Raw genomic sequence first — 57671 nt, 5'->3', positions numbered from 1 at the left:
ACCGGTTCTGGGGCCTGATCGAAGGTGACAGGCATTTTGTCTGTCCTGCCGAAAACGGCCAGCTCTTTCTGGCGGGCACTGACAGGCTGGGGCGCGATGTGCTCTCGCGCATCATCTATGGTGCACGCATTTCACTGACAATCGGCCTCGTCGGCATCAGTTTCAGCTTCCTGCTCGGCATTGTCATCGGCGGACTGGCCGGCTATCACGGCGGTATCTTCGACCTGATCGTTCAACGGATAATCGAAGTTCTGCAATCGATCCCCAGCATTCCGCTATGGCTGGCTCTGGCGGCGATCATGCCGATAACCTGGAGTCCGATCCTGATCTATTTCGGCATCACCGTCATCCTCGGGCTGCTCGACTGGACCGGACTGGCGCGGGCCGTGCGTTCAAAGCTTCTAGCCTTGCGCGAGGAGGATTACGTTCTGGCCGCGCAATTGATGGGCGCCAGAAGCAGCCGCATCATCGGGCGGCATCTCATTCCCGGCTTCATGTCGCATCTGATCGCGACGGCGACGATCTCCATACCCGGCATGATCCTGGGCGAGACGGCGCTGAGCTTCCTCGGGCTCGGCCTGAGGGCGCCGATAACCAGCTGGGGCATCCTGCTCACCGAGGCGCGCAGCGTCAGCGTCATCGCGTTCTATCCATGGCTGCTTTTGCCGATGCTCCCCGTCATTCTCGTCATCTTGGCGTTCAACTTCCTCGGCGACGGCTTGCGGGACGCCGCAGACCCCTACAAGTGAGATCGCTATTCCGCCGCGCGCCGTGCCGCCGACTCGACCCGGTATGGTCCTTGTCAGCGGCCTGTTCGCTTGTTGCAATGTTCATCGTTCGCCTCGGCAAGACTCGATCTGGGTTTAACACGTCGTCGTCGGGTTTCAGCCGCGAAACGCTCTGGTCGGGGGCAGTTGATTTCGTGGACTGGTTCAGGACATACAATCGCACATGAGTCGCCTCGACAGTTTCATCCGGAGGATGACCGCACAGCGCGACATACTCGATCATGTCTGCGCCGAGGTGGCGAAAATGGAGGGGCCCGTGCTCGAGCTCGGCCTCGGCAATGGCCGGACGTTCCACCATCTGCGCGAGCGCCTGCCCGGACGCCGGATCGTAGCGTTCGACCGCGCACTTGCCGCACACGCGAGCTCAATTCCCGAAGCTGAAAACCTCGTGCTCGGCGAAATACGCGAGACGGCGAGCAGGTTCATTGGCATCGACGCCGCTCTTGTTCATGCCGACATCGGCACCGGCTATGAAGATCGCGATGCAGTGACCTCTACCTGGCTTCCCGATCTAGCCGCGCGCCTGCTTCGCGTCGGCGGCATCGCGGTCAGCGGCACGCCGCTCGATCGCCCGCAGTTGCAACGCCTCCCGCCGCCGCCTTCGGTGCCCGTCGATCGTTATTTTATCTATAGGCGCGTGTGAGGGGCCGGGACGAGCCAGATTTTCGGGGGCCAAGTCTCCAGGGGCCGAGTCTTCAGGGGATCGTATATACCGCTATCTCCCGGTCAATGCCGCGCAGCGAGACCTCGTGGGGCACGGGCGTCAGCGCCTTCCTGTGCAACAGATCGGCGGTGAGATTGTCGTCGACCACCGCCCGAGTGGCGAAGATCGCCTGTGCGTTGGCAAGGTTCTGGACCCGCGAAGCAATGTTGACCGTCTGGCCGAAATAGTCCTGTCGCTCATTCATAGACACGGCGATGCAGGGGCCGGCGTGGACTCCGATCTTGAGCAGCAGATCCTCGCGCCCGCTCTTGTCGTTGAGCGTACGCATGGCATCGCGCATCCTGAGGGCTGCAGCAATCGCACGATCGGGCGTCGCGAAGGTCGCCATCACCGCATCACCGATCGTCTTCACCACCGCGCCTGCCTCCGCCGTGACGATCTCGTGCAGAACCTGGAAATGCTCGCGCACGAGATCGAAGGCTGAAAGGTCGCCCACCCGCTCGTAAAGCTCGGTCGATCCGCGCAGGTCGGTGAACAGGAACGTCAGGCTGGTGATCTTCAGGCGCTGGTTGATGTCGAGTGTATCCGTGCGATAGAGATCGCGGAATGTCTGGTTGGTGAGCAGGCGCTTGGCGGTCAGGAAGGGCCGGCGTCTACCCAGGAAATCATGCAATGCCTGGCCGGCTATGAAGACCGTCGGCAGCACGCGGGTGTCGGTCCTGTTTTCCAGCGAAATGCGCAACGGGCCGGGTTGCATCTCCAGCGTCTGGCTCTGGACATGGTCGCGGTCGAAGATCAAAGAGAGGCTCCGGCGCTCCTTTGTTGGTTCGCCCTTCCCGTCGATGAACTGCGCTGAGTGGGTGACCGGCTCGAAGACGATGATGAATTCGGACGGAAGCTGTATGGGCAGAACCGCCTTTTCACCGGGCGCAAGCTCGATATCCTCCAGCGAGAAAGCTTCCATCTTTTCCGCGAAATCCTCTTCCGGCAGATCGACGCCGGACGCCCAGTAGATCTGGCGGAAATATTCCGCCACCGGCAGTTCGTGTGGATTGTGGGCGGCAATCCTGCGCACGCGGGGACTGACGGTGAATGTCACCTCGACCATCTCGTCCAGGGTCGGTGAATAGCCCTCGGAGCACAGCGCGCAGGTGTATTCGTCCTTTTGGAGGGTTTTCAGCGTGGCGTTGGTGTCGAGCACGCCGCCACAGCCGGGGCACAGAACATTCCAGGAAATGTCGAAGATGCCCACCCGCGCCGCATGGAGAAAGGCGCTTATGGCGCGCTCCTCGTCGAGGCCATGCTTGCTGGCGAAGGCTGGCGCATTGATGCGGCAAAGTTCGTGGTCCTCACCCTCCGCGATGGTTCGTTTGATCGCGTCGATCGCCTGTGGATCGACATCGGCCGATTGTCGCAGAAGCGAGAACAGATCCTGAGCTTCGTTCATCGTGCAGGTTCCGGAAAATGCGCCCCGAGGCGTTTTGACCGGACCGGTCTTTGGTCCGAGTGCTCCATCTTACTTCGAAACCGACCGTACGGCCATTCGAATGGAGAAGCCTGGTGACCGTTCAATTTCCATTCGGCGGATTTTAACCGGCCGCAAGCAGCACTATGATGGTCCATGGAGCATTCATCTTTGGGATTTTCTCCCATGCCGACATCCAACAACCCGCCATTTCCCGCGGCCCTGCGCCTTTTCTCTGCGGTGGTCATCATCGTCCTGATCGTAGGCGCCGGCCTGTTTTTCGTGCCTGTTCTGGTCAAACCGGGCTGGCCTTGGGCCGTCACGCCGTTCAATGCGCGCTTCCTCGGTGGCTTCTACACCGCCGAAATGGTCGTGATGGCGGCGCTGCTGGTCTGGAATCGCTGGTCGCCCGGCAGGCTCGTGCTCGTCATGGCCTTCATCTTCACCGTCATCGTGTCGGTGGCTTCGTTCATCAATCTCGGTTATTTCAACTTCGAGCGCAAAGCGCCCTGGCTGTGGTTTTTGGTCTATCTTGCTTCGGTCGCGGTATCCGGGCTGTTCCTGTGGCGGGCCAGGGCCCGTCCTTCTGCAAAAGGCGTGACCTTAAATCCCGCATGGCGCGGCTACATGCCGGCGGAATCCGCGATCCTTGGGCTCTATGGCGTCGGCCTGTTGCTGTTTCCCCTGACATTCAGTGGCATCTGGCCATGGCCGATCGATGCCTTCCACGCTCAGGTCTACAGCGCCGTCTTCCTCGCCGGTGCGGGCGGTATATATCTGGTCTGGAGAAGCGCGCCGCGCGAGGAACTGCTGGTGCTCGGCTTGGCGCAGTTTCTGGTTGGCCTGCTTGCCATCCTCGGCGTCGCCATCACCGACGCTGCGGTGCACCGGATCGACTGGACAGCGACCGGGACATTGTGCTGGCTCGTCCTTTTCGGCTGGATCGGCATCAGCGGCGTCTTCAAACTCTACGCCGCCTCCCGGTATTTTAGCTCGCAATCGGCATCATAGGTTGCAGAGACGGCTGGATTTTCAGGTGACGTCCGGTGCATCGTACCGGGCCGATTGCCTTCGCCGGGAACGCCATGACCAGCACGACCTCGCCACCCTCCGAGAAAATCCAGCCGCAGCTCCGGTCCGTCCGGCCAAGCGATGCGGAGGCGCTTTGCGCTATCTTCAACATGCCGGGCTTCCGCTGGGGCACGCTCAGGATGCCTTTCGAGATGGTGGAGCAGGTGGCGCGGCGTATCGCCAAGTCCGGCCAGGAAACCACCTGGATCGTTGCCGAGCTGGACGGCAAGGTCGTCGGCCATGGCAGCCTGGTCGTGCAGGGTTCGCCGCGCCGTTCGCATATCGGCGAGATCAATATCGGCCTTGACGATGCCTTTGTCGGCAAAGGTATCGGCTCCGCCATACTTGGCGCGCTGCTTGACGTAGCCGACAACTGGCGCGCCCTGAAGCGGGTCGAATTGACCGTCTATGCCGACAACGAACCCGCCCTCCGTCTCTACAAAAGCCACGGCTTTGAGGTCGAAGGCCGGCATGTGAAGGCCGGCTTTACCGACGGGCAGTACCACGACCTCCTGAGCATGGCCCGCCTGCGGTTTTAAGATCCGCTGGTTTGGCCTTAACTGTTTAGCCAACCTAACAATTCGTGCCGAGTCGGCGAACAGGCGGTTGCTTATGGAGAACTCCGTAGGAGACGGTCATTTCGGCTCACACCATCTTGATCGAGTTGACGATCTATGTGTGGGCCGGCCGCATCCAGCAAGTCTGGTCTCCCTTGGCGTTTGCACCGCAAGCGGCTAGACGGGACCAATGACCGCCGTCCTTGACCCAACGCCTACGCCTCCGGTGGAAATTCTGGCTGTGCTGTCGCTGCTCTGCCCGGAGGTCGTGCGCGACATCGAGCAGAACTGGAATGCACCGGTTTCCGATTACGCCCGCCATCTGTGGCGGCCGGTGGCAAGGCCTGCATCGGCCCCGGCGATCGCTGCCCGATCGATCCTGCGCGAAGTCTTGCATCAGCGCCTTGGTGTGATGATGCAGCCTGACGAGATCGGCAAGACCCTCGACGAGTTCGAGTACAGACCGGTGATTCAGTCCGGCCTGCACTGCCTGCTTCTGATGGACCGGATCACCTTCGATGCCCTCCTGCTTGCCTGGCTCGGCGCGGTCGAAAACGGGCTGTCGGCCTTCTTCGGCTTCATGGGAACGACGATGACCATGGAGACAATTGGCCGGGAGGGGCCGGGATGGCTCGATGTCGGCGACGACAAGGTCAACCTGTTTGGCATCGGGCGCCACAAACTGTGCCGCAAAAGCGCCTGCGTGGCCGGTCCCGTTTCCCTCAACAAGCGCGCGCTTGAGGCGGTGGGCGATGAAACGGATGCCAGCCGCTGGCTGGGCACACTGCTTGCCAGCCAGGACAAGGTGTTTGGAACCGCCGCCGATGCGCTGACAGCCCTCAACGAGGATCTGGTCGCCAATTGGGATCGTGCCGGCATGGCCCTGCCGGTTTTCATCGATGATCGGCTCGCCGCGGCTGCCATGGCACGGCATCTAGAACATGACGGCAGCCTTCTTTCCAGGCTGCTCATTGAACCCGCAAGACGCCAGCGTCTCGAACATGCCTTGCAAGAGGCCGCATCGAGCCCGTTTGGCAGATTCCTGCCCAATGCCACGGACTATTTCTGGGGCATCCGCGAGGAGCGCGTGCGCAAGCTCGTCCTCGAGAACGGGCACCTGATCGAGCCTGACAGGCCGCATGGTCTTTTAATCCCGTTCGAGCGGCTGCATCTCAAGCAGGGGCTGCTGGACGGCGTGCTGCTGCCGAACTTGTTCCTGACGTTCCTCGTCCTTGCCATATTGCCGCGCGTGCGGGTCGTGGGCGGCCTGAGACAGATTGGCTATGTAGCGCTTTTCCACTCGATCCTTCTGGCCGTGCTAGACGAAAACGCGCCGGAAGAGCGCGATCTGGCCGCTGAGCTGCAGGTTCGGGAAAATGCCTGGGGCATGCGGGTCATCGATGAAAAGATCTCGGTCCGGGAGCAGCTTGCCGGCCTGCCGGAAGGGGCGCTCTTCCCGGACCTGCTCCGACAATACCGTTTGCGGACATTTGCCGAGACGACCGACGACCTGAAACTGGTTCGCGAAAACGCCCGATGGCGCAAGATCGGCCGGGCAGAGATCAAGCCGACCTGAGCCTCACTTCAAGCCTTATTTCAGGTTGATTTTCTGGTGAGCAACCGCAAGCGACGGCGACTATCGGTGAGCCTCTGGCGTCTGGTCCGGCCGCTTTCCTTGACGCTGATGCGTTTTGGGATTTCGACGACGGCTTCCGCCTCGACAGTCATATGGCTTGCCTGAGAGCCGTCTGCAGTTCAAGGCCTGACCTGACATGGCCTCACCTGTCATTGCACGACACCGGCCTTGCGGAACCCGTCCACAGCGAGTTCGAAATCGGCAATGACTGCTCTATCATGCTTTCGGACGTTCGACACTGTCACGCCGAGCGGCCGCTCTGGGTCAAACTTTGCCGTTTAAGGCGGCGCCCCGGAACGGGCAACTTGCGCCATATCCGGACCTTGCCAGTGATGCCGTGAATGTTAAGTCTCGGCTCCGATGCGGACGTTCCGCCCGAGTTCAAAGACTGACCGCGACCGTTCTGTGGCCTTCGCATCGACAGCGCCAATAAGCTGCGTCCCACATCCTACTCCTTGCGTCCATGGAAGGGTCGTTGTGAACCAAGCCCTACTGCCCGGGCTTGTGGGAAAGCCGATCCAGCGCGTCTCGAAGCGCAGTGGCGGCATCGTCACGCTCGTCAGCGGACATCAGCTCCGGTTCAAGTTCCAGCCTGAAGTGCGGCAGCTCGGTTCGAACGGCGTGACAAGCGCCGGCTAGATTGGCCTTCAGATCGATGACGCGGTAGGTGGCGACGGGATAGGCGATCCCCTTGACCTGGACATGCCCCATCTCCTCACAGTCGATCGTGTTCTTCACTTGCGCAAACGTCTCGTAGGAAATGAGGACGGTCCCCGGTGGCGCCTCCTGTTCCAGGCGCGAGGCGAGATTCACGGCGCCGCCGATTATCGTGTAATCCATCCGGTCCTCGCTGCCGAAGTTACCGACCGTGCAGTAGTCGGTATGGATGCCGATGCGGCAGCGCAGCGGTGTCTCAATTCCAATGTCACGCCAGATTTCGGCAAGTTCGCTCATCCGCTTTTGCATGGTGAGAGCCATCTGCACACACGCCAGCGCGTCCTCCTTGACGCCGCGCGTCTCAGGGTCGCCGAAAAACATCAGGATCGCGTCGCCGACATATTTGTCGATCGTCGCGCCGTGATCCGAAGCAATTTTCGACATTTCCGTCAGATAGTGATTGAGGAGCTGGGTGAGATCCTCGGATTCCATTTTGTCAGTGGTCTCGGTAAAGCCGGCGATATCGGAGAAGCATATTGTCAGTTTCTTCCGCTGGCTGGCGATTCTAACGTCTTGGCGGCCGGCGAATATCGAGCTGTACACTTGCGGCGCCAGGTATTTGGCCAGCTTGTTGGAAAGCGCCTCGAGAGCCGTGGATTTCTCTGCGAGGTTCTCCTCTCGTTGCTTCAGCTCAGTGATGTCCGAATAGACCGCGACCGTGCCGCCGGCGGTGATCCGCCGCTCGCTTATCATGATCCATCGCCCGTCGCCTCGCCGCTGCACCCACGGTTCGCCTGGGTTGCGGTGCCGGGAGAGCCGCTCGGCGACCCATTCCTCGAGCCGCCCCTCGGCATCCTTGATGTAGCCGCGCTCAGCGGATCGGCGAATAATGTGCTCGAATGTCGTGCCGGGCATCAGTTCGATCGCAAGGTCGCTGTAGAGCAGTTCGCGGTAGCGGCTATTGCTGAGGACAAGCCGGTCCTCCCCGTCGTACAGCGCGAATCCCTCGGAGATACTCTCGATCGCATCGATGAGCCGTTGGCGCGCCTCAGCGACATCGCGCAGGTTCTTTTCCTCGACCTCGACTGCGGTGTCCCGGAAGAGCCTAAGCGCTTCGGCCATCCGGCCGATCTCGTCGCGGCCCGCGGCAGGCAGCGGCGCACGAAGATCGCCGCCGGCGATTGCGAACATGCTTTGGCTCACCTCTCCCAGACGGGCGAGAAGGCTACGGTCGACATAGAGCCAGACAACCAGAACGGAACTCAAGAGGGTGAGAAAGGCGGAGCCAAGGACAACTCCGGTACCGTAGCGCTGGACCGTCGCGGCTTCGAGACCGGACGCGGTGATCTCGCGGTCTGCCGCGGCGACCAGGCGATCGACGGCAGCGGTGAGACTGCGCGACAGCCGATTGTTTTCGGCCAGAAGCTTTTCGCCCTCTGCGAGCACTGCTAGCTCGTCCTTGCGCGCCTTCGGGATGCTGTTCCCGCCGTCGATCAATGCCTTGAACTCGCCGACCCGCTGTTGGAAACGGGTTCGCAGCCTCTCGTCGATCTCGGTGGAAACCGTGTCGAGAACGGCGAGCGACCGGCGCAGCGGAAACAGGATCAACGTCAGATCGTCTGGCGTTGGCGCGTCCGTCGTCTTGACCAGCACGTCATTGACCGCCGATATCTCCTGCTGCGCTTTCTGCTGCGGAATGTAGGCCGCAATTGCCTGGACCAGGTCGGCCGCCGCCGCCGCACCGCGATCCGGCGCGAGCGACGTGTCGGCTGTAACCGCCTGCCATTGCTGGAGCTTGGAATTCATCACGAGGATACCGGGCGCCACAAGACGCTGGCTTGCATTTGTCGTAGCCGACAAGCGGCGTAACAGTTCTTCTTTGCGCGCCACCACTGTGAGGCGGGCGACAACAAGGTCGTCGAGGGCGTTGAGGTTGCGCCGCAGACCAAGAACTGCAGCCTCGATCTCAGCCACCACCGCCGTGCTAAGCGTGGCACCTTTGAGTGCGGCAAGCAGTTCCTCGAGGCGCGTCATCTCGACCCCGACCGCGGCGGAAACCTCGCCGTGCTGAGCTTTGCTGGTCGAAGTAAGTACGGCGGGCGCAGAGGCGGCTACCCGCTCTGCCTGGCGCGACAGCTGGAGGGACGCGAGCGCCAACGGTACCCGATCCTTGGTGATGCGGTCGACGACCTCTCCTACCTGGAGGAAGGCATAGAGAGCGGCCGCTGTCGCGAGTACGGCGAAGGTGCTGATGCCGAAAAAAGCGAGCAACAGACGGCCACGTATGCCGAAGCGTTCAAGCATAACGGCGACACATAGCTCTGAACGGTCCAGCTAACTCGATCTCCATCAGCTGTCTCAAGCGGCGACGGCATCGGCGGTGCTTATTCGACCGGCACGTACTCTCCACCTCGCCAGACGTACCATACCCAGTTTTGGCTCGTGAGATCGCCCTTGTTGTCAAAGTCGATACGGCCCAACACAGTATCAAATTGATTGCCGCGCAGCGCCGCTATCACGGCTTGGAGCTCTAGTGAGCCGGCCTTGTCCACTGCCTGCGACCAGGCCTGGACGGCGGCGTAACTGAGCAGCGTGTAGCCTGCGGGCTCGAAGTTTTCAGCCCGGAACCGCTCGACGACCGAGGCGGCTTCGGGATTTCGGCGAGCGTCCGCGGGGAACGTGAAGAGGGTACCCTCAGCCGCGGGGCCGGCGATCAAAGCAAATTCCTCGGTCGCCATGCCATCGCCTGAGACTAGCTGAACCGTGTAGCCGCGGTCGCGCGCAGCGCGAACCATGAGTGCGACCTCGGCATGATATCCGCCGACATATGCCACGGCGATGTTCGCAGCCTCTAGCGCAGCGATCTCGGCCGAATAGTCGTTCTTCGCGGGTGTGTATTCCTCGTAGATCGCTTCGACTACGCCGCGCTTGTTCAGCTGTTTTCGAGTCTCGTCAGCAAGACCCTTTCCATAAGTGGTGCCGTCATGAAGGATCGCAATCTTGCTGTTGCTCCAATGCTCGGCCAGGTAGTTGCCGGCCACGATCCCCTGCGTGTCGTCGCGACCAATGACTCGAAAAACGTTGGCGCGGCCTTGTTCAGTCAACAGCGGATTGGTTGATCCTGGTGAAATCTGCAAAACGCCCGCCGCCTCGTACACCTTCGATGCTGGGATCGAGGCTCCAGAGCAGTAGTGCCCGACGACGAGCACCACACCATCACCCACCAATTTCTGGGCTGCGGCGACCGCTTGCTCGGGATCACAGAAGTCGTCGGCCGTGATGAGCCTCATCTGCTGGCCGAGTACGCCACCCGTCGCATTGATGTCGGCCACGGCCATCTCGGCGCCACGCTGCGCCTGCTCGCCGAACCAGGCGAGCCGTCCCGTCATCGCAGATGAAACCCCAATCAGCACCTCCGCCCGCGCGGAGCTGAACGCGGCCGCGAGAACTAAGATCGCCATGGCGATGATGCGGTGCATGTGTGCACCCCCTTAACTGTAGCTTACGCCAATCCCGTCAGAGCCGACAGCCCCTTCGGCAAGCGCGGCTGTCTCGGCGGCGTTCGCGGATCCGACAACTATTGCGCCTTCAACAATGCCTGCCCGCAGCGCCCTGCCACCGGACCCACACTGATCGCTCGATGCCCATTTGCGCTGCCGCTTGCCGGTCGACGACTATCGGTGCATCCTTGCGAATAGCCTGGCCGTGAAGTGCGTGGCGAGGTCACGCCGGGACGGCCTCTAGTGAGGTCTTGTTCGATGGACTGCTCGGGCTGCGGTTTCGAGGTTGAGGGCGGTTACGCCTTCTGTCCGAGGTGTGGCAGGCGCCAGCCCGTGCCATGCGCCAGTTGCGGCTACCCCTGCGCACCTGATTTCGAGTTCTGTCCGAAATGTGGGGCAAACGTCGGTGCGCCCGCAAAAGTCGTCGAACGGCCTGCTCCGACACCAAGCCGGACCATTGTGCCGCCTTCTCGAACTCCATCGATGCTTCCGGACATCGAAAGCGAAGAAGGGCTGCATCCCTTCTCTGACGCCGATCGCCGGACGGTAACGGTCCTGTTCGCCGACCTTTGCGGCTTCACGACGCTCAGCGAGCAGCTCGACCCCGAGGTCATGCAAGCGCTGCAGAACAAACTGTTCAAGGAATTGACGGCGGCCGTGCGAAACTTTGGTGGTTTCGTCGACAAATTCATCGGCGATGCACTGCTCGCGTTGTTCGGTGCGCCGGTCGCGCATGAGGACGATCCCGAACGTGCGCTTCGCGCCGCTCTCGACATGATCGCCCGGACGGCGCGGCTCGGCGAAAGCACCCCCCACTCCGGCTCGCCTCTGTTGCTCCACATCGGCATAAACACTGGTCCGGTCGTTACTGGCGGATTGGGCATCGGCACCGCCAAATCCTATTCGGTGACCGGCGACACAGTGAATACGGCGCAACGCCTGCAATCGCTGGCCGCACCGGGTGAGGTGCTGGTAGGCGAGCTCACTCACAGACTGACCCGGCATGCCTTCTCTTACGAGTCGCTGGGTGATGTCGTGTTTCGCGGCAAGGCTGGCAGTGTGCTCGTCCATCGACTGGATGCACCGCTTGTGACGCCGCGTGCAGCGCGTGGGCTCGAGGCGCTCGGCCTCAGTGCGCCGATAATAGGTCGTGGTGCGGAGCTCAGTAGAATGATGGCGAGCCTTGACCAGGCGTGCAGCGGCTCGGCCCAACTCGTCCGCCTCGTCGGAGAAGCCGGTATCGGGAAATCGCGGCTGGTGAAGGAGTTCGTCGCCCGCGTCGGCGACGAGGATCGTTTTCGCAACGTCGCCGTGCGGCTGGCCACGTGCTCACCGCTGGGCGAACAATCATTTGGCGCCTTGGGCGCAGTGGTGCGCAGCGCTGCCGGGATGATGCAAAACGACAATGGGGACGAAATGCGGGGGAAGCTCGCAGGCTTGCTTACCGATCTCGGCCTGCAGGGCGAGGAGGCGAAGCGGCTGATGCCTTTGCTCTACCATGTGCTCGGCCTTGGCGACCCCGATGCCACCTTGCAGCATGTCGAACCCGAGCAGCTGCGGCGGCAAATTCTCTACGCAGTCCGCACAATCATCGAACGGCGGCTTGCGTTGTCGCCGCTGTTGATTGTCGTCGAAGACCTGCACTGGGCCGACGCCGTGTCGCTTGAGGCACTACGTTTCGTGATGGACAGGTTGGAGCGCACGCGGTTGATGTTGCTGGTCACGCATCGTCCGGCGCCGGATAACGACCAGCTCGACTCAAGTCGGGTCAGTCACACAGCGCTCAGGCTTCCGCCGCTCAGCAGTGATGACGGACGCAGCCTGCTGGCGGCGCTTTTCGGCGAGAGCTGGGTAAACTCCGCAGGAGGGCTTCTCGACCAGATTCTCGAGCGCGCGGGCGGCAACCCCCTTTTTTTAGAGGAGATCGTTCGCGGCCTTATCGATCGCGGTGTACTGATGCGAGAGGGCCAGCGATGGCGGACTGTGGCAGGCGAAGTCGCAACCGGCATCCCCGCCACTATCCAGGCAATGTTGCTTGCCCGCGTCGACCGGCTGCCCCAAGAGGTGCGCCGGTTGGCCCAGGAGGCCGCGGTAATCGGCCCGCGCTTCGATGCCACACTTCTGAAAACTGTGACAACCGACCCCGGCCGGCTCGAAGCCGGCTGCGAACTGCTTTGCGATGCGGAAATCATCGAGGAAGTTGCCGGATCAGGCTCGGTCTCGTCGCAAAGCTACCGCTTTACGCAAACATTGCTGCAGGACGTGATCTACCAGAATCTACTCCTGCAACGGCGGACCGACATCCACGGGCGGGTCGGAGCTGCCTTGGAGCAACTGTTCGGCGACAAGCCGGAGCGGCTCGAGGATTTGACCGTGCTCGGTCATCATTTCGCACAGAGCGCCGAGCGGGAGAAGGGCGCGCATTACCTGCAGGCGGCGGGCGATCGCGCTCGCATGATATACGCCAACGACGACGCCCTTCGTTTCTACGAGCGAGCACTGACTGCGTTGGGCGCGATCGGGCAAACACCGCTCAAACTGGCAATTGCAGAGCGCATTGCCGATTTGAGCGGCCCGGCAGGCCGCCGCGAGATCGCGCACCACCATTACGAAACGGTGTTGCAGGTATACCGCGAGTCGGCCAATCGCGTCGCGTCGGCGCGAGTTTTACGCAAGATCGGTCGGCTGCTCTGGGACGTCGGCAAGCGGGACGACGCAGAATCCCGCTATGCTGAAGCGGCAGCGCTCCTCGATGGAGCGGATGCCCCGATCGAGCAGGCGCATCTCTGGCAAGAACGTGGCCGACAGGCGTTCCGTAGCGGAGATCACGCTCTCGCGGCAAAATGGGCAGACGCGGCGCTGGATTGCGTACGCACTCTGACAACGGAGCATGTCTCCGAGGTAGGGCGTGATGCCACCCTTGTGACCGCCGAGGCACTCAATACCAAGGCTGTTGCGCTGGCTCGCCTTGGGCGAAACCGTGAGGCCGTGCGTCAGGTTGAGCATAGCATTGAATTGGCCGAAGCCGCCGGTCTACTGGGCGCGGCCTGCCGCGGCTACACCAATCTCGGCGTGCTTTACACGACCATCGATCCGGCGCACGCGATGGAGGTCTGTCGGCGCGGTCTTGAAGTGGCGCGCCATATTGGTGATTTGGGTTTCCAGGCGCGCCTCCTCGCCAATCTGGCGGTCGCTTGTTGTACTTTCACGGATCGCTGTCCAACGGAGGGCGTACCTGCTGCCGAGAAGGCCATCGAGATCGACCGGGCGCTCGACCAGCGCGAGCACCTGCCGGTGCCGTTGATCGTGCTTGGGCAGATCCACCAGTGCAACGGGCGTCCGGAGCTGGCGGTTGGCTTGTTCCACGAAGCACTGGACGTAGCCCGCGAAACGGGCGAACCCCAACTGCTGTTTCCGTGCTATGATGGTCTTGCAACGCTTAATCTCGACCTCGACAATCTGGCCGAGGCCGAACGCTACTTTTCCCTGGCGCAGGGTATATGCGCCCAGCACGGGCTCGACCCGGAAGCGCTTGTGGTGCTGCCTTTTCTCGACTAGCCGGGGTTGGAGGTGGAAAATGTCCGCGCGTAGTGACTTGGTACCGCTTCAACCGGGCGACCGTGCGCCGAACTTGATACTCGACGCCATTACCCAGGAAGGCAAGATCGCGCTTGACGACTTTCGCGGCCAAAAGCCGGTGCTGGTCGGCCTGTTTCGAGGTCTGCATTGTGCGTTTTGCCGGCGCCATATCGCCGCCCAGGCGCGGCTTGATCCGGAGCTGCGCGAAAAGGGCGTGGAGAGCCTGACGGTGGTCAACACGCCAATCGAACGGGCGCGTCTCTATTTCCGCTACCATCCGATGCCGAATCTGCTTGCGGCCTCCGACCCTGAACGCGCTTCACATCGTGCTTTTGGACTGCCCAATCTCGAATTCACCCAAAACGAGACGAACTGGCCGTACAAGGTCTCGATGGCAGCGGCAAAGGATATGCGGGTCGATATACCAGGCGAGTTGCCCGGTCCTATGGACCCCATTGCGGCCAGCGAAATCCTTAATAAGAGGGACCATTACGAACTGACCGAAGCCGACGAGCAGATGATGGCAACGGGACACGGACAACTGGTCGGTCAGTTCCTACTGGATCGGCAGGGGATCGTCCGCTGGAGCTTCACGGAGGTTCCAGAGGGCGGGCGATACATGTTTGGGGCGCCAAGCCCGCAGGAGCTGATGTCAGCCGTGTCCCAAGTGGCCCAATAGACTTGCGAACGAGGTAAACGGGCGCGGCACTGAACAAAAGCGGAACCAATTTGTTACAAATCTAACATTGGCCTCGACGAGCCAGAATGTACGGTCCTGGCAATGCTTTCTGTCGCCTCTGGACTAGCGATGTCCTCTGTGGATGGCTCCTGTATCGTGGGGTGGCTGCGACAGCACCCCTTCCAACCGTCAGAACGCTGTCGTCAACAACAACAATCTCGAAAGAGCGCGCAGCTGCGGAGCGTCTCGTCGATTGTATCTTGCGCATTGTGAGCGGGAATGATGACACTGACAAGCTCACCGTTCATTCGAGCACGGCCTCGATACGGGCAACAAAGTAATCGAGCGAGCGATCCCCGCGAATCTCGATCCGCGGAAGGTCGATGGGATCGCAATCGAGGTCCGCCGGCCCGTGTCTGCCGCCGAAGCCGATCCGATAGCCGCACTCCTTGGCCAGCCTGCCAAGCCGTCGGTCGGTGACCGAGAAGGGTGCCGCGAACGCCGTGGTTGGCCGACCGGTCCACCGTTCGATGAACATACGAGAGCGCAGGAGTTCGGCGGCCAAGTCAGAGCTCGACAGACCATCGATCGCGCGATGCGTCGCCAGATGGCTTCCGAAGAACGCACCTTCGCCGGCGAGGCGTCGCACTGTCCTGGCGTCCATAAGCTGCGTCGGCGGGCCACTGTAGGCGTCCCACTGTGCACTTTCACCCACCAGGTCCGTCACCAGGAACACTTCCGCGGTCAGGTCGTTCGCGCGCAAGGTCGGCCAGGCATGGTCGGCAAAGTTCTGGAAGCCGTCATCGAAGGTGATGAGCACTGGGCGGCCAACGAAAGGCTGACGGTTGGCGATGAACCATTCCAGCTGCTCGGACCTAATCGCGTGAAAGCCATTGGCGCGCAGCCATGCCATCTGGCTGGCGAATGCGGCGGGGGTGAGCCGAAAACGGGCGAGCGCGGCTGGACCTTCATCGGAGACGCTGTGATACATGAGGACAGGGATACGCTGTCGCCGCTCGCTACGTGCGACGTCGCGGCGCAAGGCCCGCGCCCCGCCCCAGACGATTTTCCGCGCGACCCCGATTTCGACGGGCGCGCGGATTGGCACGTGATCAATCATCGGTTCCGTCGCCACGTCGCCTGGTGACAGGCGGCGGAAGCGGTCTATGCGGTAGAGCTCGGTCTGGATCGATTGCTCGAGGACGAGGCCGTCGGTCGCTGCCAGCGTCTCTGAGATCGCTTGTGCACCGAATGTGTTCCAGTCGAAGCCCGTCCTTTCGATATTGTCACGTAGCACGAACGCGTGTGCGCTGATGAAACTGCCGCCAGGCGCCAACGCCTCAACGAGTTTTTTGGCGATGCGCCGCAACTCGGCGAGATCATCCAGGTAGTAGAGCACTTCCGAACAGACGATCAGATCCATCTCACCCGGCAGCGTGTCGGCGGAGAAATCCAGTACGCCGAACTCAACGTTCGGCTGATCGCCGCATCGCGCGCGCGCCCGCCCGATGGCTACGGCGGAGATGTCAGTTGCGGTCAAATGGCCCACCCGCGGCGCCAGCTGACGCGTGAAGTGGCCCTCCGCGCAGCCCAGCTCAAGCGCCCGTCCGATGGGACCGGCAGGCAAAATTTCGAGCTGCCGCTCATATTTTTCCTGCTCATAGGGCGAGCCGTAGTTCCAGGGATCCTCGGTCGCGAAATGGCGATTCCAGAAAGACGTGCGATCATTGTCGTGCCCATCCGCGGCCCGTGCACGGCGCGGCGCTGCAAGAGGCTCTTTAGTTTCGGCGCTCGACCCAACCAGCGCCTGCGCTTCCGCGGCCAATCCCGCGAGTTTGCCGAAATGGCTGTCCCGATCAGACCCGCGTCCCGCTATGGACAACAATGCCTCGGCTGCAAATATGTCTGACTTGTCGGCACCGACGCCCTTTTGCGGTGCATGCATAGGCGATCGCCTCGCAAGCGGCGCGGCACTGTGCATAAGCCGCTCAGGGGGCACGAAATTCAGGATCAATTCAGTCCAATGACGCCTTGTCACTTTCCCGAGTACGCCGAACTGTACGAAAGCCTCGATCTGGCCATCCATCATCAGATAGGCATAAATTTGATCGATTCCTTCCGGAAGTTCGATCGAGGTCGGATTTCGAGCGTCGACGCGAATTCCGAGTGTCCGCGCCAGTCTGCGCGGTGCGGCAAGGTCGTCGAAGTCGAGAAGCATTTGCTCAAGGTGATACTGGACGCGGCGACCCGCTACGGGATCGTCCCAGACCTTGCCGAGTTCGATGATCAATTCGGTGAGGGAGCCGCCGAACCTGCCCCACCTGGCAGCCAATTGCGCTGGCACCGACAGGCTTCCTGCCATAAGGCCATCGAAGACCACCTTGGCGATCTCACGCGCCCACTTACGTCCTGGCGGGAGCGCGCGCAGGGACTGCGGGTTGATCGAGGCCGAGCCGCAGCCGCAATCCGACGCGGCGTTCCACAACGCGAACCATGCGAGTGCTTCGGAAGCGGTGCGGCCGTTCGCCTCGATCGCTCCATTGGCGTGAGCCGATGCTGGGTGTTTGACCCTGGGATCAGCAGAAAAACCGCGGGTGATCACGATTTCCGCATCCGCCAGCATCTGCGTCGAATTGCGGCTGAGCGAGTTGGGGCTGATCCGACGGAAAGCGAGCGGCTCGTCGACCATCACCCAATTTTTGCCTAGACGTGCGAGGCGCTGCCACAGATCCCAGTCCTCGCAGGTGCGCAGCGACACATCGAAACCGCCCAACTCGACAATTGTCTCCCGGTCGACCAGCAGCGCGTGAATGGCGATGGCACACCGGCGGGCGAATGTCTCGAAGGGGTGGATCGCAACGTCCGTTGTGATGCTCGACGGGGTGAGTTCGCCATCGGGCATCACGCGCCGGGAACCGCAATAGGCGGCGACCGCATCGGGCGCGGCTTCAAGTGCGGCCAGCATTTTAGCAAGGAAGCTGGCATCCACCCAATCGTCCGCATCCAGAAACATGAGCCAGTGGCCGCGTGCTGTCGCCATCCCGCTATTGCGCGCGCCGGCGGCGCTATGCGCGCATGAGCTCAACATCCGAAATCGGGCATCGTGCTGCACATAACCGGCGATGATCGCGGGGGTGCGGTCCGTGGAGGCGTCGTCGACGATGATCGCCTCCCAATCCACAATTTCCTGATCGAGAAGGCAATCGAGTGCGCGCGCCAGCGTTACCTCCGCGTTGTGCGCAGGAACCACGATTGAAACCAAGGGATTATGCGCCACGCCGTCTTACCCGCGCCTGGTTCGAAGGTAGCACAAGATGCGTCGATCTTTCTCGGCGTAGGCCGTCACAATCGACGCCAATCAGTCCGTCGACCCATCGTCTACCACGACTATATCCAGTATCTGGTAGGTCTGCCGGCGGATGCCGGCGAGCGCTGCGCCGACGGTTTGCTCGGCATTGACCCTCGGTACCACACCGCCTTGCGGTAGCATTGTCCTGGATCATCGAGCTTTCGTTTTCTTCGGCAAGAGTCGGCGAATGTCAAAACCGGATGACGGCATCGGCTGGCAGCACTGCCCTGTCAAGATCGGGGCGAATTAGAGGCAGGCGAAAAAGACTTGAAGACAGGCCGAATGGCAAGCGCGCATGCCCGACGGCTTAGAACTGAGGCCGATGCGCTGGGGCATTTCCTTTCGCGCATTTCATCTGCAAAAAGATGATCGCGGGCGAGACGGGAGCGTAAGCTGATCCGGATCGACCCCCATGTCGAAATCTACCCGAATGGGGACGCACGAACCGACTTAAGCCGAGAAGATTCCGGCTTGCGGGTTGGCTATTTTGCTGACATGTTTATCAGTTGCTAAATTAGCGCTGTGACAATGTTCAAAAGAAGGGGCATGGGATGGCCAAGGAATCTTCGAGTACCGCTTCTTCGGCAAATAAAGCGGACGCAAATCTGATAAGTAATGCAGACGGAAACGGGCTGACCTTCATGGCGGGCCAGGCTCGCGAGAGCGGGGCCCCCGGCGACGCTGTAGGTGTCGACAAGATACGTGATCTGCTGTTCGGCAACCAGATGCAGGACTATGACCGCCGCTTTTCCAAGCTTGAAGAACGGGTCTTGCAGCGCTTCAAGGATGTCGAATCCGAGGCCAAGCGCAATCTTGAAATGTACGAGTCAAATGCAAAGAAGCAGGTCGACTCGCTTGCGGCACAATTGCGGAACGAAAAAGACGCGCGAGCCGACGCCGACAAGGAGATTGACCGGAATCTTCGCGAGCAAAATCAGGCGCTTGAAAAGCAGGTGCGCGCGTTGTCGGATCAGTTGAGCGAGCTTGAGCGCGAAGTTGCGGACCGGATAAATCGAAACGACCATTTGCTGCGTGAGGAAATCAAGCAAAAGAATGAAAGCATTCAGATGCTGATGGAGAAAATGTTTTCCGATCTCGGCAATGTCAAGACCGACCGAAATCTTTTGGCTGGCCTGTTTGTCGAGGTTGCAAAATGCTTAAATCAGGATCCCGTCGGCAGCAAGAGCAACTCGGAGCGTAGCTGGAAAGTGAGTTGATCGGAACTTGACGTCAACCGTCGACCCAATCAGCCTTCCTCAAAGAACAGCTTCGAACGATACAGAGATTGATCGCGAGGCTCTGGCTCGCCTTTTGATCGAAATTGCCCGGAACGTTGATCCGGACTATCGTGCGCGTCTCGACGGAATCCCGACCGCCGATCCTCGCATGGAAACGCTTCGCCAGTTGCTGGTCGGTCGCGAAATTTCGGAGCTTTCACGAGTTACGCACCTGCTCGACGAACCCGAGCAGCTTGCGGCTGCAGTGGGGAGCGTTCTCCCCAGTGCAGCCGCACGTGCGCTTCATGCGCAACTCGGAGAGGCCCTTGCGCCGGCTGTCGAGAGGGCCGTGCAACGGTCCATCCAGAAGAGCCCGCGTACGCTTACGGATATATTGTACCCGGTGTTTCTGCCGGCTATTCGCAAGTCGATCGGCGAAAAGATCGACCAAACCTTTCAATCGCTGAATGAAACTTTAAGACATATATTTACCTGGCATGGACTCAAGTGGAGACTTGAAGCTTGGAGAACAGGAGCAAGCTTCTCAGAAGTTGTTCTTAAGCATTCTCTTGTCTATCGTGTGGAACACGTCTTCCTCATCAATCGCAATTCCGGGCTTTTGATAGCGCATGTAACTGCCGACAATGCAACTAGCGAAGATCCTCAACTCATTTCTTCTATGCTTAGTGCAATTCAAGATTTTGTAAAAGACTCATTTAACGAGAAAGAACAGAGCGGCCTGGACACTATTCGTTTCGGGGAGCTTCGTCTCTGGTCGGAAGTTGGACCGTTTGCGACCTTGGTTGCGGTGATCCGGGGAAATCCGCCGGAGGAATTACATGAAATAATTCGCGATGTATTGCTTCGCATCCATGATGAATGCTCACAGGCTCTAGAGCAGTTTGACGGCGACAGTTCGCAGTTGGCCGGCGTAGAGACGCAGTTGCAGACCTGCGTTGAACTGAAGCAGGAGGAATCAAACCAGGGATTTCCGTGGCTGGTAGTGGCTGCAGTCCTGCTGGTTTTGATTCCCGCAGGCGGTTGGTTCTTTCTTTCCTGGCAATCCGGGCAGCGCTGGCAGGCGTATGTGTCGCGACTGGGGACCCAGCCGGGCATCATCGTTGCCGAACAAAAGGTGCGCGATGGCCAATTCTATATTGCCGGCCTGAGAGACCCGCTTGCCGCCGACCCGCAGTCGCTGTTGGCCGGAACGCAGGTCGATCCTGCCCGCGTTCATTCACGCTGGCAATTCTATCAGAGCCTTGATCCGGAGTTCGTGTTGAAGCGGCTGATGGTGTCGCTGACCCCGCCGAAATCGGTTCGGCTTTCGATCGTCAATCATCGCATCGTTGCCGAGGGTGAGGCTTCCGACAGCTGGATAGATCGCGCACGCGCAGCGGCCCGACAGCTTTCGGCAGGCGGACCGGAATTCGACATCTCCAGAGTTCGTGATGTGAGCCCCGAAGCACGCGCGGCGGAGCACTGGCAGACTTATGTGTCGCGACTGGAGGCCCAACCGGGAATCATCGTCGCCCAACAAACGGTGAGGGGCGGACATTTCTATATTTCCGGCCTGAGAGACCCGCTTGCCGCCGACCCGCAGGCTCTGCTGTCCGGAACGGAGGTCGATCCCGCCCGCGTTCATTCGCAGTGGCAATTCTATCAGAGCCTTGATCCGGAGTTCGTCCTGAAGCGGCTGATGGTGTCGCTGACCCCGCCGAAATCGGTTCGGCTTTCGATCGTCGAGGATCGCATCGTTGCCGAGGGTGAGGCTCCCGACACCTGGATAGATCGGGCGCGCGCAGCGGCCCGACAGCTTTCGGCAGGCGGACCGGAATTCGACATCTCCAAGGTTCGTGATGTGAGCCCCGAAGCACGCGCGGCGGAGCACTGGCAGACTTATGTGTCGCGACTGGAGGCCCAAGCGGGCATCATCGTCGCCCAACAAACGGCGAGGGGCGGACATTTCTATATTTCCGGCCTGAGAGACCCGCAGGCCGCCAACCCGCAGGCTCTGCTGTCCGGAACAGGGGTCGATCCTGCTCGCGTTCATTCGCAGTGGCAATTCTATCAGAGCCTTGATCCGAAGTTCGTGCTGAAGCGGCTGATGGCGTCGCTGAGTCCGCCGGATTCGGTACGGCTTTCGATCATCAAGGATCGCATCGTTGCCCAGGGTGAGGCTCCTGCCGCCTGGATAGATCGGGCGCGGGTCGCCGCCCAACAGCTGTCCGCGGACGGACTCTCTCTAGAAATCTCCGAGCTGCGTGAGTTGACCCCTCCGGAACTCACTCATTTGAGGGAGGCTATTCAAGCGGTCGACATTTTCTTCGATTCTGGCAAGGCTGTACCGGGACCAGAGCAACTGCCGGTTCTCGACAAATTGGCGAATCAGTTGAAGCAATTGGCCAAGGACGCCCGCAAGGCAGGCGTAACAGCACAGTTCATGTTGACCGGCCATTCGGACGAGACGGGCCGTGAAACGGCCAAATTGTCCATCAGCGCCGCGCGCGCGGAAACAGTTCGTGCGCTTCTCAAGAAGCGCGGCGTCGATCCGGAATTGCTCTTGGTTCGCGGCGCGGGCACCTTTGAGCCAGCGGAGACTGAAAATAGCCGAACCGGGAGCTCGGCCAATCGCAGAGTTTCGGTTACGGTAAACTTCCACTAGGGCGGAGCCCAGGATATTGCAAAAGAAGATCTGCATGTTGGGCGGGTTCGCTGTCGGAAAGACGAGTCTGGTTCGCAGGTTTGTGCAAAGCATCTTTTCCGAAACCTACTTGACCACGGTGGGAGTGAAAATCGACAAGAAGAGTGTCGCATTCCCGGACAAAACCGTGGATCTGATTTTGTGGGATTTGGCCGGCGAAGACGATATCGGCTCATTCCGCGTCAGCTATGTGCGAGGTGCGAGCGGGCTCGTGCTTGTCGTCGATGGAACCCGCGCCGCTACTCTTGCCGTGGCGCTCACGTTGCGCGAGCGGGCCGAGGCGGAATTCGGCGCTATGCCGTTTGTATTGCTGTTCAACAAATCCGATCTGGTCGATCGGTGGGCAATATCGGATAGTGAAATTAACGAACTGAGGCAACTTGGATGGCAAATCTATCTAACAAGTGCGCTTTCGGGTGAACATGTTGATGATGCGTTTCGTCATCTTGCTTCGATGGTTAGCAAATAGACCATGCATGAATTGCCACGAGAAGTCAGAAGCTGGATTTACGATTTCTTCGACAACGAGCACTCCGTCGCATATCTGAAAATCGACGCCCAGCTTTGCATAGCTGCGAAGGGCGGTAACGTTGAACATTACGGACTCTCATCAGTTCGCATAGGTAAGCCTGTTGCCGAGCAGCTTGAATTCATGGAAGGTTTGCTGCCCTGCCCGGAGCTTCCATATCATATGGCCATGGTCGAACTGCCCAGCGGGCGTGTCGCGGACCTCCATCTTTTTGCTGACAATGCCTGCGTGTGGCTGCTCTTTCTTGACGCCACTGCCGAACGCGACAATAGGCAGCGACTTCAACAGAAGGCTTATGAAATGACGCTCCTGCAAGAGAGGGAGCGTCAACTCAACGAGAAATTACAATCGATGAACGAGGCGTTGAGGGCGAGCCAAGAGGGATTGTCGCGTGAATACCAGCGCGCCGAAGCCCTGCTCCTCAACATTCTTCCGGCGTCTATCGCGGAGCGGCTAAAAGCGCACGAAGAAATTGCAGACAACTACGCAGAGGTGAGTGTGCTTTTTGCCGACATCGTCGGTTTTACGGAAAGAGCGCGGAACGTCGGAGCCGTGACGACGCTCGCTATTTTAAATTACTTCTTCAAGGCGGCGGATCTGCTCTCGGAGCGATACGGCTGCGAAAAGATCAAGACAATCGGCGATTGTGTGATGGTGGTCGCTGGCCTGCCCGCCGCGCGATCCGATCATGCGGAAGCCCTTGCGCACTATGCACTTGAACTGCGGAAGGCGGTTAAGCTCGAACGCTTCGCAGGAGAACCGATAAGACTCAGAATTGGAATTCACTCAGGACCAATCGTGGCGGGCGTCATAGGCAAAAGGCGGTTTGCATATGACCTATGGGGCGACACCGTTAATCTCGCCGCACGTATCCAAACGTCCGCGGAGCCCGATGAAATCCGTATTTCGGATGCAACTCACAAACTGCTTGGACCAAATTTTGCTTGCGACCCACTCGCGGAAACGGAATTGCGTGGTACAGGTCGTGTGCGAATGTGGCGGCTCCCGGGGGAAATCGGATCCTGATATCTGACGTCGCCATCGTTCTTCCCTGCACGGTCATGCGCCCAGTTTCCATCACATAGCCTCGGTCGGCGATGCCCACCGCGGCATACGCGTTCTGGCCTGGGGGATCCTGGTGCCGGGTCTTTTACGCCCAGCATCACGGATGCGCAGTTCATATAACGGCTGGAGGCTGGGCCTAGGTCGGAATGCCCTCCCCCGGCGGCTAAGTAGACACCGCGAAGTACCCGGCGTAACGGTCTGGGTCGAAACGATGACGTCTTGCACCGCAACATCGGTTTCTTCAAGGTAGGGCAACAACGGACATAGATGTCGTTGCTAGCCGATCTGACCGGAAGGTTAAACAGCACGATGCCACGCATCATTCGACGATTGGGGGCCAGGAACCTGGCGCGCCTGGCACGGCGTCTCGGAGACCTGACTGCGATGTTTGCCCTGATTGCCAGGCCGCTCGTCTTTGGGATCGCCCTTTTGTTGACAGGTCAGGCACAGGCGCAGGCGCCGGCGACCGCCCCGCCTGAAAGGGTCAAACAGCTGCTCGAGCTTCTCGACGATCCATCAGTGAAGGCCTGGGTGGCCGAACAGCGAAATCAGGACGCCGGGTCAACGGGAGCGCCTGCCGAGACAGGAGCTTCGCCGACCGACGCATCGTCCGGCGCCGTGGCCGCACCCGGCCAGATGAATACGATGGCATCCTCGACGCTTGATGGGATCAGGCATCATATCGAAAGAATCGTGCGAACTTTGCCCTTGCTGCCAGGCCAGTTCGCGCGCGTTCGGGCAGAGACGATGGAGGATATGTCCAGCAAGGGGTCAGCCGCCGTATTTGTGCTGATTGCGATGTTCATCGCTGCCGGCCTGGCACTCACTTGGGCAACGTTCAAGTTCACCCGTCCATTTCGTCTTTGGATTATCGCGCAACCGAAGGATACGCCGATTGGGCGAGCCAAGAAGATTGGTGGTCGCATGCTTTATTCCAGCATGCTGATCGTCTCTTTCGCACTGGGCAGCGCCGGCGCGTTCATGTTGTTCGACTGGCCAATGCTTATCCGCGAGATTGTACTGACATTTCTGATGGCGGCAGTCGTTACATGGGGTGTGCGCATGTACGTCATGGCCATGCTCGTCCCTTCCTTCATGAATGTCGAGAATGCCGTCGAGGTTCGTGCTTTGCCGATCACCAACGAAGCGGCTGACCATTGGTCCTATTGGCTACCCCGGATCGTCGGCGTCTTCGCCTTCTTCGGCGCCGCGTTTATCCTCTTGCCAGGTCTCGGCATCGATCAGGACGGAATGATGGTCCTGTCACTGGGCGCCGACTTCGTGCTGCTGGTGCTCCTGCTGCTCGCGGTTTGGCGTCGGCCAAGAACGCAGCGAGACGGTGCGCGCCACATCGGTCACACGGAAGCGACATGGCTATTGACTGCTTATTTCGTCGTCCTGTTCCTGCAGCGCATCGCCGGCCTTTATACATACTTCTGGTTTACCTTCGCCGCATTCTTCCTGCCTTTTGCAATCGTGATGACGCAGCGCGGGGTTAATTTCGTTCTGCGACCAGGTTCGGAAGATGTCGGCCGGCCTACGATCCCGGCGGTGACGATCGCTGTCATCGATCGCGCAATCCGAATGATTTTCATCTTGGCGGCGGCTTACTTTCTCGCACGTGTCTGGGGTCTGGACATGCAATCCATGCGGGACAGCGATACGACGACGACGTTCATATTGCGCGGCTTGGTCAATGTCGTGGTCATTGCCCTAGCAGCCGATTTCGGCTGGTCGATCATCAAAGCTTTGATCGAACGAAAGCTGGGCATCGAAACACCGCACCCTGTGATCAGCGACGAGGATGTCCCGGTCCTCGATCCGCAGCAGGCGCGGCTGCACACGCTCTTGCCGATCCTCCAGAACATTCTGCTCGCATCGATCATCGTGATGGCGGTGCTTATGATGCTCGCCTCGCTGGGTATCCAGATCGGCCCGCTGATCGCCGGCGCTGGCGTCGTCGGCGTCGCCGTGGGCTTTGGGGCACAAACCATCGTCAAGGACGTCATTTCAGGCGTGTTTTTCCTGCTCGATGATGCGTTCCGTGTCGGCGAATACATTTCATCGGGCAATTACAAGGGTACTGTGGAAAGCTTTTCGCTGCGCTCGGTGAAGCTGCGCCACCATCGTGGTCCGCTGTTCACGATACCTTTCGGTGAACTCGGGGCAGTCCAGAACCAGAGTCGTGACTGGGTTATCGACAAATTCAACATCACCGTTGGTTATGACACCGATATCGACTTCGCTCGCAAGCTGATCAAGCGGATCGGCCTCGAACTGGCGGAAGATCCCGAGTTCAAACACTGGGTGCTCGACCCGATCAAGATGCAGGGCGTACAGGAGTTCGGCGAATACGGCATCGTATTGAGGGTCAAGGCCACAACCAAACCGGGAGGCGCCTTCGGTATGAAACGCAAATTCTATGTACGCCTCCGCCAAGTCTTCAAAGAGCAGGGCATCGAACTCCCATTTCCGACCGTCCAGGTCCAGGGGCTACAGAACCCACATGGGGCAGAGAATGCGCCGTTGGAGATCACACCCGAGTTGAAAATGGCCGTTGCGCAGTCGCACACTATTCGGCGCAGAAAAAAAGCCAGCACACCGGAGTAGGAAAGCTGTGACACCTGCCGGTCACAGCGTCGCTTTCCGCGCATCGCCCGTGGCAGGGATACTCTTCTATCTTCAACCGTTAAGACGAAAAAGACGGTCACGAGGCAGTCTACAACCAGAGTCCGTCCCGAGATTTACATCGGGCTGCGTAAGTTGATACAGCGGTACGTTCGAGACAGCGCCATCGGCTACCTGCCGCGCGTCAGTCACGCGATAAGGACCGTCCCGCGAGAAGCGGCGCGTACGCGGCGAGCCTGCGGGATACGAACTCGGTGAAGAGCCGCACGCGCTTCGTCTTGCGTGTCTCCCCCTGTGTGAGAAGCCAGAGCGTTCCGTACATGTGCAGGTCGGTGCCCGGCACCCTCACCAGTAGGGGGTCGGCATCTCCGACGAAGCACGGCAGTGTCGTCATCCCGAGCCCTTGCCGTACTGCAACGATCTGCGCCTCGCCGTCCGTGGTCCTGAACGGAACCCCCGTGGTACGAACCTCACCCTCGCTGGCCCAATCCGGGATGCCATGAATGCTTATGACGATCCACCGGATGGGATCAGGCGCGCCCGCACGCCACGCGGCTAGTCGATCGCGAGACATGTAGACGCCGCCGAACAGCTCCGGTCCCTTCAGGCCGTGAAGATTGAGCGGCAGGGTTTTGCGGTCGTAGACGACGCGGATCGCGACGTCGGCCTCCCGGTTGGTCAGATTTGCCAGCTCGCCGGACGACAAGATTTCCATCTCGATGTCCGGATGCAGACGCGCGAAATCGGCGAAATCCGGCATGAGCAGGTGTGTCGCGAGGGGCGGTGCCAGCGTCACCCGCAGAAGCCCGCGCACGCTCTGGTCGCGCCCGAAGACGCGCGTCTCCAGCAGGTGCGACGACACTTCCATCTGGTCCGCGAACTCGAGGACCTCCTCGCCCGCAGCCGTCAGGCGGTAGCCCGAAGGCAGCTTTTCGAACATGTGCACCCCGAGGCGTTCCTCGAGCTGGGCGACGCGTCGCAGCACGGTCGAGTGGTTCACACCGAGGCGCTCGGCGGCAGCCCGCACGGAGCCTCCGCGCGAGACGGCAAGAAAGTAGCGAACGTCATCCCAGTCGATCATGGTGCAATCCGGCACCGCGCGGTGCGCCTTCCAAAGCCCGTATTTAACACATCGAACAGCAGTACGGGCGGTCATCATAGCCTATGTCGACGAGCGCGGCCCAATTTCGAACGGCGGACGCCGATCGTCGCGGCTGGCCTCAGTCGTCCAGCCGGATCGATTTCGCACCACCGATGTGCGCGCTTCCGCACTCAACACCTGACGCCGGCGGACCCATTTCGAGGTTCTCGGAGGCAGATGCTGTCCCGACACCACGAAAGGAGAAGTCATGGGAAAGCTTGAGGGTAAGGTTGCAGTCATCACGGGTGGATCGAGCGGCATGGCGCTGGCGAGCGCCAAGCGGTTCGTTGAAGAAGGCGCCTATGTTTTCATCACGGGCCGGAGACAGGAGGCGCTGGACGAGGCCGTCAAGCTGATCGGCCGGAACGTGACCGGCGTGCGCGGCGATGCGGCCAATCTCGATGACCTCGACCGCCTGTTCGATACAGTCAAGCGGGAAAAGGGCAAGATCGACGTCCTGTATGCGAGCGCCGGCACGGGCGAAGCCGTCCCACTGGGCGAGATTACCGAGCAGCATTTCGATGCGACCTTCGGCCTGAATACGCGCGGCACGCTGTTCACGGTGCAAAAGGCGTTGCCGCTGTTCAACGATGGCGGATCGATCTTCATGACCGGATCAGTTGCTTCGGTGAAAGGTTTTCCTGGTTACAGCGTGTATGCGGCGAGCAAGGCGGCGTTGCACGCATTCGCACGCGGGTGGCTCAACGAGCTGAAGGGAAGGAATATCCGGGTGAACGTGCTGCACCCGGGGCCGATCGCCACACCGATGCAGGACCAAGTTCTCGACGAGGAGGGGAAGCGGATGTTCGAATCCCTGATCCCGCGGGGAAAGATGGGGCGTCCTGAGGAAATTGCGACGGCCGCGCTGTTTCTTGCTTCAGACGATTCGAGCTTCGTGAATGGGCTGGAGTTGTCTGTCGACGGAGGCTTCTCGGCCATCTGAAATCGCGGCGGATCGCGGGAAGCGGCTGACCGGCGGGAACTAGCGTGTCCATGATGGAACGCCGGGACGTCTACGCAAAGGACGCCACACAGTAGAACGGATAACCCAGCGCCGTTGAGGGCCGGGGAATCAAGACCAATACGGATCGGAGAAGCACTATGAGCTACGCTATTGTAGGATTCGGTAAGATAGGCCAGGCCCTCGCCCACGCCTTCGCCCGTAAAAACATCGACGTGACCGTCGCGAGCCGCCGGCCGCCCGAGGCGCTGGCGCCGCAGGCTCGGGCGATTGGACCCACGGTCGTCGCCAAGTCGCTGCGGGATGCACTCGAGGCCGACACAATCATCTTGGCGGTCCCGTTCGGGGAGCATCGCGAGGTTGCGAAGGCCCTGCCGAGCTGGAAAGGCAAGACGGTCATCGACGCGATGAACGCGTTTCCAGTCCCTGAAGAGCTGGACGGTCTCCCGTCCTCCGCCTTCGTCGCGAAGGCGTTCACCGGCGCCAAATTCGTGAAAGGGTTCAATCACCTGATTGCGGCCACCCTGGCTGCCGATCCGATCGTCGAGGGCGTGCACCGGGTCGTCTTTCTGTCGAGCGACGACGAGGACGCGACCGCTCCGGTGGCGGCCTTGGCCAAACAACTCGGGTTCGCACCCGTCAAGCTGGGAAAGCTCAACGAGGGTGGCGCGCTGGTGCACGCACGCGGCCGCACTTGGGGCCAGCTCATCTTCCAGGATTTGTTCAAGAAGGAGCAGTAATCGATGTATGATCATGTGATTTGGCCCGAGCGATATGATCCGAAAACGTCGGCCATCTACGCACTCAACGACATTGACGTGAAGGCGCCGGCTGAAGTGGTCTGGAAGCTGCTCGTCGATGCCGAGAATTGGTCGAGCTACTTTCCCGCCGAAGATCAGGTCAAGATCTTGACCGGCAAGCCGGAACTGGCGCTTCAAACCAGATACAGCCGGGTGACGGTTGGCTTTCCGATGAGTCTGGTCGTGACGGAGTGTGAACCCTTCCGCAGGCTCGCGTGGGCGACGACGGTCGATGGCGACGAGACCGGCTCGAGCGCGTACCACGGCTGGGTCATCACTCCTACGGTCGATGGCTGCCATGTGCTGACCGAAGAAACGCAGCAGGGCCCTTGGTTCCTTGAGGAACTCGGGCGCAAGCATCCCGGTGCACTCTACCGCTATCACCAGGAATGGGTCGAAAGCCTCGCCCGCGCTGCGGAGGCGGAAGTGGCAAGCAGGGCAAGTTGAATGGGCTTGTCTTAAGGCCTGGCCGGTTGCTTGGGCCGCAACGCTTTCGACCGAACAGTACTGGGCCTGCCTTCGTCCCGAATATTGTCGGTACTCAACAGACGACGGGCGCTTCCAGCCTGGATCGGCGGATGATCACCCACCTACCATTGGAGATAAATGACATGAATATTGAACTCAGGGGCCGCAAGGCGATTGTCACCGGATCCACCGCCGGAATCGGCCGCGCGACGGCGGAGGGGTTTGCCCGTGCCGGTGCATCGGTCGTCGTCAACGGCCGTGGGAATACCCGGGTCGACGAGGCGGTGAGGCAGATGCGGCAGGCCTTTCCCGGAAGCGACATCTCGGGCATCGCCGCCGATCTTGCGACAGCGGAGGGTGCCCAGGCCTTGATCGCGCAGGCGCCGGACGCCGATATCCTTGTGAACAATGTTGGTACGGCTCACATCCGGAGCTACAGTGGCGTCGAGGACATCGCGAAGATCCCCGACGAGGACTGGCTTGGCCTCTTCCAGTTGAACGTAATGAGTGGCGTGCGCGTGACCCGTCATTATCTGCCGCGGATGGTGGCGAAAGGCTGGGGCCGCGTCGTGTTTGTAAGTAGCGAGTCCGCAGTCAACATCCCTAAGGAAATGCTCGACTACGGCATGACCAAGACCGCTCAACTCGCGGTGTCGCGCGGGCTCGCCGAGGCGGTCGCGGGCACGGGTGTCACAATCAACGCCGTCCTGCCGGGACCTACCCGCTCTGAGATCCTGGGCGACTTCATGGCGAAGCAGGCTGACGCAAACGGAATCACGCAGCAGGAGGCCGAACAGGGCTTCTTGAAGGCGATGCGTCCGACCACCCTCATCCAACGCTTCGCGACCACCGATGAGGTGGCCAACATGATCATCTACGCATGCTCGGAGCAGGCTTCGGCGACAACCGGCGCGGCTTTGCGGGTGGATGGCGGCGTGGTCAAAGCCAGGGTCTCGTACGCGATATGCTGCAGTGGTTGACCGAGGACCTGACATCGCAGTATCAGCGGCCGCGGCACATACATTCCGGGATATGTGCGGAAGAAGTCGACGCTGCCGCGCGTGTAAAGGTGCGGAAATCGACGCCTCAGTTCGACTTTCTTCTGACCGCTTACAATCTTGGTAGCGTACTCTGGCTTGACGCTCAGAACGAAGTCGTGGCGGAAAGGTCAAGGTTGTTCATTCAGTGACGATCGCAAAATTTCCCACGATCGGGCATTATCCTACGCGAAACAAATTGTGAACCGCTGATTGATCCAAATCGGCGACGGAGGTCACCGAGCGATCTGCTTCCGATATTGCGGTTCGCAAGCCCGCAGGAAACGCCGAAGCAACAGGCGTCACACTCGCCTGTCTGTAACCCAAAGGCCGTAGTGTGGCAGAGCAATGGCTCTTGGGATCATCACAAAAGAAAGGACGCTTGGCTGCCGCTGTTGCAGTTGTGGGAACAACCGCTTTCAAGTCGAGGCAGAGTTTGGGTTAACGACTGAGATGAGGCGCAAAGCAGCCATGCCGCCGTCGCGTGTGAGACTCTGCTTCGGGTCACAAGCAAAACAGCAGCCCTATGGCTCGTCCCTCACATCGCGCAAATTAGACACAACCCGGCGGTTCTGCGACCTGCAGGCGTTGTCGGGGCACTCACGGACGAGCCTGTCCTTGCCGTAGCCCTTGGCCCACATGCGGTTGCGGTCTATGCCGCCGGCGGCGAGGTAGTCCATCACCGCATCGGCGCGCTGCTGCGACAGCGCCGTTTCACTTGCGCCGGGATCGTCGGCGAAACCCTGCAGCTTGAGCAGCCAGCGCGGATGCTTTGCTAACCAGGCGATCTGGGTGTCGAGGGTGGCCTTGGCGACAGAATCGAGCGCGGCCGAACCTTGCGTGAAATAGGTGCGGCGGCCGACATTGAGGATAAAATCCTCCTCGCTGCCCGGCTGCACGTTCTGGAAGCCGGCAACCTCGGTGTTGGTGACGTCGGGCGTGGAAGGGGCCAGCGTGTTGCTGGTCGAGCAGGATGCGACCAGCACCAGCAGGCCGGCGGCGAGCAGCCGGCGCGTGTTTTCAATCGTGCGGTTCATGAGGCGCCAATCATTCGACAGTGGTGGAAGCGGGCGCCTGGTCGGCGATGTGCGGCAGGACCTGCACCGCGGTGCCGATCGGGCAGCGCTGGTAGAGGTCGATGATGTCTTCCGGGAACATACGGATGCAGCCGCTGGAAGCGTCGGTGCCGATGCTCCATGGCTCCAGCGTGCCATGCAGGCGGTAGCCGGTGTCGGCGCCGTCGCGGTGCAAATAGAGCGCGCGCGGCCCGAGCGGATTGTTGGACGCGCCGCCTGCGACCATGGGTGGTAGGTCCGGCTTGCGCTTACGCATTTCGGGGGGCGGGACCCATTGCGGCCACAGCGCGCGGCGGTCGATCGTCGCGCGGCCGTACCATTTGAAGCCGTCCTTGCCGACGCCGACGCCGTAGCGGATGGCGGTCTTGTTTTCCATGATGACGTAGAGGAAGTGGTGGCGGGTATCGACCACGACGGTGCCGACCGGCTCGCTGCTGAAATACTTGACGATCTGGCGATGCCATCTCTTGTCGATCTTGGCGAAGTTGGTCTTGCGATAGACAAAATTGTTGTCGCTGGCGGTACCGGCGAAAAAGGATTTTGCCGCCGCGGCTTGAGCAATATTGCTGGTTGCACCCACCGCGACCAGCGCCAGGCCACCGAGCACGACACCCCTGCGTGATAAAACCATCGGCAATATTCCCCCATGCCTAAAGCCTGGCGGACCATAGTTGAGAATTATTTCGCCTCAAAGTGGAAAATGCTGCGTTGCTTAAGTCGGCCGTGTCCGGACATTCGGCAATTTGGCGGCGAGTGACCGAATTGTGACTATCTTGCCGAGGACAAACGTCTAACCTAAACCCCCTCCAGGACCTTACCAAATTGGCGCGACTGTTTGGGACCGGGCGTAGTTGCGACATTTGCCCTATCCGGAAGTGTGAGCGATGCCGTGGGCATGATGCATGCTTTTCGTTCGGTTGCTGCGATGATCGTGATGTCCGGCGTGGCAGGTTGCACCAGCATTTCCTACTACGCACAATCCTTGAAGGGTCACGTGGAGATCATGGCGGCGCGCCAGGATGTCGGAGAGCTGATCGACAATCCTTCGACCCCTGGGACATTGCGCGCTCGAATGGCATCGGCGAGCGCCATCCGACAGTTTGCGATAGATGAACTAGCGCTGCCGGACAACAACAGCTACCGCAGCTATGTTGACGTTGGTCGAGACGCGGTGACATGGGCCATCTTTGCAGCGCCGGAATTCTCGCTGACGCCACGAACATGGTGCTTTCCGGTGTTCGGATGCGTACCGTACCGAGGGTACTTCTCCAAAAGGTCTGCGATTGAAACCGCTGTGGAACTTCAGAGACAGGGCCTGGACATCTATGTGACGGGCATCACTGCATATTCCACGCTCGGCTGGTCAAGTGACCCGCTGCTAAGCACCATGCTCAGCCAAGATGAAACGTATCTTGCAGGGCTGGTATTCCACGAACTCGCTCACCAGCGCGTCTACGTGCATGACGATTCCTCGTTCAACGAAGCGTTCGCTGTCGCTGTCGAAACAACGGGTGTGAGAAAATGGCTGCGCGCGACCGGCGATACTGCCGGATTGCGCCGTTACGAAGCCGACCGGAGGCGCAGAGCTGAATTTCTTGTGCTGGTGTCGCAGACCCGGGACGAGCTAAGGCATGTCTATGACGACGATGTTACTTCTGAGCAGAAGTGGGCCGCGAAGAAGGCCGCGATCGAACGGCTGAGGACGCGATACCGACAGATGCGCGACAGGCGCTGGGGTGGATACCGTGGATATGACGCCTGGTTCGATGCTCCGATCAACAACGCAAAGCTCGCCGCGACTTCCGTCTACAGCGATCGGGTGACTGCGTTTCTCCGCTTATTCGATTTGTGTTCGGGCGACTATCCACGGTTCTTCGCGTCGGTTCGACGGATAGGAGCGTTAGACAAATCTGACCGCGCCGAAGCGCTCGAGGCGGCAGATACATGCGATTGGGCCGGTCAAATCCGAAGGCCAGAAGCGGCGAATCGGTCGCTGATGTACTCGGCAGCCAGCGCAGGTGATTGAATTGACCATTTGTCGGCCGATTTCCTAGGTACTTTGACGTCGGCGGGGCCAGAAGACGCATGTCGGCCTACAGAAGCCAAAAGCGGACTTGCCTGAACTCCCCGAGGGGTCCTGGACCACAATGATTGCCGGCGGGCTGTGGCGCCTCAGTGTGCGCCCCTACGAGGCCGAAAACCTCACGCTCACGCCGCGCTGCCGAAAATAAGCCTGCATCAGCTTGCGGCCCGAACGGTTGTTCTGTGCCAGCCTTGCCGGATCGAACACCGCCTGTTCTATCCCCTCTCGCGTCAGCGCTGCTTTGAGCGCCGCGATATGTGCGTCGATGTCGGCATTGTTCGCCCGGAGCGATGCATAGATGCTGTCGGTCGCCTCGGCCACGGTCGGCTCGCTCACGGGTGTACTCCTTTGGCTATTCGGGCGGCGGCTTAGCACAGATCAGCGGCTTCGCCGATACCGATAAGACGGCTAGATGGGCGGCAACAGTGTTCCTTGGGGTCGGTTGTGAGTCATAGGTTCCGCCTGAGTCGGAGATCGCAAGCCATGTCGACATGAACGAGTGAGGAGGATTGGACGCACACGTTCGAGTATCCGGGCTTGCCTGCCGCGCGGCTGACCGTCCGGCCGCGCGGAAGTCGTTCACGGCAGGACGTCTACGCGTCAATTCAGGAATTCGAACCGATGACGCGCATCGCTTGGGGTGGCAGTCCGAAGATCTCGCGAAGGTCGCCATGCAGCGAAACGGATAACCCAGCGCCGTTGAGGGCCGGGGAATCAAGACCAACACGGATCGGAGAAGTATTATGAGCTATGCGATTGTAGGATTCGGTGCGGTAGGCCAGGCCCTCGCCCACGCCTTCGCCCGTAAAAACATCGACGTGACCGTCGCGAGCCGCCGGCCGCTCGAGGCGCTGGCGCCGCAGGCTCGGGCGATTGGACCCACGGTCGTCGCCAAGTCGCTGCGGGATGCACTCGAGGCCGACACAATCATCTTGGCGGTCCCGTTCGGGGAGCATCGCGAGGTTGCGAAGGTCCTGCCGAGTTGGAAAGGCAAGACGGTCATCGACGCGATGAACGCGTTTCCAGTCCCTGAAGAGCTGGACGGTCTCCCGTCCTCCGCCTTCGTCGCGAAGGCGTTCACCGGCGCCAAATTCGTGAAAGGGTTCAATCACCTGATTGCGGCCACCCTGGCTGCCGATCCGATCGTCGAGGGCGTGCACCGGGTCGTCTTTCTGTCGAGCGACGACGAGGACGCGACCGCTCCGGTGGCGGCCTTGGCCAAACAACTCGGGTTCGCACCCGTCAAGCTGGGAAAGCTCAGCGAGGGTGGCGCGCTGGTTCACGCACGCGGCCGCACTTGGGGCCAGCTCATCTTCCAGGACCTGTTCAAGAAGGAGCAGTAATCGATCTACGACCGTGTGGTCGACGCCGAGAACTGGTCGCGCGCTAACTTCTTCGAGCAGCGCGCGACCGAATATTTGAAGGCCACAAAGTCGCGAAGGTTGGGGTGGGCCCGACGGGGTATGGGCGCCGTTCGAAGAGCGGGGAGACGCCCGACACAGCGGCAGATCTGCCGGTCGCCTAGAACCTATCGGCTGCTATCGATGGCCTAGGATTCGCTCGAGTGTCCTCTGCTATCCGATACTACTCCACCGCACTCCCTCCTCACTCCCACTCGATCGTGCCTGGCGGTTTGCTCGTCACGTCGTAGACGACGCGGTTAATGCCGCGCACCTCGTTGATGATGCGGGTGGCGGCGGCGCCCAGGAATGCCATGTCGTAGTGGTAGAAATCCGCAGTCATGCCATCTACCGAGGTGACGGCGCGCAGCGCGCAGACGAATTCGTAGGTGCGGCCGTCACCCATCACGCCGACGGTCTGCACCGGCAGCAGCACGGCGAAGGCCTGCCAGATGGCGTCGTAGAGGCCGGCCTTGCGGATCTCATCCAGATAGATGGCATCGGCCTCACGCAGGATCTCCAGCTTTTCGCGGGTGATGCCGCCCGGGCAGCGGATGGCGAGACCGGGGCCGGGGAACGGATGCCGGCCGATGAAGCTGTCGGGCAGGCCGAGCTCCTTGCCGAGCGCCCTCACCTCGTCCTTGAACAATTCGCGCAGCGGCTCGACCAGCTGCATGTTCATGCGCGCGGGTAGGCCTCCGACATTGTGGTGCGACTTGATCGTCACCGACGGTCCGCCGGTGAAAGAGACGCTTTCGATGACGTCGGGATAGAGCGTGCCTTGCGCCAGGAAATCGGCGCCGCCGAGCTTCTCGGCCTCCTCCTCGAACACTTCAATGAACAGCCGGCCGATGGTCTTGCGCTTCTTCTCCGGATCCGACTCGCCCTCGAGCGCGCCGATAAAACGGTCCGAAGCATCGACCAGGATCAGCGGCAGATTGTAGTGCTGGCGAAACATCTCCACCACGCCGGCCGCCTCGTCCTTGCGCATCAGCCCGTGGTCGACGAGGATGCAGGTCAGCTGATCGCCGACCGCCTCGTGGATCAGCAGGGCCGCGACCGAGGAATCGACGCCGCCCGAAAGCGCGCAGATCACCTTGCCCTTGCCGACCTGCTTGCGGATCGTCTCGACCGCGTGCTCACGGTAGGCCCGCATCGTCCAGTCGCCTTCGATGCCGGCGATGTTGTGGACGAAGTTTTGGAGCAGCCTGGCGCCGTCCGGCGTGTGCACCACTTCGGGGTGGAACATGAGGCCGTACATCTTGCGCTCAACATTGCCGAAGATGGCGAAGGGCGAGCCCTCCGATTTTCCGAGCACCTCGAATCCCTTCGGCAGGGAGATGACACGGTCGCCATGGCTCATCCACACCTGGTGGCGCTGGCCGGGCGCCCACAGGCCCTCGAACAACGGGCTGTCCTTGGCGATCTCGACGAAGGCGCGGCCGAACTCGCGATGGTCGGAGCTTTCGGCGACGCCGCCCATCTGCACGCACATCGCCATCTGGCCATAGCAGATGCCGAGCACCGGCACGCCGGCGTCGAAGACGATCTGTGGCGCGCGCGGACTGCCGATGTCGCTGGTCGAGGCCGGACCGCCGGACAGGATCACCGCCTTTGGATTGATGCGCTTGAACGCCGCCTCAGCCGACTGGAAGGGCACGATCTCGGAAAAGACGCCGGCCTCGCGAATGCGGCGGGCAATCAGCTGAGTGAACTGGCTGCCGAAATCGACAATCAGGACGGTGTCGGGATGATTGGCTGTTTTCATGGCGAGCGTTTAAAGAAAGAAACGAGTCGGCGCAATGGGTTGCGGGGCGTCTCTCTCACTCCGAATCCGCATCTTCATGGGACAGGTCAAAACTGCAGCGTGTCAGACGCGATCGCCTGTTCCAGCAGTTGCACCGCCGCGGCCAGCTTCTCGTCGATGACATGCAGGTATTCCGTCCAGTCGCCGACGTGTCTTAGATCGGCCGCCCCGTCGGAAATGCCGCGCAGGCCGATAAGCGGCACGTCGAACAGCTGACAGGCGCGCAGGCAGGCGAAGGTCTCCATGTCGACCATATCGGCCGCGATCGCCTCGTAGGTGGCGCCGGAGACGATTGCCGCGCCGGTGGACAGCGTCGCCGGCCTGATGCCTGGTATCCTGAACGGCAGGGGCACGCTCACCGGCAGGTCGAGAAACGGCGTGGCGCCCTTCTCGAATCCCAAGGGCGAGGCGTCCATGTCGCGGTAGCCAACCGAAACGGCCTGGTAGATTTCCGTTTGCTCCAGCGTCCGGCTGCCCGCCGACCCGAGCGACACGACGAGATCCGGCAGCGCCTTCCCGGCGTGCAGCCGGGACAGTTCGGCGCTGAGCCCGACGCCGGCCTCGACCGGTCCGACGCCGGTCAGCAGCGGCGTGAACAGCCGCTGCAAGTGTGGGCCGTATTCGGCCTCGGCCGCCATGACGAAGAGAACGGACTTGCCGGAGATCAGGGTGAGCTCACCAGGTGTCTTGCCGGCCATGATCGTCCATCCTCCCCTGCCCGTTCCTCAGCCCTCGATACCGTCGCGGCCGAGCACCGTCATCATCGTTCCGGTCATTGTGGCGATCAGCTTGGCCTCGCCGTCGGTGGCGAACGCATAGGCCTGGCCATCGGCGACGATAATGGTGCGACCGGGCTTGGTCACCGAGCCGCGGAACAGGAAGCGCTCGCCCCGGCCGGGCGCCAGCAGATTGACCTTGAACTCGATGGTCAGCACGCCGGAATTTTCCGGCATCAGCGAGAATGCCGCATAGCCACAGGCCGAATCGAGAGCCGTCGAAATGACGCCGGCATGAAGAAAGCCGTGCTGCTGGGTCAGTGCCGACGAATAGGGCATTTCGATCTCGATGATACCGGGCGTCACCAGCGTCAGCTCGGCGCCAATCGTCATCATCGCGTTCTGGCGCGCGAAGGACGTCCTGACGCGGTCCTCATAATCGGGAGCAGGAACGATCTTTGCTGCCATGGCCGTCGCCCTTCGTTTCTCGACAAATCTTATTGCAGAGGCATTTATCGCAGAGGGGTGGGCGGCAGGCAATCGCAAATGCTGCACTGCAGCAATTGGCTAAACCTGCTGATAAGAAGCGAGATCGGCGACATCCGGCAACCGTTCAGCCAGCCCGCCGCAGCGCGCAGAAATAAAAGCCGTCGGTGCCGCTCAGCAACGGCGACAGCGAAATGCCGCCCGCGGCGCCAATACGCACTGCCGCTTCGTGGCCCGCAAAACGGCTGTCCCAAAGCTGGCGGTGATCGACCGGGACAAAGCCGGGATGGCGGTCCCGGAAGGCCGAAACCTGGTCGCCATTCTCCTCGTCGAACACCGAACAGGTGATGTAGACCAGCAGGCCGCCGGGTTTGACGAAGTCCTTGGCGGCATCGAGTATCGTCTCCTGCTCGCCCTTGCGGGCGTCGAGCTGCCTTTGCGTCAGCCGCCATTTGGCATCCGGCCGGCGCCGCCACGTGCCGCTGCCGGTGCAGGGCGCATCGATCAGGACGATATCCATGTGCTTGCCGAGCGGCGCAAGCTCGGCCGGCTTGGTGACGATCTGCACATTGCGGTTTTCCGAGCGGCGGATGCGGTCGAATATCGGCGCCAGCCTTGCCTTCTCGGCATCGTGGGCGAAGATCTGGCCGCGATTGTCCATCGCCGCAGACAGCGCCAGCGTCTTGCCGCCGGCGCCGGCACAAAAGTCGAGCACCTGCATGCCAGGCTCGGCGCCGGCCAGTTCGGCCGCAATCTGCGAACCTTCGTCCTGAACCTCGAACCAGCCTTTCTGGAAGGCCGGTTCGGCCTGCACGTTCGGGTGCCTGCCGTCGCCGTCGATCGGCGGGATGCGGATGCCGTGCGGCGCGATCCGCGCAGGCTTGGCGCCGGTCTCCGCCAATTCCGCCAGCACCTTGCCACGATCGGCCTTGAGCGTGTTGACCCTGAGGTCGAGCGGCGGGCGAGTGCCAAGCGCGGCACCCTCTTCCACCCAGGCCGTGCCGAACGCCCGCTCGAACAGCGGCATGCACCAGTCGGGGATGTCTGCCCTGACAGCCGGCGGCGCGTCGGTGAGCCGGCGAGCGGCGAGGGTTTTCAATTCGTCGGCGCTCAGCAGCGGCGGCGCGAACTTGTCGCCCTCGAGCGCCTCGTTCAGCGACTGCGCCGTCTGGCCCCATTCGAGCAGCAGCGCGCCGAAGCCGATGGCGCGCGGCTTCTCCTCGCCGAGCAGCCAGCCGGCGGAGCGTTTGCGGCGCAGCGCGTCGTAGACGATGTTGCCGATCGCGGCGCGGTCGCCGCCACCGGCGAAGCGGTGCGACAGGCCCCAGTCCTTCAGCGCATCGGCCACCGGCCGGTGGCGCCGGCCGATGTCGTCAAGCACTTCGATGGCTGCCGCCAGCCGCCCGCCCAGTCTCATTGTCGTCTTCCATTACTCAGCAAAATAAAATCCGGCCCTGCTCTTAGAGCTTTTCGTGTCCTGATTGAAACAGTCTGTTTCCCCGACGGCGAGACAATCCATGCAAGGCGGGTGACGAATGTGGGTTGGTGCATCGCGAGCCGCCGCCACCAAGCGGGCGTCGGCATGCGGAACCAAATAATTCGATCAATATATTATAAGCCTCTAATGTTCTTGTCTGGCGAGCACAAGCACGCCGGCAGGTGCAACTGCGCTGCTTTGCAACTTTTGCGGTTGCGAATACTCTTTTGCGCGGTGATTCGCGTCGCAGAAAAAAGCGGAGCCGCGGGTCGATACGAGGAGAGGGCAATGAAAACTTATCTGGCGGAAGTTCTAGGCACGTTTCTATTGGTGTTCATCGGCACGGCTTCGGTGGTGACGGGCGGCTTCGGCGGCGCGCTGCCGCTTGGCCAGGAAGGTATCGGTCTGGCATTCGGCATCGGCCTGATCGCGGCGGCCTATGCGATCGGCCCGATCTCGGGCGCGCATCTCAATCCGGCGGTGACGCTCGGCGTGTTCCTTGCCGGGCGGATGCCGGCCAGGGACGTCATTCCCTACTGGATCGCGCAGATCATCGGCGCCATCATCGCATCGCTGGCACTGTGGATCATCGTCTCCGGACAGGTCGGCGGCCACACCGGCGGCTTCGGCGCCAATGGCTGGGACGTGACGAAATGGGGCGTCAGCTCGGCCTTCCTGTGGGAGCTGATCGGAACCTTCACCTTCGTCACGGTGATCCTCGGCGTCACCAACGCCAAGCACACCACGGCCTTCGCCGGCCTCGTAATCGGCCTGACGCTGGCCGGCCTGCATTTCGCCATCATCCCGGTGACCGGCACATCGCTCAACCCGGCCCGTTCGATCGGACCGGCGCTGTTTTCGGGAACTGCGGCGATCGGCCAGCTGTGGCTGTTCATCGTCGCGCCGCTGATCGGCGGCGCCATTGCCGGCGTGGTTGCCAAGGCCGGCATTTTCGAGAAGGACTGACTTTTCGGAGGCCCAACGAAAAGGCGCGGGTCGAGGCCCGCGCCTTTTTTGTTGCGTCGAGAACTTCGTGTGCTGGATCAGGCCGCGAGGTCAAAACGGTCGGCGTTCATCACCTTGGTCCAGGCCGCGGCGAAATCCCTGACGAACTTCTGCCCGGCGTCGGCCGAGCCGTAGACCTCGGCAAGCGCCCGCAACTGCGCGTGCGAGCCGAAGATCAGATCGGCGCGGGTGCCGGTCCACTTGACCGCCCTGGTCTTGCGGTCGCGCGCTTCGTAGACTTCATCGGAGCCGGCGGCCGGATCCCAGACCGTGTTCATGGAGAGCAGGTTGACGAAGAAATCGTTGGTCAACGTGCCCGGCCTGTCGGTGAACACCCCGTGCTTCGACTTGCCGGTGTTGGCGCCGAGCACTCGCAAGCCGCCGACGAGCACAGTCATCTCCGGCGCCGTCAAGGTCAGCAGCTGCGCCCGGTCGACCAGCATCGCTTCGACCGACATCGGCGGCTTGCCCCTGACGTAGTTGCGGAAGCCATCGACTTTCGGCTCGAGCGCGGCGAAGGACTGGACATCGGTCTGTTCCTGCGAGGCGTCCATGCGGCCTGGCGTGAACGGCACCTTGACGTCATGGCCGCCGTCTTTCGCCGCCTTCTCGACCGCGGCGACGCCGCCGAGAACGATGAGGTCGGCAAGCGAGACTTTCTTGTCGCCGGACTGCCCGGCGTTAAACTCGCTCTGGATGCCTTCGAGCTTTTCGAGCACGTTGGCCAGCTGCGCCGGCTGGTTGACCTCCCAGTCCTTCTGCGGCGCCAGGCGGATGCGGGCGCCGTTGGCGCCGCCGCGCTTGTCGGAGCCGCGGAAAGTCGAGGCCGAGGCCCAGGCGGTCGAGACCAGCTCGGACACGGACAGGCCGGAGGCCAGGATCTTCGCCTTCAGCGAGGCGATATCCTGTTCGCCGACCAGTTCGTGGTCGACTGCCGGTATCGGATCCTGCCAGATCAGCTCTTCCTTCGGCACGAGCGGGCCGAGATAGCGGACGACGGGACCCATGTCGCGATGGGTCAGCTTGAACCAGGCGCGCGCGAAGGCATCGGCGAACTGATCCGGATTCTGGTGGAACCGCCGCGAGATCTTCTCGTAGGCCGGGTCGACGCGTAGCGCGAGGTCGGTGGTCAGCATCGCCGGGGCGCGGCGCTTCGAGGCATTGTGCGCATCCGGCACGGTGCCTGCACCGGCGCCGCCCTTCGGTGTCCACTGATGGGCGCCGGCCGGGCTCTTGGTCAGTTCCCATTCGTAGTTGAACAGATTGTCGAAGAAGTTGTTGCTCCATTTGGTCGGCGTCGTGGTCCACGTCACCTCGAGGCCCGAGGTGATGGCATCGCCGGCAATGCCGGTGGCATGCTTGCTCGACCACCCGAGGCCCTGCGCTTCGATGCCAGCGCCTTCCGGCTCCGCCCCGACCAGCGACGCATCGCCGGCGCCGTGGGTCTTGCCGAAAGTGTGGCCGCCGGCGATCAGCGCCACGGTTTCCTCATCGTTCATGGCCATGCGGGCGAAGGTTTCGCGGATGTCGCGTGCCGAGGCCAATGGATCGGGCGTGCCGTTCGGCCCTTCCGGGTTGACGTAGATCAGCCCCATCTGCACGGCGCCGAGATGGCCCTGAAGTTCGCGGTCGCCGGAATAGCGCTCGTCGTCGAGCCACTTGGTTTCCGACCCCCAGTCGACGTCCTGCTCGGGCTCCCAGACATCGGCGCGGCCGCCGGCGAAGCCGAAGGTCTTGAAGCCCATCGATTCCAGCGCGACGTTGCCGGTGAGGATCAACAGGTCGGCCCAGGAGATCTTGCGGCCGTATTTCTGCTTGACCGGCCACAGCAGCCGGCGCGCCTTGTCGAGATTGGCGTTGTCCGGCCAGCTGTTGAGCGGCGCGAAACGCTGCTGGCCGGCGCCGGCGCCGCCACGGCCATCGCCGATGCGATAGGTGCCGGCACTGTGCCAGGCCATGCGGATGAAGAGCGGGCCGTAATGGCCGAAATCGGCCGGCCACCAATCCTGCGAATCGGTCATCACCTGGTGCAGATCCCTGATCACCGCATCGAGATCGAGGCTCTTGAATTCCTTGGCGTAGTCGAAGTCCTCGTCCATCGGGTCCGAGAGGCTGGACTGCTGGTGGAGGACGGCAAGGTCAAGCTGGTTCGGCCACCAGTCACGATTGCTCCTCCTGGCCGATCCATGTGGGACCGGGCATTTGCCGGCGCTGTTGTCGTCGGTTTTCGCGTCCATCTTTGCCTCCGATTTTGTCGATTTTCCGGGATTTTGTTGATTTTCCGGGCAGGGCCAGCAGCCGCGCCATTCTGGAATGGTTCCAGACTAGCCTGCCCAGCCGATAAAGACAAATTGCCTTTGCTGTTTATTCTGATAGGTTTTCCTTATGATTGGCTTGACCGTCCGGCAGATGCATTATTTCGAAGCGCTGGCGCAGACGCTGCATTTCGGCCGCGCGGCCAAACTCGCCGGCGTCAGCCAGCCGGCGCTTTCTTCGCAGATCGCCGAGATGGAGCTGCGGCTCAATTGCCGGTTGTTCGAGCGCGGCGGCAAATCGGTGCGGATGACCGACGAGGCGCAGGCCCTGCTGCCGCGCATCGAGCGCATTCTTGCCGATATCAGCGACGTCGAGGCGACGGCCCGGCGCGGCCGCCCGGCGATGGAAGGCCGCTTCCGGCTCGGCATCATCCCGACGGTGGCGCCCTATCTCTTGCCGCATGTGCTGCCGGAACTGAAACGGCATTTCCCGGCATTGCAGCTCGAATTGCGCGAGGCGGTGACCGCCTCTCTGGTCGAGGACACGGCTTCGGGAAAGCTCGACGCCTTCGTCGCGGCGCTGCCTCTCGATTACCCAGGCCTGGTCACCGAGGCGCTGTTCTCCGACCGGTTCTTCCTGGCCGTGCCGGCCGGCGATCCCGCCTTCGCCTCACCGCCGGTGCCGCCGGAAAGCCCGGCGCTGGAGCGGCTGATGCTGCTGGAGGAAGGCCACTGCCTGCGCGAACAGGCGCTCGCCGTCTGCGGCAGCGTGCGGCCGGTGGCAATGGCAAGCTACGGCGCGACCAGCCTGACGACGCTGCTGCAAATGGTGGCGCACGGGCTCGGCGTCACGCTCATCCCGGAAATGGCGGCAGGACCGGCCAGCACTATCCCCGATCTGAAGATCGTGCCGTTCCAGGAACCGATGCCGCAACGCACGATCTGCCTCGCCTGGCGGCGCAACAAGGTCCGCCACGACGAATGCGTCGAACTGGCCAAGATCATCCGCGGGCTGGATGCGGCGGTGCTGGCGGCTTGAGCGGCGGGGGGTGTCGGTCAATGGTCTGGTTTAGGCCGAAGCGGACCGCAAGCCCCTTCCAAAGGAACGACTTCAACCTTTTTAGTCTGGTGTTGACCCGAAGTCGACCTTCGCACCTGAATGGCTGCATTGCGCCGCATCACAGCCGTTGGGTAGGGAGGATTGTCATCCCGAAAGCCCAAAGTTCCGTTTGTTCGAATGATGACAACTAAGGAAATAGGAAACAGCCTTTGCGCGCAATTCCGTGCTTTGGCGTTGCCGAGGGTGCTTGACTAGCATTGATCTTTTTGGTGCGGCATCCGCGGCGTGCAGTAAGTGGAGAATACAATAGCGGTGAGGGCCGCGATCGGTGAGGTTCAGTGATGAATCATGCGCAGAGTACCAGGTCAAAATGTCTCCGCTGTGACTTCACCCTTATTAAACGACGGCCCTTGATTTTACTTCACGAGATACGCGGCATGGGGTGCAACGCCATACCATCCCTCATTCCGTTATGCCTCGTTCTGCTGTTGGCATCTCCGGCAAATGGTCAGTTGGCGCCCGAAGCGTCAGCGGTTGCCACAGCTAACGACAGCTCGTCGGTCGTGGTTTCCGAACACACCGAGGTCGGCAAAGAACCCGGCAAGCCACAACCGAGCGCGCTCGGATCCCCTATATCTAGAGAGCTGGTGGTCAGCGGAACACAGGCACTCAAAACACGGGCACTCAAGGAGGGCGCGCAAACGCCGCTCGGCGAGCATGAGGAGGCTTTACGCCGCGAATTGGCCGCGGCACGAGTGGAGCTAGAGGTTATGCAGCGCGGCGCACGTGAGCTAAGCGCCCAGGCACACGTGCTGGCAGACACGGTGGCTCAGCAAGCACAAGCCCTAAATGAGCAGCAGCGAACAGACGAAGCGCTCGCGCTCGATCTGGAGGCCGCGCAGCGCGTTATCGAAAGCTACAGGGCCGAAGCCAGTCTCTGGAACAGCGAGAAGGCTGCCGCGCTTGGAGCGCACCCCTCTATGGAAGCCTCCCAGCTTGCTGCGAAGCGAACGCTTGATGACGAGCGGCACAAGGTTGAGCTCTTGGAACAAGAACTTACCACGGCTCGCCAAACTATCGATGCTCTTAAGAAAGGCGCAAATCTGGCAGCCGTCGAGCAGGCCAACGCCATAAGGGACCGACAGGTGGCCGAGGCCGCGCTAAAGCAGGCTCGAGAAACACTCGAACGGGGACGCGAACGAGCAGATTCAGCTGTACGTGACCTCGATATTGTTCGCCGGGAACGCGATGCTTTAAAGCAGAGCTCGGCAGATTTGAGTGCCGCGCTGGACCAAGAGCGTGAACGGGCTATCGGTCTAGCCCGCAGCCTCAGTGCCGCGCGTGAGGCAATTGATATTGTCAAGGGTAAGCGTCGCACTGCGGCTGTGGAGCGCGCGCCGAAAGCACGTACCCCCGCGAGTGCACTTGCAAGTAGGTTATCGCATTCGGGCGCCCAACCAGCCCGTGAACCGGACTTGCCGAAAAAACAGAAAGTGAAGGTCCAAAAGTCGCCGCAAACTGCTCTGCTGGCAACCATACCTCTTCCCGCAGCATTGCTTCCAACACGGCCATCAAAAAGCTCGAGCCGCGCCAGTGAAGACTAGGGAGCGAAAGCCGCAGGGGAGATGACAATGAACAAGTATGTCGCAGCCGCGTTGACGATCGGGATCACAATTGGGCCTGCCTCGGCTCTTGAAGCAGGTGTGGGCGGTAGGGCCGGCGGTGTCGGGGTCAGTGCTGGAGTGAGCGCCGGTTCGCAAGGCGTATCTGTGGGAGCGGGCACGAGCGTCGACGGCGTAGGCGGAGCAAATGTTGGAGCTTCGGTCGGTGCAGATGACGGATCAGTCGACGCAGGCGTTAGTGCCAGCGGCAACGTTGGTGACACAAGCACAAGTGCCAGTGTGGGCGACGATCCGTCCGCCGAAAACGAAGCGGCTACGGCACCCGACAGTTCGACTGCAGTGACGGCCCCTTCCCCTGCCAAGACCGCCAGGCAATCCATCGTCCTGCCACCCGTCCTCAGGCCTTCCAAAGCCGGTGGGAGTGACTCCACCAAGGGGTATCCCTTTGGATCTCTGGGACCACTGACAGCGAGACCCGGTACGCCGGTTGCGGTCGTGCAAGCCTGCCGCGCGGCGATCATGGCCGCTGCGACGCCGCTTGGCGCCGTCCGTGTCCACGCGGTAAGCGCAGGCGCATTGCGTCAACTTCGGGGTGCACGCACGGCGCCGATCGAGGTGCGAATAGACTACGCAAGAAAGGGTGGCATCGAAGTCCGACAGGCGCAAGTCAGTTGTCGCCTCGATGCGTCGGGCAGGGTCACTGCGATAACATAGCACCAAGCCTGATTGCCAGAGCTGCCGCACGCCGACAGCGGCACGATCCGCTTCGCCATCTACAAGGCGCCCTTCTTCGTCGGTGGCGCCGTAGGTGTTGGTCAAAGGTTCGGTTTGAGCCACGAAGCCAACCCGCAAGCCCCTTCGAAAAGAAGGCTTCAGTCCCTGTCCCAGGCTGCGAGCAACGGGCCTTTGCTTCCATAGACAGGGTCCTTGCGCGGCCGGCCAACCTTGGGGATCGTTACGACCGCCTTGGCATGGTAGGCGGCAGTCGTGCACAGGTCATAGGTGCCGGATTGAGGATAGGCGCCGACGACTAGAAAATCGTCGGATGCGGAAAGACGCTGGTGCCCGGTGCCGGCCGGAAGCACCGCGACGTCGCCGGCCTTCAGCGACAGCGTTCGTCCCATCTTGCCGCCAAAGCGAACCTTGGCCGTGCCGCGCGCGACGCCCAGCACCTCATGTATGCGCGAATGGTAGTGAACGTAGTTGTAGATGCCGTTGCGCCAGCTATCGCCCCAGCCATTGGCTTCAAAAAGCGCCTCCATGACAGCCGCCGGATCGAAGTCTTCGGGCAGCGTCACGGCGCCGCGATAGACGACCAGCGGCCAGAACGGATGGTTGGGCACCAGCCCGTCATCCCTGAACCGAAATGCATTCGCTTTGCGCGGCCTCAGGAGGTCGGCGACCTCTCGCCTGTCTGGCCTGGCGATGCCGGTGACCTGCTCGACGGCCTTCTTCGTGGTTTGCAGAATGCTCATGGGGTGGCCCTTGGGTGGTTTGGAGCTCCATGCCGGTTAATCGGCTGCGTGGCGGTTGGTTCCGCTAGGGTTAGAGTTCCGCGATCTGCACCATGGCGGCTCCGCAACAAGGTCCGGCAAATCCTGAATGGCTGCTTTGCGCCGCATTTTTGCCGTTCAGACCACCATTGCAGCTTCCCGAAAGCTGACGGTCTGCTAAGCCGGCACTAAGGCCTCGAATGGGGTGGTAGCGGTTACTCCGCCGGTCAGCCCGCTGCCCAACGATAATAGTCGCGTTGATGTCAATGCGAGCATCCCAAATATCATGCAAGTACTCCTAGGCTATCCGCCCGGGTGGTCGTTGCCACCGTGCGCGGCGATGAACATGGCGACGGCCGACCGGCAATAGGATTCGATTTCGTTGTCGTCCTCTGCTCTCGCCTCATCGAAGCGTGCGATAATCAGGAGATCGGATCCTTTGATAAGCGCGGCAAACAAGCGGGCGGACCGGAGAGGGTCGGTCACGTTCAGAACCGCCTTCGCGTGCAACTGACGCAACAGGGCCTCGATTTGGGCGATGACATGGGCGGGGCCGGCTTCGTAATGGAGCTTGCTTAACGACTTTTGATTCGTCTTGTCGGCCATGATCATGGCTTCGACACTGCGGACGTCCGGGTTCAACAGCGTGCGAAGCAGGGATGATCCCACCGCCATGAGCTGATCTTCGGCCGAACCGTCGACGCCTTCAAAAAGGGCCTGTGGTGCAAACTGATGGCAGCGGGCCGCGATGGCCGCGCTGAACAGCGCCTCCTTGTTCTCGAAGTGCCGATAGATGCTGAGCTTGGATATCTTCGCTCGCTGGGCGACCTTGTCCAATGTCGTCGCATGAAAACCCAATTCCTCAAAGAGTTCGCACGCGGCGTCGACTATCGTTTGGCCAAGCGCCTCATTGGCGGGCCGGCCGCGCCGGCCCTGGCTGTTTTCGGTCACGACAATTCCAGTCCTTGACAGTATCATAATTCTTGAATTACGATACCACGCAGTGTCAAAAATGTGCAAGCCAGGCCCAAGCCAACCCCTCATCCACATACGGAGCCCATCACCATGGATGACGTCATCATCATCGGCGGCAGCTTTGCCGGTCTCGCCGCCGCCCTGCAGCTCGGCCGTGCCCGCCGCAAGGTCACCGTTCTCGATACCGGCCTGCCGCGCAACCGCTTCGCCGGCCACTCGCATGGTCTGCTCGGCCACGATCACAAGCCACCGCTGGACATCCTGGCCGAAGCGCGGCAGCAGCTGGCGCGCTATCCCACGATCAGGCTGGTCAATGCCCGGGCCGACAGGGTCTCCGGCGCCATCGACGATTTCTCTGTCCTCACTGGCGCTGGCGAAAGCCTTGGGGCGCTGCGACTGATCCTGAGCTATGGCGTTGCCGACCAGATGCCTGATGTTCCGGGCTTTGCCGAAGGCTGGGGCACGTCCATCGTACCCTGCCCCTATTGCGATGGCTTTGAAGTCGCCGGCCAGCATTGGGGCCTCGTCTGGTCCGGCCCGCCGTCGCACAATTATGTCAGGCTGTACCACGACTGGACCGACACGTTGACGGTCTTCGCCGATGGTCACGACATTGCACCCGATATCCAGGCCGATCTGGCGCGCCGCAACATACCTGTCGTTGATGGCCGGATCACCGAAATCGCCCGCCACAGGGGCCACAATGCCACCGTCAAGCTCGATACCGCCCCCGATGTCGCAGTCGATATCTTGTTCGCGCATCCGCGCAACAAGCCGTCCGCAAGCCTGCATGAATCACTGGGACTCGCCACGGTCAATACGCCCCTCGGCATCGCCCTGAAGGCCGACGAGCGCCGCGAAACCAGCATACCCGGCATGTACGCCGCCGGCGATCTTGCAAACCCAGCCATGGCTTCGGTCACCACAGCAATATCGCAGGGCGCGACGGCGGGTATCTCAGCCCAGCAGTCGATGCTTGTTTGAGAGCACAGATTGGAGATGAGCATGGCCGTCGAACCGGACAGCGCGGGTGTGCGCTTCCCTCCGCCCTTCGTCTATCTAGGAGCGCTGCTGTTGGGGCTGGCGGCGGAGCGGTTCGTCACCCTGCGCTCTTTCGGCATCGACTGGCGGTTGCTGGTCGCGACGGGCGCGCTGCTGTTCGTTGCCGGCGCGGCGATGATGCTTGCGGCGGCGGGGCTGTTCCGGCGGCTGGGCACCAACGTTCCGCCGTCGCAGCCAACGACCCTCATCGCAACGACCGGTCCTTATCGGTGGACCCGCAATCCCATGTATCTCGGCATGGCGCTTATCTATTCCGGCCTTGCGATCGGCTTCGACGGGCCGATCGCCTTCGCCTTGCTCCCGTTGGTGCTGATCGCGATCCAGACGCAGGTGATCGCCCGCGAGGAGCGCTATCTCGAAGCGAAGTTCGGCGACGACTACCGCCGCTACAAGGCCGAGGTTCGCCGCTGGCTCTGACTATTCCGCCGCTGCCGCCTGCGGGGCCTTCTGATAAACCAGCACCGGCTTCCTTGCCGCGAGCTATCATATTCTGAAGGTTGCGGGCCGGTGTCACGGAAACCGACTGCCGGCTGACGCAGTACACCCGGCACCTGAGGAGACGCACATGTCCAAAACCAGAGACACCGAGGCCAGCATCAGGATCGCTCGTCCGACCGCTCTTGGAGAAGCCTGACACACATGGAGTTCGAACACGTCACCTTCGACCTGCCACACTGCACCTTTCACGCGCTGCAGGGTGGTGATCCCGATGGTCAACCGACGCTCGTCTTGCACGGCTTGCCGCCACAAAATGAGCCGTCGACGTACCGCACACCGATGTCTGCTTTCGAGAAGCGGTGACCAAGAGCGGACAGACCGCCACCGGCCCATATTGAGACGTTCAAGCAGTTTTCCTAACCTATCCGCCTCTGACCGCCCACCTCCCCCACCCCCTCACGGCACAAATATCAAAAACACATACGTGCAAAACACCACAAGGTGCACCAGCCCGGTCAGGAACGTCGTTCTCTCCGTGCTGAAACTCACATTGCAGATGAAAAGCGCCAAGACCAAAAGCACCACGTCGGTCGACGGCAGCCCCAGCGTCAGCCCTCTTCCGGTCAGCAGGCTGGCGGCGGCGATGCCTGGTATTGTCAGGCCGATCGTGGCGCAGGCCGAACCCATGGCGACGTTCAGGCCGCGCTGCAGCTCGTTGTTGAGTGCGGCGCGAACCGCCGAGATGGCTTCCGGCATCAAGACCAGCCCAGCGATCATTGCGCCGACAATGGCGTCGGCCTGGGGCACCTGATAGGCGACGAGCGCATCTTCGACGCTGGCGGCGACCTGCTCGGCCAGCATGACGATGCCGATCAGCCCGATCAGCAGGAGCAGAGCACTAGCGGCAATGCTTTCGTGGGCGTCGGCTGGCACTGCGGCGCCATGTGCTTGTGCGTCGATGAAATCGTCGCGGTGGCGGACAGTCTGCGCGAACAGAAAACCCGCATAGAGCAGCACTGAAAGCACGCTGACGAAGCCGAGTTGGGCGGCCGAGAACGTGCCGGGATCGGTGGTTCGCGTGTAGGTCGGCAGAATGAGCGTCGTAACGCTGAGCGCGACCAGAACCGCCAGATAGGCGCTGGTGCCTTGGCGGACGATTGCCTGCTTGCGATGACGCCAGCCGCCAAACGTCAGACACATGCCGACGACGCCGGTCGAGGTGATCATCACCGTCGAGAAGACGGACTCGCGTGCGAGCGTCGGGTTGTTGGCTCCATGCAGCATGATCGAAACGATGATCGAGACTTCGATTGCCGTCACGGCGATGGTCAGCACCAAGGTGCCGTACGGCTCGCCTACCCGCCTAGCCACCGCCTCGGCGTGGTCGAGCACCACGAAAATGGTGGTGAACATGATCGCGCTCGACAGCGCGCCGATAAATATCCTGGTGCCTAGCGACCCTTCGTCCACCGACACCCCGCTGGCCCTGACCGCGACAGCCATCGCCAGCGCGGCCAGCGGCATGCCGTAGGAAACCGCCGATCTTGCGAAACCACTCATTGTCACCTTTTTGCCTTCCCGCGAATCCGGTGGAAGGGCGATTTGCAACCGCTGTTGCGCACTGCGACCATTCCGGCCCAGAGGAATCGCATATGACAGGTGATGACGAGCCCCATCGCAGCGTACCCCACCCCTAGCCCTTCAAGGGGGAGGGCAATCGCATTTGGATACGCGATTGCGCTGCCCCTGCCTCCGCACACCTCCGCTGTCCCCTAGTCCGAAACATCATGTCACCCGCAGGGAAGCTCACGCGCTAGCCGGGCTTGTTGGCTTTGACGACCTTCTTGCATTCGGGCGTCAGCTCGCTCATGTGACCGGCCAGGCATTTGACGGCGCGGCCACCGCCCGGCAACACGCCCTTGCACAACTTCTGGTAATCTGCCTGGCAGGCCTCACGCTCGGCCGCCGTCTGCGCCAGCGCCGCGGTGGCTGCCAGCTGAGTTGCCAGGAAAAGCACACCTAACCCAAACCGCATGGAACACTCCCCTCAAACATGTTGCTCAAACAACGCCTCTGTCACGCGTAGATACGAACGGAAGGCTCCTCAAGCCGTCTTCTGCGTCACCAATCCCAGTTCATCGATCATCGCCTGGCGCATCAGGTATTTCTGCGGCTTGCCGGTCACCGTCATCGGCAATTCGGTGCGGAAGCGGATGTAGCGCGGGATCTTGAAGTGGGCGATCTGGCCGGCGCAGAAGGCCTTGACCTCCTGCTCCGTGGTGATCTGGCCGGGCTTCAACACGATCCAGGCGCACAGCTCCTCGCCATATTTCGGGTCGGGAATGCCGAATACCTGCACCTCCTTGATCTTGGGGTGGCGATAGAGGAATTCCTCGACCTCGCGCGGATAGACGTTCTCGCCGCCGCGGATGACCATGTCCTTGACCCGGCCGACGATGTTGCAATAGCCCTCGGCATCGATTGTGGCGAGGTCGCCCGTGTGCATCCAGCCGTCGGCGTCGACCGCCTCGCGGGTCTTCTGCTCGTCGTCCCAATAGCCCTTCATCACGGAATAGCCGCGCGTGCAGAGCTCGCCCGGCGCGCCGACCGCGACGGTGGCGCCTTCGGCGTCGATGGCCTTGACCTCGACATGCGGATGGACCCGGCCGACGGTCGAGACACGCTTTTCCAGGGGGTCGTCGACGCTGCTCTGGAACGACACTGGGCTGGTCTCGGTCATGCCGTAGGCGATGGTCACCTCGGCCATGTGCATCAGCGACACCACCTTCTTCATCACCTCGATCGGGCATGGCGAGCCGGCCATGATGCCGGTGCGCAGGCTGGTGAGATCGAAGGAGGCGAACTCCGGATGGTCGAGCAGACCGACGAACATGGTCGGCACGCCGTAGAGCGCGGTGCAGCGTTCCGTTGCCACCGCCTTCAGCGTGGCGCCGGCATCGAAACCCTCGCTCGGGAAAACCATGGTCGCGCCTTTGGTGACGCAGCCCATCGTTCCCATCGACATGCCGAAGCAGTGGTAGAGCGGGACCGGAATGCACAGCAGGTCGTCGACGGTGAGCCGGATCGCCGCGGTGACGAAATTGCCGTTGTTGACGATGTTGTTGTGAGTCAGCGTCGCGCCCTTCGGCGCACCGGTGGTGCCGCTGGTGAACTGGATGTTGATGGCGTCGTCCGGTTTCAGCCCGTCGGAGATGCGGTCCAGCTTGTCATGCTCGTCGCGCCCGGCCATTGCCAGCACGTCGGCGAAATTGAACATGCCCGGCGAATTCTCCTCGTCCATGCGGATGACGGTCTTTAGCGCCGGCAGTCTGTTGGCGTCGAGCTTGCCGGGGGTGGCCTTGGCGATCTCCGGCGCCAGCGTCTCGATCATGCCGAGATAGTCGGAACTCCTGAACTTGGCGGCGGTGACCAGCGCTCGGCAGCCGACCTTGTTCAAGGCATATTCCAGCTCGACCAGCCGGTAGGCCGGGTTGATGTTGACCAGGATCAGGCCGATGCGGGCGGTGGCGAATTGCGTCACCAGCCATTCCCAGCGGTTCGGCGACCAGATGCCGACGCGGTCGCCTTTCTCGAGGCCGAGCACCAGGAAGCCGGCGGCGAGCGCATCGACGGTGTCCGACAGTTCCTCCCAGGTAAAGCGCTTGTCCTGCTCGACGAAGACGGCGGCATCGAGCGTGCCGTATCTGCCGACCGTATCGGCAAACAGCGCCGGGATGGTCAGGTTGAGCAACGGCACGCTGCGGTCACCGGAGACATGCGCCGTGCCGTCAACCGGCGCAATGAACGAACCGCCATCGCGCTTGCCGCGCAGGTTGGTTGCATTCTTCAACTCGTCGAGATTGATCGGCATCGCCGTGTCCTCCGCAGACAGAACGAGCCTATCAGCCCGGCGGGGTGGTGGAAATCCCGTCGATGGTAGGGCTGGGGTTGGAACTCGCCCTGTCAGGGCCGAAAACAAAAAAACCCGCCACGGCGGGCGGGTGTTCGGGGCCAATTGGCACCATAGCGAGATTAGTAGCATAGCTGCCGGCACAAAGCAAGAACAAAATTGCTGTACATCAGGAAAATCGCTTCGGGTCGGTGCCGCGGCTAGACCGCTGGATCCAACGTTAGTGGTTGGCAAAGGCCGAGGCGATATCCGATCTCCCCCCTTGCGGGTGAGATGCCCGGCAGGGCAGAGGGGGGGCGAAGGATCGCCAAGTTCGACTTCAGCACCCCCAACCGGGAACGGATGAGGCTCCGATTGGCTGACAGGTCGGCGGGACAGCACCCCCCTCTGGCCTGCCGGCCATCTCCCCCGCAAGGAGGGAGATTGGCAGCTTGGCCGACGGCGCCTGCTCCGCAATCGTCAACTCGAGTTCACCAACGCCATCCTGGCCGCAATATCGCGCAAGATCGCCTCGTCGGCCGGAGCGCGCATCTTCCGCGACGCCACGAGACAGGCCTGCGAGCGCAGGATCACGCCGTCGGCGAGCACCTTGAGATGGTTGGCGCGCAGCGTCGCGCCTGACGTGGTGATGTCGACGACGATGTCGGCCAATCCGGCCGCCGGCGCGCCTTCGGTGGCGCCGAGGCTTTCGACGATGCGGTAGACCTGGATGCCGTGCTTTTGCGAAAAGAATTGCTGGGTCAGGCGCCAGTATTTGGTGGCGATCCTGAGCCGCCGGCCATGGCGCTGGCGAAAATCGGCGGCGACGTCGTCGAGGTCGGCCATGGTGTCGACGTCGAGCCAGATGTCGGGCACGGCGACGACGACGTCGGCATTGCCGAAACCGAGGCGGGCGATGATTTCGGCGCGTGCCTCGCAGTCGGCGAGGTTTTCGCGCAGCAGGTCCTCGCCGGTGATGCCGAGATCGACCGAGCCCTGGCCGATTTCGCCTGCGATCTCGGAAGCCGACAGGAAGGCTATCTCGACGCTGTCCAGGCCATCGATGCGGGCGCGGTATTTGCGCTCGTCGCCGGGCAGGCTGACGGCAAGCCCGGCCTTGGCCAGCACCTCCAGCGCCTGCTCCTTGAGCCGGCCCTTCGATGGGATCGCCAGCGTGATCATGGCGCTGTCTCCCGCAGCGCCTCGATGCGGTCGAGCCAGACAGAAAAACCGACGCCGGGGATCGGCGTCTTGGCGCCGAGCAGCGTCAGCAGCCGGTCGTAGCGGCCACCACCGGCCAGCGGCCGGTCGCCGCCTTGCGCCGCGACCTCGAAGACGAGGCCAGTGTAATAATCGAGCGGGCGGCCGAAGGCGGCATCGTAGCTGATTTCAGACATCGGCAGACCGAGGCTTTCGATGGCCGCGGCGCGGGCGGCAAAATTCTCCAGCGCAGTTCCCAGCGAAAGCCCGGCATCGGCGGCAAAACTTGCGAGCGCCCCGGCGGCGCTATCTAGCGGCACGTCGATCGCCAGGAAACCCTTCAAAGCCGCAAATGCCTCGTTCGACAGCCGGACGCTGCGCAGTTCGGCTTTCTCGATCAGCCGCCGCGCAATTTCGGACGGCGAACGCCCGGCCGTTGCCGACAGGCCGGCCTCTTCCATGCCGCCGGCGATATGCGCCGAAAGAGCCTCCAGATCGCCGTCGAGGACAAGCGCTGCCACCGCGCCGGCGATCTGGCTGTTGCGCGGCGGATTGGCGAGGTCGGCAAGCGCCGCTTCCAGCATTGGCGCCGAGCCGAAGGCGCGGGCCAGCCGCATGCGCCAGCCGCGCGGCAGGCCAAGCGCTGCCAGCACCGCCTCGAAGATGGTCTGGTCGCCAAGCGTCACCGCCAGCTCCCGTCCGGGCAGCACCAGCGAAAGCAGCGCATGCGCATCGGCCAGCGAACGCGCATCGGCGGCGGCCGTGTCGCGGTCGCCGAGGTCCTCGATGCCGGCCTGGAAGAATTCGTTGCCGCCCTCGCGGCGCTGGCGAAACACCTCGCCGAGATAGGAATAGCGGCGCGGCGTGCCGGCCTGGCTGGCAATGTGGTCGAGGCAGACCGGAATCGTGAATTCCGGCCGCAGGCAAAGCGTCTGCCCGGTCTCGCTTTCGGTGAGGAAAATCCGCCGGCGCAAATCCTCGCCCGCCATGTCGAGGAACGGATCGGCCGGCTGCAGCACGGCGACCTCGACCGCATGGGTGTTGCGCGCGGCGAAGAGCGTCGCGATGTCGGATGCGATGGCAGGGGAGGTCATGGGGATGTGGGGCGCGAGGCACCCCCCTCTGGCCTGCCGGCCATCTCCCCCGCAAGGGGGGAGATTGGATATCGCGCCTGCTTTCGCCAATCTCCAGCGTTGGAAAGAAGACGGTGAGGCTGAAGCTGCCAATCTCCCCCCTTGAGGGGGAGATGGCCGGCAGGCCAGAGGGGGGTGCTCACGCGCCACCTTTCGCCCGGTCGGCCGCCTGCGCCGCCAGTATCTTCTTCACCTCGGCGACCAGATCGCCTTCCGCCACGGTCACCTGCGCCGGCCGTGCGGCGCGCCATTCGGCGTTGTCGGCGATCTCGGCCGACATCTTCGCGCCTTCGATCAGGTCCTTGATCTGCAGCTCGCCCTTGGCGCGCTCGTCGCCGCCCTGGATGACGGCGACCGGGCTGCCGCGGCGGTCGGCATATTTGAGCTGCGCCTTCATGCCGGCGCCGCCGAGATACATTTCCGAGCGGATGCCGGAGGCGCGCAGCTCGGCGACCATCTTCTGGTAGCGGCCGAGACTTTCCGTATCCTTGTCCATCACCAGCACGACGACCGGCGCGATCACATCCGAAATGTCGAGCTTGCCGAGGTTCTTCAGCGCCGTCATCAAGCGGGAGACGCCGATCGAAAAACCGGTCGCCGGCACCGGCTCGCCGCGGAAGCGCGAGACGAGGCCGTCATAGCGGCCGCCACCGCCGACCGAGCCGAAGCGCACGATCTGGCCGTCCTCATTGGGGATCTCGGCCAGCAGCTCGGCCTCGTAGACCGGGCCGGTGTAATATTCGAGGCCGCGGACGACGGAGGGGTCGATGCGGATGCGATCCTCACCGTAGCCGCTTTGTGCGACCATGGTTCTTATCTGTTCCAGCTCTGCAAGGCCCTCGACAAACGACGCATTCGTTATGCCCAGATGTTCGAGTTTCCTTTCCTCGACAAGATTGCTGAGTCCGGGGTTGATGGATCCCAGTGTCTGGACAATTTTTTCGGGATCGTGCTGCGCCATGACTGTGAAATAGCTGATCACAACGTCGATTTGCGCATTATCCAGCCCGGCACCTTTGGTGAAATCACCGCTCTCGTCCTTGCGCCCTGCACCCAAAAGCAGGCGCACGCCCTCGACGCCCAACTTGTCCAGCTTGTCGATCGCGCGCAGCACCTGCAGGCGGCGGCCAGCGTTCTCCTCGCCGCCGAGGCCGATCGCCTCGAGCACGCCGTCGAGCACCTTGCGGTTGTTGACGCGGATGACGTAGTCGCCGCGCTTGATGCCGAGCGCCTCCATCACATCGGCCATCATCATCGCCATCTCGGCGTCGGCGGCGACGCCCGGCGTGCCAACCGTGTCGGCATCGAACTGCATGAACTGGCGGAATCGGCCGGGACCGGGCTTCTCGTTGCGAAACACCCAGCCGGAGCGATAGCTGCGATAGGGCTTCGGCAGGCGTTCGAAATTTTCGGCGACAAAGCGCGCCATCGGCGCGGTCAGGTCGTAGCGCAGCGACAGCCACTGGTCGTCATCGTCCTGGAACGAGAACACGCCCTCGTTCGGCCGGTCCTGGTCGGGCAAAAATTTGCCGAGCGCATCGGTGTATTCGATCAGCGGCTGGTCGACCGGCTCGAAACCGTAAAGCTCGAAGACCGAGCGGATCGTCGCCATCATCTTCTCGACGGCGCGCAGATCGTCGGCGCCGCGGTCGACAAAGCCGCGCGGAAGCCGCGCTTTCATTTTTTCGGATTTGTCGGCCATGGGATGGGTACTCGGTGGTTTCGTGGCGCTCCGGGGATCGGTTAAATAACCGATTTCCACGGCGCGGGTGTCCTAACCGATGCAGCCGGGAGCGGCAAGGGTTTGCGCTTCTTCCTTCTCTCCTTGTGGGAGAAGGTGGCCGAGCGAAGCTCGGTCGGATGAGAGGTGTTCCAGGGAACGCCTGCGCCTCATTTCTTCCAACACCCCTCAACCGTCTCGGCGCTGCGCGCCGATCCACCTTCTCCCCTCTGTGGGCCTGTTGCGTAATTCGCTGATTGTGATTCTCTGAGGTGGACG

At 61.8% G+C, this 57671-nt stretch carries 47 protein-coding genes (1 of these 47 running past the window's edge); 24 read left to right on the top strand and 23 right to left on the bottom strand.

The genetic code is table 11. The features are described from left to right. Together NKH63_RS27885 and NKH63_RS27880 are read left to right on the top strand one after the other, a co-directional pair. Positions 1-749 carry the 3' portion of an ABC transporter permease gene (locus tag NKH63_RS27885; RefSeq protein ID WP_352482321.1) on the top strand. 433 nt of this gene lie to the left of the window's left edge, so 749 of the gene's 1182 nt are visible here — the last part of the coding sequence; its start codon lies off the left edge, out of view; its stop codon occupies positions 747-749. Between the two features lie 202 nt (positions 750-951). Then, complete coding sequence (locus NKH63_RS27880) at positions 952-1431, top strand: class I SAM-dependent methyltransferase (RefSeq protein ID WP_352919692.1); 480 nt, start codon at positions 952-954, stop codon at positions 1429-1431. A 52-nt stretch (positions 1432-1483) separates the two neighbouring features. Here the strand turns inward: NKH63_RS27880 and NKH63_RS27875 are convergent, their stop codons facing one another. After that, positions 1484-2899: an adenylate/guanylate cyclase domain-containing protein gene (locus NKH63_RS27875; RefSeq protein WP_352919689.1), complete on the bottom strand. Its 1416-nt coding sequence runs from the start codon at positions 2897-2899 to the stop codon at positions 1484-1486. A gap of 204 nt (positions 2900-3103) precedes the next feature. Here NKH63_RS27875 and NKH63_RS27870 point away from each other — a divergent pair, with 204 nt between their 5' ends. From NKH63_RS27870 to NKH63_RS27860, 3 genes are all read left to right on the top strand, one after another. Further along, on the top strand, positions 3104-3928 hold the full coding sequence (locus NKH63_RS27870; protein WP_352547379.1) for a hypothetical protein: 825 nt from the start codon (positions 3104-3106) through the stop codon (positions 3926-3928). Between the two features lie 74 nt (positions 3929-4002). Next, positions 4003-4527, top strand: coding sequence for a GNAT family N-acetyltransferase (locus NKH63_RS27865; RefSeq protein WP_023716519.1), 525 nt, complete (start codon positions 4003-4005; stop codon positions 4525-4527). A gap of 208 nt (positions 4528-4735) precedes the next feature. Beyond that, a complete protein-coding gene (locus NKH63_RS27860) occupies positions 4736-6121 on the top strand; it encodes a hypothetical protein (RefSeq protein ID WP_352493866.1) in 1386 nt (461 codons plus the stop codon). A 549-nt stretch (positions 6122-6670) separates the two neighbouring features. Here the strand turns inward: NKH63_RS27860 and NKH63_RS27855 are convergent. Together NKH63_RS27855 and NKH63_RS27850 are read right to left on the bottom strand one after the other, a co-directional pair. Continuing rightward, on the bottom strand, positions 6671-9142 hold the full coding sequence (locus NKH63_RS27855) for an adenylate/guanylate cyclase domain-containing protein (RefSeq protein WP_352590478.1): 2472 nt from the start codon (positions 9140-9142) through the stop codon (positions 6671-6673). 80 nt (positions 9143-9222) lie between these two features. Next, positions 9223-10317, bottom strand: a complete 1095-nt coding sequence (locus NKH63_RS27850) for a branched-chain amino acid ABC transporter substrate-binding protein (RefSeq protein WP_352482327.1) — start codon at positions 10315-10317, stop codon at positions 9223-9225. Between the two features lie 279 nt (positions 10318-10596). Here NKH63_RS27850 and NKH63_RS27845 point away from each other — a divergent pair, with 279 nt between their 5' ends. Together NKH63_RS27845 and NKH63_RS27840 are read left to right on the top strand one after the other, a co-directional pair. Further along, positions 10597-13896: an ATP-binding protein gene (locus NKH63_RS27845; protein ID WP_352919686.1), complete on the top strand. Its 3300-nt coding sequence runs from the start codon at positions 10597-10599 to the stop codon at positions 13894-13896. A gap of 19 nt (positions 13897-13915) precedes the next feature. Then, positions 13916-14596: a redoxin domain-containing protein gene (locus NKH63_RS27840; RefSeq protein WP_023716514.1), complete on the top strand. Its 681-nt coding sequence runs from the start codon at positions 13916-13918 to the stop codon at positions 14594-14596. 304 nt (positions 14597-14900) lie between these two features. Here NKH63_RS27840 and NKH63_RS27835 read toward each other — a convergent pair whose 3' ends face one another. Further along, positions 14901-17873: a trifunctional glycosyltransferase/class I SAM-dependent methyltransferase/polysaccharide deacetylase gene (locus NKH63_RS27835; RefSeq protein WP_352919683.1), complete on the bottom strand. Its 2973-nt coding sequence runs from the start codon at positions 17871-17873 to the stop codon at positions 14901-14903. A gap of 81 nt (positions 17874-17954) precedes the next feature. Beyond that, complete coding sequence (locus NKH63_RS27830) at positions 17955-18086, bottom strand: glycosyltransferase (RefSeq protein ID WP_352482330.1); 132 nt, start codon at positions 18084-18086, stop codon at positions 17955-17957. Positions 18087-18496: 410 nt separating this feature from the next. Here NKH63_RS27830 and NKH63_RS27825 point away from each other — a divergent pair, with 410 nt between their 5' ends. The 5 genes from NKH63_RS27825 to NKH63_RS27805 all read left to right on the top strand — a co-directional run bounded on the left by NKH63_RS27825 (position 18497) and on the right by NKH63_RS27805 (position 26070). Further along, positions 18497-19162, top strand: coding sequence for a DUF3450 domain-containing protein (locus NKH63_RS27825; RefSeq protein WP_352482331.1), 666 nt, complete (start codon positions 18497-18499; stop codon positions 19160-19162). 7 nt (positions 19163-19169) lie between these two features. Beyond that, a complete protein-coding gene (locus NKH63_RS27820) occupies positions 19170-21827 on the top strand; it encodes an OmpA family protein (protein ID WP_352482332.1) in 2658 nt (885 codons plus the stop codon). 16 nt (positions 21828-21843) lie between these two features. Next, positions 21844-22335: a Rab family GTPase gene (locus NKH63_RS27815; protein ID WP_352482333.1), complete on the top strand. Its 492-nt coding sequence runs from the start codon at positions 21844-21846 to the stop codon at positions 22333-22335. 3 nt (positions 22336-22338) lie between these two features. Beyond that, complete coding sequence (locus NKH63_RS27810) at positions 22339-23421, top strand: adenylate/guanylate cyclase domain-containing protein (RefSeq protein WP_352482335.1); 1083 nt, start codon at positions 22339-22341, stop codon at positions 23419-23421. Positions 23422-23844: 423 nt separating this feature from the next. Beyond that, positions 23845-26070 (top strand): mechanosensitive ion channel family protein, encoded by a 2226-nt coding sequence (locus NKH63_RS27805; protein WP_023716507.1) that lies wholly within the window; start codon positions 23845-23847, stop codon positions 26068-26070. Positions 26071-26272: 202 nt separating this feature from the next. Here NKH63_RS27805 and NKH63_RS27800 read toward each other — a convergent pair whose 3' ends face one another. Beyond that, positions 26273-27169, bottom strand: a complete 897-nt coding sequence (locus NKH63_RS27800; protein ID WP_023716506.1) for a LysR family transcriptional regulator — start codon at positions 27167-27169, stop codon at positions 26273-26275. 268 nt (positions 27170-27437) lie between these two features. On the opposite strand from NKH63_RS27800, the gene NKH63_RS27795 reads away from it, so the two are divergent. From NKH63_RS27795 to NKH63_RS27780, 4 genes are all read left to right on the top strand, one after another. Continuing rightward, complete coding sequence (locus tag NKH63_RS27795) at positions 27438-28172, top strand: SDR family NAD(P)-dependent oxidoreductase (RefSeq protein ID WP_292208972.1); 735 nt, start codon at positions 27438-27440, stop codon at positions 28170-28172. Between the two features lie 158 nt (positions 28173-28330). Then, positions 28331-28930, top strand: coding sequence for an NADPH-dependent F420 reductase (locus NKH63_RS27790; RefSeq protein WP_502895877.1), 600 nt, complete (start codon positions 28331-28333; stop codon positions 28928-28930). A 3-nt stretch (positions 28931-28933) separates the two neighbouring features. Then, the gene (locus tag NKH63_RS27785; protein WP_352547369.1) at positions 28934-29437 is read left to right on the top strand and encodes an SRPBCC domain-containing protein; all 504 of its coding nucleotides are present in this window, start codon (positions 28934-28936) and stop codon (positions 29435-29437) included. 164 nt (positions 29438-29601) lie between these two features. Then, the gene (locus NKH63_RS27780) at positions 29602-30438 is read left to right on the top strand and encodes an SDR family NAD(P)-dependent oxidoreductase (protein ID WP_352919679.1); all 837 of its coding nucleotides are present in this window, start codon (positions 29602-29604) and stop codon (positions 30436-30438) included. On the opposite strand, the gene NKH63_RS31405 is transcribed toward NKH63_RS27780, so the two are convergent. The 3 genes from NKH63_RS31405 to NKH63_RS27770 all read right to left on the bottom strand — a co-directional run bounded on the left by NKH63_RS31405 (position 30333) and on the right by NKH63_RS27770 (position 32202). Next, complete coding sequence (locus tag NKH63_RS31405; protein ID WP_502896372.1) at positions 30333-30605, bottom strand: ASCH domain-containing protein; 273 nt, start codon at positions 30603-30605, stop codon at positions 30333-30335. The genes NKH63_RS27780 and NKH63_RS31405 overlap by 106 nt on opposite strands. Positions 30606-31019: 414 nt before the next feature. Further along, positions 31020-31532: an OmpA family protein gene (locus tag NKH63_RS27775; protein WP_352482338.1), complete on the bottom strand. Its 513-nt coding sequence runs from the start codon at positions 31530-31532 to the stop codon at positions 31020-31022. A 10-nt stretch (positions 31533-31542) separates the two neighbouring features. Continuing rightward, positions 31543-32202: a L,D-transpeptidase gene (locus tag NKH63_RS27770; RefSeq protein ID WP_352482339.1), complete on the bottom strand. Its 660-nt coding sequence runs from the start codon at positions 32200-32202 to the stop codon at positions 31543-31545. Between the two features lie 264 nt (positions 32203-32466). On the opposite strand from NKH63_RS27770, the gene NKH63_RS27765 reads away from it, so the two are divergent. Next, positions 32467-33597 (top strand): aminopeptidase, encoded by a 1131-nt coding sequence (locus NKH63_RS27765; protein WP_352482497.1) that lies wholly within the window; start codon positions 32467-32469, stop codon positions 33595-33597. A 159-nt stretch (positions 33598-33756) separates the two neighbouring features. Here NKH63_RS27765 and NKH63_RS27760 read toward each other — a convergent pair whose 3' ends face one another. After that, positions 33757-33990 (bottom strand): hypothetical protein, encoded by a 234-nt coding sequence (locus NKH63_RS27760; protein WP_023716496.1) that lies wholly within the window; start codon positions 33988-33990, stop codon positions 33757-33759. A 407-nt stretch (positions 33991-34397) separates the two neighbouring features. Here NKH63_RS27760 and NKH63_RS27755 point away from each other — a divergent pair, with 407 nt between their 5' ends. Continuing rightward, on the top strand, positions 34398-34997 hold the full coding sequence (locus NKH63_RS27755) for an NADPH-dependent F420 reductase (RefSeq protein ID WP_352716861.1): 600 nt from the start codon (positions 34398-34400) through the stop codon (positions 34995-34997). Between the two features lie 262 nt (positions 34998-35259). Here NKH63_RS27755 and guaA read toward each other — a convergent pair whose 3' ends face one another. The 4 genes from guaA to NKH63_RS27735 all read right to left on the bottom strand — a co-directional run bounded on the left by guaA (position 35260) and on the right by NKH63_RS27735 (position 39480). Continuing rightward, positions 35260-36822, bottom strand: coding sequence for a glutamine-hydrolyzing GMP synthase (guaA, locus tag NKH63_RS27750; protein WP_352482341.1), 1563 nt, complete (start codon positions 36820-36822; stop codon positions 35260-35262). An 86-nt stretch (positions 36823-36908) separates the two neighbouring features. Then, positions 36909-37559, bottom strand: coding sequence for a 5'-methylthioadenosine/S-adenosylhomocysteine nucleosidase (locus NKH63_RS27745; protein ID WP_352919675.1), 651 nt, complete (start codon positions 37557-37559; stop codon positions 36909-36911). Positions 37560-37586: 27 nt separating this feature from the next. Continuing rightward, positions 37587-38045 carry a PaaI family thioesterase gene (locus NKH63_RS27740; RefSeq protein WP_352910808.1) on the bottom strand — a complete coding sequence of 153 codons (459 nt, stop codon included), beginning with the start codon at positions 38043-38045 and terminating at the stop codon, positions 37587-37589. A 145-nt stretch (positions 38046-38190) separates the two neighbouring features. Further along, complete coding sequence (locus NKH63_RS27735) at positions 38191-39480, bottom strand: RsmB/NOP family class I SAM-dependent RNA methyltransferase (RefSeq protein WP_352919672.1); 1290 nt, start codon at positions 39478-39480, stop codon at positions 38191-38193. A gap of 348 nt (positions 39481-39828) precedes the next feature. Between NKH63_RS27735 and NKH63_RS27730 the strand changes: the two genes are divergently transcribed. After that, positions 39829-40506, top strand: coding sequence for an MIP family channel protein (locus tag NKH63_RS27730; RefSeq protein WP_352641539.1), 678 nt, complete (start codon positions 39829-39831; stop codon positions 40504-40506). Positions 40507-40583: 77 nt separating this feature from the next. On the opposite strand, the gene katG is transcribed toward NKH63_RS27730, so the two are convergent. Beyond that, a complete protein-coding gene (gene katG, locus NKH63_RS27725) occupies positions 40584-42782 on the bottom strand; it encodes a catalase/peroxidase HPI (RefSeq protein ID WP_352919669.1) in 2199 nt (732 codons plus the stop codon). Between the two features lie 148 nt (positions 42783-42930). On the opposite strand from katG, the gene NKH63_RS27720 reads away from it, so the two are divergent. Continuing rightward, positions 42931-43839 carry a hydrogen peroxide-inducible genes activator gene (locus tag NKH63_RS27720; protein ID WP_352919666.1) on the top strand — a complete coding sequence of 303 codons (909 nt, stop codon included), beginning with the start codon at positions 42931-42933 and terminating at the stop codon, positions 43837-43839. A gap of 362 nt (positions 43840-44201) precedes the next feature. Next, positions 44202-45464, top strand: coding sequence for a coiled-coil domain-containing protein (locus tag NKH63_RS27715; protein ID WP_352919663.1), 1263 nt, complete (start codon positions 44202-44204; stop codon positions 45462-45464). 890 nt (positions 45465-46354) lie between these two features. Here the strand turns inward: NKH63_RS27715 and NKH63_RS27705 are convergent. After that, positions 46355-46957: a cupin domain-containing protein gene (locus tag NKH63_RS27705; protein ID WP_023716487.1), complete on the bottom strand. Its 603-nt coding sequence runs from the start codon at positions 46955-46957 to the stop codon at positions 46355-46357. A 321-nt stretch (positions 46958-47278) separates the two neighbouring features. Beyond that, positions 47279-47926 carry a TetR/AcrR family transcriptional regulator gene (locus NKH63_RS27700; protein WP_023716486.1) on the bottom strand — a complete coding sequence of 216 codons (648 nt, stop codon included), beginning with the start codon at positions 47924-47926 and terminating at the stop codon, positions 47279-47281. A gap of 114 nt (positions 47927-48040) precedes the next feature. On the opposite strand from NKH63_RS27700, the gene NKH63_RS27695 reads away from it, so the two are divergent. The 3 genes from NKH63_RS27695 to NKH63_RS27685 all read left to right on the top strand — a co-directional run bounded on the left by NKH63_RS27695 (position 48041) and on the right by NKH63_RS27685 (position 49813). Further along, positions 48041-48934 carry an NAD(P)/FAD-dependent oxidoreductase gene (locus NKH63_RS27695; protein ID WP_352910818.1) on the top strand — a complete coding sequence of 298 codons (894 nt, stop codon included), beginning with the start codon at positions 48041-48043 and terminating at the stop codon, positions 48932-48934. Between the two features lie 21 nt (positions 48935-48955). Further along, the gene (locus NKH63_RS27690) at positions 48956-49429 is read left to right on the top strand and encodes a methyltransferase family protein (protein WP_023716484.1); all 474 of its coding nucleotides are present in this window, start codon (positions 48956-48958) and stop codon (positions 49427-49429) included. Between the two features lie 222 nt (positions 49430-49651). Continuing rightward, positions 49652-49813, top strand: coding sequence for a hypothetical protein (locus NKH63_RS27685; protein WP_352592606.1), 162 nt, complete (start codon positions 49652-49654; stop codon positions 49811-49813). 93 nt (positions 49814-49906) lie between these two features. Here NKH63_RS27685 and NKH63_RS27680 read toward each other — a convergent pair whose 3' ends face one another. From NKH63_RS27680 to hisS, 6 genes are all read right to left on the bottom strand, one after another. Continuing rightward, positions 49907-51010, bottom strand: a complete 1104-nt coding sequence (locus NKH63_RS27680) for a calcium:cation antiporter (RefSeq protein ID WP_352592603.1) — start codon at positions 51008-51010, stop codon at positions 49907-49909. A 253-nt stretch (positions 51011-51263) separates the two neighbouring features. Next, entirely contained in the window at positions 51264-51485 is a 222-nt protein-coding gene (locus tag NKH63_RS27675) for a cysteine rich repeat-containing protein (protein WP_352592600.1), read from the bottom strand. A gap of 69 nt (positions 51486-51554) precedes the next feature. Beyond that, complete coding sequence (locus NKH63_RS27670; RefSeq protein WP_352792069.1) at positions 51555-53321, bottom strand: AMP-binding protein; 1767 nt, start codon at positions 53319-53321, stop codon at positions 51555-51557. A 498-nt stretch (positions 53322-53819) separates the two neighbouring features. Further along, a complete protein-coding gene (hisG, locus tag NKH63_RS27665; protein WP_352592594.1) occupies positions 53820-54521 on the bottom strand; it encodes an ATP phosphoribosyltransferase in 702 nt (233 codons plus the stop codon). Next, a complete protein-coding gene (locus NKH63_RS27660; protein WP_023716480.1) occupies positions 54518-55633 on the bottom strand; it encodes an ATP phosphoribosyltransferase regulatory subunit in 1116 nt (371 codons plus the stop codon). The genes hisG and NKH63_RS27660 overlap by 4 nt, the downstream gene beginning before the upstream one ends. A gap of 178 nt (positions 55634-55811) precedes the next feature. Beyond that, positions 55812-57374 carry a histidine--tRNA ligase gene (gene hisS / locus NKH63_RS27655; protein WP_352592591.1) on the bottom strand — a complete coding sequence of 521 codons (1563 nt, stop codon included), beginning with the start codon at positions 57372-57374 and terminating at the stop codon, positions 55812-55814. Between the last annotated feature and the right edge of the window lie 297 nt (positions 57375-57671).

Origin of the sequence: Mesorhizobium sp. M0960 (genome assembly GCF_040319055.1) — a bacterium.
Lineage (GTDB): Bacteria > Pseudomonadota > Alphaproteobacteria > Rhizobiales > Rhizobiaceae > Mesorhizobium.
Note: the sequence above shows the minus strand (reverse complement) of the source record. Positions and strands in the feature narration are given on the sequence as shown.

What these genes read in the sequence shown, in the direction of transcription:
- NKH63_RS27875 (WP_352919689.1), bottom strand. Translation starts at nt 2,899, where the DNA reads ATGAACGAAGCTCAGGATCTGTTCTCGCTTCTGCGACAATCGGCCGAT.
- NKH63_RS27880 (WP_352919692.1), top strand. Translation starts at nt 952, where the DNA reads ATGAGTCGCCTCGACAGTTTCATCCGGAGGATGACCGCACAGCGCGAC.
- NKH63_RS27745 (WP_352919675.1), bottom strand. Translation starts at nt 37,559, where the DNA reads ATGGCCGGCAAGACACCTGGTGAGCTCACCCTGATCTCCGGCAAGTCC.
- NKH63_RS27860 (WP_352493866.1), top strand. Translation starts at nt 4,736, where the DNA reads ATGACCGCCGTCCTTGACCCAACGCCTACGCCTCCGGTGGAAATTCTG.
- NKH63_RS27735 (WP_352919672.1), bottom strand. Translation starts at nt 39,480, where the DNA reads ATGAGACTGGGCGGGCGGCTGGCGGCAGCCATCGAAGTGCTTGACGAC.
- NKH63_RS27850 (WP_352482327.1), bottom strand. Translation starts at nt 10,317, where the DNA reads ATGCACCGCATCATCGCCATGGCGATCTTAGTTCTCGCGGCCGCGTTC.
- hisS (WP_352592591.1), bottom strand. Translation starts at nt 57,374, where the DNA reads ATGGCCGACAAATCCGAAAAAATGAAAGCGCGGCTTCCGCGCGGCTTT.
- guaA (WP_352482341.1), bottom strand. Translation starts at nt 36,822, where the DNA reads ATGAAAACAGCCAATCATCCCGACACCGTCCTGATTGTCGATTTCGGC.
- katG (WP_352919669.1), bottom strand. Translation starts at nt 42,782, where the DNA reads ATGGACGCGAAAACCGACGACAACAGCGCCGGCAAATGCCCGGTCCCA.
- NKH63_RS27765 (WP_352482497.1), top strand. Translation starts at nt 32,467, where the DNA reads ATGATGCATGCTTTTCGTTCGGTTGCTGCGATGATCGTGATGTCCGGC.
- NKH63_RS27730 (WP_352641539.1), top strand. Translation starts at nt 39,829, where the DNA reads ATGAAAACTTATCTGGCGGAAGTTCTAGGCACGTTTCTATTGGTGTTC.
- NKH63_RS27690 (WP_023716484.1), top strand. Translation starts at nt 48,956, where the DNA reads ATGGCCGTCGAACCGGACAGCGCGGGTGTGCGCTTCCCTCCGCCCTTC.
- NKH63_RS27795 (WP_292208972.1), top strand. Translation starts at nt 27,438, where the DNA reads ATGGGAAAGCTTGAGGGTAAGGTTGCAGTCATCACGGGTGGATCGAGC.
- NKH63_RS27840 (WP_023716514.1), top strand. Translation starts at nt 13,916, where the DNA reads ATGTCCGCGCGTAGTGACTTGGTACCGCTTCAACCGGGCGACCGTGCG.
- NKH63_RS27785 (WP_352547369.1), top strand. Translation starts at nt 28,934, where the DNA reads ATGTATGATCATGTGATTTGGCCCGAGCGATATGATCCGAAAACGTCG.
- NKH63_RS27715 (WP_352919663.1), top strand. Translation starts at nt 44,202, where the DNA reads ATGAATCATGCGCAGAGTACCAGGTCAAAATGTCTCCGCTGTGACTTC.
- NKH63_RS27780 (WP_352919679.1), top strand. Translation starts at nt 29,602, where the DNA reads ATGAATATTGAACTCAGGGGCCGCAAGGCGATTGTCACCGGATCCACC.
- NKH63_RS27810 (WP_352482335.1), top strand. Translation starts at nt 22,339, where the DNA reads ATGCATGAATTGCCACGAGAAGTCAGAAGCTGGATTTACGATTTCTTC.
- hisG (WP_352592594.1), bottom strand. Translation starts at nt 54,521, where the DNA reads ATGATCACGCTGGCGATCCCATCGAAGGGCCGGCTCAAGGAGCAGGCG.
- NKH63_RS27695 (WP_352910818.1), top strand. Translation starts at nt 48,041, where the DNA reads ATGGATGACGTCATCATCATCGGCGGCAGCTTTGCCGGTCTCGCCGCC.
- NKH63_RS27870 (WP_352547379.1), top strand. Translation starts at nt 3,104, where the DNA reads ATGCCGACATCCAACAACCCGCCATTTCCCGCGGCCCTGCGCCTTTTC.
- NKH63_RS27830 (WP_352482330.1), bottom strand. Translation starts at nt 18,086, where the DNA reads ATGCTACCGCAAGGCGGTGTGGTACCGAGGGTCAATGCCGAGCAAACC.
- NKH63_RS27825 (WP_352482331.1), top strand. Translation starts at nt 18,497, where the DNA reads ATGGCCAAGGAATCTTCGAGTACCGCTTCTTCGGCAAATAAAGCGGAC.
- NKH63_RS27790 (WP_502895877.1), top strand. Translation starts at nt 28,331, where the DNA reads ATGAGCTACGCTATTGTAGGATTCGGTAAGATAGGCCAGGCCCTCGCC.
- NKH63_RS27805 (WP_023716507.1), top strand. Translation starts at nt 23,845, where the DNA reads ATGTTTGCCCTGATTGCCAGGCCGCTCGTCTTTGGGATCGCCCTTTTG.
- NKH63_RS27675 (WP_352592600.1), bottom strand. Translation starts at nt 51,485, where the DNA reads ATGCGGTTTGGGTTAGGTGTGCTTTTCCTGGCAACTCAGCTGGCAGCC.
- NKH63_RS27775 (WP_352482338.1), bottom strand. Translation starts at nt 31,532, where the DNA reads ATGAACCGCACGATTGAAAACACGCGCCGGCTGCTCGCCGCCGGCCTG.
- NKH63_RS27740 (WP_352910808.1), bottom strand. Translation starts at nt 38,045, where the DNA reads ATGGCAGCAAAGATCGTTCCTGCTCCCGATTATGAGGACCGCGTCAGG.
- NKH63_RS27865 (WP_023716519.1), top strand. Translation starts at nt 4,003, where the DNA reads ATGACCAGCACGACCTCGCCACCCTCCGAGAAAATCCAGCCGCAGCTC.
- NKH63_RS27720 (WP_352919666.1), top strand. Translation starts at nt 42,931, where the DNA reads ATGATTGGCTTGACCGTCCGGCAGATGCATTATTTCGAAGCGCTGGCG.
- NKH63_RS27845 (WP_352919686.1), top strand. Translation starts at nt 10,597, where the DNA reads ATGGACTGCTCGGGCTGCGGTTTCGAGGTTGAGGGCGGTTACGCCTTC.
- NKH63_RS27770 (WP_352482339.1), bottom strand. Translation starts at nt 32,202, where the DNA reads ATGGTTTTATCACGCAGGGGTGTCGTGCTCGGTGGCCTGGCGCTGGTC.
- NKH63_RS27685 (WP_352592606.1), top strand. Translation starts at nt 49,652, where the DNA reads ATGGAGTTCGAACACGTCACCTTCGACCTGCCACACTGCACCTTTCAC.
- NKH63_RS27705 (WP_023716487.1), bottom strand. Translation starts at nt 46,957, where the DNA reads ATGAGCATTCTGCAAACCACGAAGAAGGCCGTCGAGCAGGTCACCGGC.
- NKH63_RS27660 (WP_023716480.1), bottom strand. Translation starts at nt 55,633, where the DNA reads ATGACCTCCCCTGCCATCGCATCCGACATCGCGACGCTCTTCGCCGCG.
- NKH63_RS27670 (WP_352792069.1), bottom strand. Translation starts at nt 53,321, where the DNA reads ATGCCGATCAATCTCGACGAGTTGAAGAATGCAACCAACCTGCGCGGC.
- NKH63_RS27680 (WP_352592603.1), bottom strand. Translation starts at nt 51,010, where the DNA reads ATGAGTGGTTTCGCAAGATCGGCGGTTTCCTACGGCATGCCGCTGGCC.
- NKH63_RS27855 (WP_352590478.1), bottom strand. Translation starts at nt 9,142, where the DNA reads ATGCTTGAACGCTTCGGCATACGTGGCCGTCTGTTGCTCGCTTTTTTC.
- NKH63_RS27800 (WP_023716506.1), bottom strand. Translation starts at nt 27,169, where the DNA reads ATGATCGACTGGGATGACGTTCGCTACTTTCTTGCCGTCTCGCGCGGA.
- NKH63_RS27755 (WP_352716861.1), top strand. Translation starts at nt 34,398, where the DNA reads ATGAGCTATGCGATTGTAGGATTCGGTGCGGTAGGCCAGGCCCTCGCC.